This is a genomic window from Nocardiopsis sp. CNZ308, from assembly GCF_004217075.1.
Window position 1 is genome coordinate 4,770,346 of sequence record NZ_SHKJ01000001.1, and the last position, 56,509, is coordinate 4,826,854.

General features: G+C 74.1%; 53 protein-coding genes (1 of these 53 cut by a window edge). 36 read left to right on the forward strand and 17 right to left on the reverse strand.

Annotated features, from left to right (window positions below):
* Positions 1–51: 51 nt before the first annotated feature.
* From EV372_RS20395 to EV372_RS20450, 13 genes are all read left to right on the forward strand, one after another.
* On the forward strand, positions 52–600 hold the full coding sequence (locus tag EV372_RS20395) for a hypothetical protein (protein ID WP_130397299.1): 549 nt from the start codon (positions 52–54) through the stop codon (positions 598–600).
* Positions 594–1,460, forward strand: a complete 867-nt coding sequence (locus EV372_RS20400) for a hypothetical protein (protein WP_130397300.1) — start codon at positions 594–596, stop codon at positions 1,458–1,460. The genes EV372_RS20395 and EV372_RS20400 overlap by 7 nt, the downstream gene beginning before the upstream one ends.
* A 21-nt stretch (positions 1,461–1,481) precedes the next feature.
* A complete protein-coding gene (locus tag EV372_RS20405) occupies positions 1,482–2,156 on the forward strand; it encodes an SAF domain-containing protein (RefSeq protein WP_130397301.1) in 675 nt (224 codons plus the stop codon).
* Positions 2,156–2,929, forward strand: coding sequence for a P-loop NTPase family protein (locus tag EV372_RS20410; protein WP_130397302.1), 774 nt, complete (start codon positions 2,156–2,158; stop codon positions 2,927–2,929). Before EV372_RS20405 ends, EV372_RS20410 begins: the two co-directional genes overlap by 1 nt.
* Positions 2,926–4,284: a TadA family conjugal transfer-associated ATPase gene (locus EV372_RS20415; RefSeq protein WP_013152269.1), complete on the forward strand. Its 1,359-nt coding sequence runs from the start codon at positions 2,926–2,928 to the stop codon at positions 4,282–4,284. Before EV372_RS20410 ends, EV372_RS20415 begins: the two co-directional genes overlap by 4 nt.
* Positions 4,272–5,159 (forward strand): type II secretion protein F, encoded by an 888-nt coding sequence (locus EV372_RS20420; protein ID WP_130397303.1) that lies wholly within the window; start codon positions 4,272–4,274, stop codon positions 5,157–5,159. The genes EV372_RS20415 and EV372_RS20420 overlap by 13 nt, the downstream gene beginning before the upstream one ends.
* Positions 5,156–6,049, forward strand: coding sequence for a type II secretion system F family protein (locus EV372_RS20425; RefSeq protein WP_197044286.1), 894 nt, complete (start codon positions 5,156–5,158; stop codon positions 6,047–6,049). The genes EV372_RS20420 and EV372_RS20425 overlap by 4 nt, the downstream gene beginning before the upstream one ends.
* A gap of 27 nt (positions 6,050–6,076) precedes the next feature.
* A complete protein-coding gene (locus EV372_RS29130) occupies positions 6,077–6,247 on the forward strand; it encodes a hypothetical protein (protein WP_165436010.1) in 171 nt (56 codons plus the stop codon).
* Between the two features lie 38 nt (positions 6,248–6,285).
* Positions 6,286–6,612: a TadE/TadG family type IV pilus assembly protein gene (locus EV372_RS20430; protein ID WP_130397304.1), complete on the forward strand. Its 327-nt coding sequence runs from the start codon at positions 6,286–6,288 to the stop codon at positions 6,610–6,612.
* Between the two features lie 50 nt (positions 6,613–6,662).
* A complete protein-coding gene (locus EV372_RS20435; RefSeq protein ID WP_486484008.1) occupies positions 6,663–7,043 on the forward strand; it encodes a TadE family protein in 381 nt (126 codons plus the stop codon).
* Positions 7,040–7,441, forward strand: coding sequence for a pilus assembly protein TadG-related protein (locus EV372_RS20440; protein WP_130397306.1), 402 nt, complete (start codon positions 7,040–7,042; stop codon positions 7,439–7,441). Before EV372_RS20435 ends, EV372_RS20440 begins: the two co-directional genes overlap by 4 nt.
* A 16-nt stretch (positions 7,442–7,457) precedes the next feature.
* The gene (locus EV372_RS20445; RefSeq protein ID WP_130397307.1) at positions 7,458–10,748 is read left to right on the forward strand and encodes an OmpA family protein; all 3,291 of its coding nucleotides are present in this window, start codon (positions 7,458–7,460) and stop codon (positions 10,746–10,748) included.
* A 115-nt stretch (positions 10,749–10,863) separates the two neighbouring features.
* On the forward strand, positions 10,864–11,883 hold the full coding sequence (locus EV372_RS20450) for a glutathione S-transferase C-terminal domain-containing protein (protein ID WP_130397308.1): 1,020 nt from the start codon (positions 10,864–10,866) through the stop codon (positions 11,881–11,883).
* Between the two features lie 56 nt (positions 11,884–11,939).
* Here the strand turns inward: EV372_RS20450 and EV372_RS20455 are convergent, their stop codons facing one another.
* The 3 genes from EV372_RS20455 to EV372_RS20465 all read right to left on the reverse strand — a co-directional run bounded on the left by EV372_RS20455 (position 11,940) and on the right by EV372_RS20465 (position 15,157).
* On the reverse strand, positions 11,940–13,193 hold the full coding sequence (locus EV372_RS20455; RefSeq protein ID WP_130397309.1) for an FAD-dependent oxidoreductase: 1,254 nt from the start codon (positions 13,191–13,193) through the stop codon (positions 11,940–11,942).
* Positions 13,194–13,208: 15 nt separating this feature from the next.
* Entirely contained in the window at positions 13,209–14,048 is an 840-nt protein-coding gene (locus EV372_RS20460; RefSeq protein ID WP_130397310.1) for a TetR/AcrR family transcriptional regulator, read from the reverse strand.
* A gap of 224 nt (positions 14,049–14,272) precedes the next feature.
* Positions 14,273–15,157 carry a hypothetical protein gene (locus tag EV372_RS20465; RefSeq protein ID WP_130399020.1) on the reverse strand — a complete coding sequence of 295 codons (885 nt, stop codon included), beginning with the start codon at positions 15,155–15,157 and terminating at the stop codon, positions 14,273–14,275.
* Positions 15,158–15,844: 687 nt separating this feature from the next.
* On the opposite strand from EV372_RS20465, the gene folP reads away from it, so the two are divergent.
* From folP to EV372_RS20480, 3 genes are read left to right on the forward strand one after another with little or no spacing between them, the layout of a single operon-like run.
* Positions 15,845–16,705, forward strand: a complete 861-nt coding sequence (folP, locus tag EV372_RS20470) for a dihydropteroate synthase (RefSeq protein ID WP_130397311.1) — start codon at positions 15,845–15,847, stop codon at positions 16,703–16,705.
* Positions 16,706–16,718: 13 nt separating this feature from the next.
* Positions 16,719–17,429 carry a class III extradiol ring-cleavage dioxygenase family protein gene (locus EV372_RS20475; protein WP_130397312.1) on the forward strand — a complete coding sequence of 237 codons (711 nt, stop codon included), beginning with the start codon at positions 16,719–16,721 and terminating at the stop codon, positions 17,427–17,429.
* The gene (locus tag EV372_RS20480) at positions 17,411–18,184 is read left to right on the forward strand and encodes a pyrimidine reductase family protein (RefSeq protein WP_130397313.1); all 774 of its coding nucleotides are present in this window, start codon (positions 17,411–17,413) and stop codon (positions 18,182–18,184) included. Before EV372_RS20475 ends, EV372_RS20480 begins: the two co-directional genes overlap by 19 nt.
* Before the next feature lie 297 nt (positions 18,185–18,481).
* On the opposite strand, the gene EV372_RS20485 is transcribed toward EV372_RS20480, so the two are convergent.
* From EV372_RS20485 to EV372_RS20500, 4 genes are all read right to left on the reverse strand, one after another.
* Positions 18,482–19,171: a TetR/AcrR family transcriptional regulator gene (locus EV372_RS20485; protein WP_253797333.1), complete on the reverse strand. Its 690-nt coding sequence runs from the start codon at positions 19,169–19,171 to the stop codon at positions 18,482–18,484.
* 106 nt (positions 19,172–19,277) lie between these two features.
* Positions 19,278–20,426 carry a PrsW family glutamic-type intramembrane protease gene (locus EV372_RS20490; RefSeq protein WP_130397314.1) on the reverse strand — a complete coding sequence of 383 codons (1,149 nt, stop codon included), beginning with the start codon at positions 20,424–20,426 and terminating at the stop codon, positions 19,278–19,280.
* A complete protein-coding gene (locus tag EV372_RS20495; RefSeq protein WP_130397315.1) occupies positions 20,423–21,034 on the reverse strand; it encodes a hypothetical protein in 612 nt (203 codons plus the stop codon). Before EV372_RS20495 ends, EV372_RS20490 begins: the two co-directional genes overlap by 4 nt.
* A 158-nt stretch (positions 21,035–21,192) precedes the next feature.
* Entirely contained in the window at positions 21,193–22,134 is a 942-nt protein-coding gene (locus EV372_RS20500; RefSeq protein WP_130397316.1) for an MBL fold metallo-hydrolase, read from the reverse strand.
* 454 nt (positions 22,135–22,588) lie between these two features.
* Between EV372_RS20500 and EV372_RS20505 the strand changes: the two genes are divergently transcribed.
* From EV372_RS20505 to EV372_RS20520, 4 genes are all read left to right on the forward strand, one after another.
* The gene (locus EV372_RS20505) at positions 22,589–24,298 is read left to right on the forward strand and encodes an outer membrane protein assembly factor BamB family protein (protein ID WP_130397317.1); all 1,710 of its coding nucleotides are present in this window, start codon (positions 22,589–22,591) and stop codon (positions 24,296–24,298) included.
* Between the two features lie 113 nt (positions 24,299–24,411).
* Complete coding sequence (locus tag EV372_RS20510; RefSeq protein ID WP_130397318.1) at positions 24,412–25,137, forward strand: maleylpyruvate isomerase family mycothiol-dependent enzyme; 726 nt, start codon at positions 24,412–24,414, stop codon at positions 25,135–25,137.
* 157 nt (positions 25,138–25,294) lie between these two features.
* On the forward strand, positions 25,295–26,284 hold the full coding sequence (locus EV372_RS20515; RefSeq protein ID WP_130397319.1) for a phosphotransferase: 990 nt from the start codon (positions 25,295–25,297) through the stop codon (positions 26,282–26,284).
* Between the two features lie 164 nt (positions 26,285–26,448).
* Positions 26,449–26,901 carry a hypothetical protein gene (locus EV372_RS20520; protein ID WP_130397320.1) on the forward strand — a complete coding sequence of 151 codons (453 nt, stop codon included), beginning with the start codon at positions 26,449–26,451 and terminating at the stop codon, positions 26,899–26,901.
* 27 nt (positions 26,902–26,928) lie between these two features.
* On the opposite strand, the gene EV372_RS20525 is transcribed toward EV372_RS20520, so the two are convergent.
* Positions 26,929–28,398: a bifunctional phosphatase PAP2/diacylglycerol kinase family protein gene (locus EV372_RS20525; protein ID WP_130397321.1), complete on the reverse strand. Its 1,470-nt coding sequence runs from the start codon at positions 28,396–28,398 to the stop codon at positions 26,929–26,931.
* Between the two features lie 275 nt (positions 28,399–28,673).
* Between EV372_RS20525 and EV372_RS20530 the strand changes: the two genes are divergently transcribed.
* From EV372_RS20530 to EV372_RS20550, 5 genes are read left to right on the forward strand one after another with little or no spacing between them, the layout of a single operon-like run.
* Positions 28,674–29,960: an FAD-dependent oxidoreductase gene (locus EV372_RS20530; protein WP_130397322.1), complete on the forward strand. Its 1,287-nt coding sequence runs from the start codon at positions 28,674–28,676 to the stop codon at positions 29,958–29,960.
* Positions 29,957–30,820: a DUF1365 domain-containing protein gene (locus tag EV372_RS20535; protein ID WP_130397323.1), complete on the forward strand. Its 864-nt coding sequence runs from the start codon at positions 29,957–29,959 to the stop codon at positions 30,818–30,820. The genes EV372_RS20530 and EV372_RS20535 overlap by 4 nt, the downstream gene beginning before the upstream one ends.
* Positions 30,817–32,067, forward strand: coding sequence for an SAM-dependent methyltransferase (locus EV372_RS20540; RefSeq protein WP_130397324.1), 1,251 nt, complete (start codon positions 30,817–30,819; stop codon positions 32,065–32,067). The genes EV372_RS20535 and EV372_RS20540 overlap by 4 nt, the downstream gene beginning before the upstream one ends.
* Positions 32,064–33,326: an SAM-dependent methyltransferase gene (locus tag EV372_RS20545; RefSeq protein ID WP_130397325.1), complete on the forward strand. Its 1,263-nt coding sequence runs from the start codon at positions 32,064–32,066 to the stop codon at positions 33,324–33,326. Before EV372_RS20540 ends, EV372_RS20545 begins: the two co-directional genes overlap by 4 nt.
* On the forward strand, positions 33,326–34,129 hold the full coding sequence (locus tag EV372_RS20550; RefSeq protein ID WP_130397326.1) for a DUF1295 domain-containing protein: 804 nt from the start codon (positions 33,326–33,328) through the stop codon (positions 34,127–34,129). The genes EV372_RS20545 and EV372_RS20550 overlap by 1 nt, the downstream gene beginning before the upstream one ends.
* A gap of 112 nt (positions 34,130–34,241) precedes the next feature.
* Here EV372_RS20550 and EV372_RS20555 read toward each other — a convergent pair whose 3' ends face one another.
* Positions 34,242–35,291, reverse strand: a complete 1,050-nt coding sequence (locus EV372_RS20555) for an NAD(P)-dependent alcohol dehydrogenase (protein WP_130397327.1) — start codon at positions 35,289–35,291, stop codon at positions 34,242–34,244.
* A gap of 329 nt (positions 35,292–35,620) precedes the next feature.
* Between EV372_RS20555 and EV372_RS20560 the strand changes: the two genes are divergently transcribed.
* From EV372_RS20560 to EV372_RS20600, 9 genes are all read left to right on the forward strand, one after another.
* Positions 35,621–36,463, forward strand: a complete 843-nt coding sequence (locus EV372_RS20560) for an alpha/beta hydrolase (RefSeq protein ID WP_130397328.1) — start codon at positions 35,621–35,623, stop codon at positions 36,461–36,463.
* Between the two features lie 290 nt (positions 36,464–36,753).
* Positions 36,754–37,710, forward strand: a complete 957-nt coding sequence (locus EV372_RS20565) for an ATP-binding cassette domain-containing protein (RefSeq protein WP_130399022.1) — start codon at positions 36,754–36,756, stop codon at positions 37,708–37,710.
* Positions 37,711–37,757: 47 nt separating this feature from the next.
* Entirely contained in the window at positions 37,758–38,609 is an 852-nt protein-coding gene (locus tag EV372_RS20570) for an ABC transporter permease (protein WP_130399023.1), read from the forward strand.
* Positions 38,610–39,181: 572 nt separating this feature from the next.
* Complete coding sequence (locus EV372_RS20575) at positions 39,182–39,571, forward strand: VOC family protein (RefSeq protein ID WP_130397329.1); 390 nt, start codon at positions 39,182–39,184, stop codon at positions 39,569–39,571.
* Between the two features lie 9 nt (positions 39,572–39,580).
* Positions 39,581–39,964, forward strand: a complete 384-nt coding sequence (locus EV372_RS20580; protein ID WP_130397330.1) for a VOC family protein — start codon at positions 39,581–39,583, stop codon at positions 39,962–39,964.
* A gap of 1 nt (position 39,965) precedes the next feature.
* Positions 39,966–40,958, forward strand: a complete 993-nt coding sequence (locus EV372_RS20585; protein ID WP_130397331.1) for a sigma-70 family RNA polymerase sigma factor — start codon at positions 39,966–39,968, stop codon at positions 40,956–40,958.
* Positions 40,959–41,211: 253 nt separating this feature from the next.
* Positions 41,212–41,415, forward strand: coding sequence for a cold-shock protein (locus tag EV372_RS20590; protein WP_013152309.1), 204 nt, complete (start codon positions 41,212–41,214; stop codon positions 41,413–41,415).
* A 248-nt stretch (positions 41,416–41,663) separates the two neighbouring features.
* Positions 41,664–43,175: a DEAD/DEAH box helicase gene (locus tag EV372_RS20595; RefSeq protein WP_130397332.1), complete on the forward strand. Its 1,512-nt coding sequence runs from the start codon at positions 41,664–41,666 to the stop codon at positions 43,173–43,175.
* Positions 43,176–43,360: 185 nt separating this feature from the next.
* Positions 43,361–44,131, forward strand: coding sequence for a MerR family transcriptional regulator (locus tag EV372_RS20600; protein WP_130397333.1), 771 nt, complete (start codon positions 43,361–43,363; stop codon positions 44,129–44,131).
* 108 nt (positions 44,132–44,239) lie between these two features.
* Here EV372_RS20600 and EV372_RS20605 read toward each other — a convergent pair whose 3' ends face one another.
* From EV372_RS20605 to EV372_RS20635, 7 genes are all read right to left on the reverse strand, one after another.
* A complete protein-coding gene (locus EV372_RS20605; RefSeq protein WP_130397334.1) occupies positions 44,240–46,132 on the reverse strand; it encodes an alpha/beta hydrolase family protein in 1,893 nt (630 codons plus the stop codon).
* Positions 46,133–46,301: 169 nt separating this feature from the next.
* On the reverse strand, positions 46,302–48,137 hold the full coding sequence (locus EV372_RS20610) for an acyl-CoA dehydrogenase family protein (protein ID WP_130397335.1): 1,836 nt from the start codon (positions 48,135–48,137) through the stop codon (positions 46,302–46,304).
* 9 nt (positions 48,138–48,146) lie between these two features.
* Positions 48,147–48,890 carry an AfsA-related hotdog domain-containing protein gene (locus tag EV372_RS20615; protein ID WP_130397336.1) on the reverse strand — a complete coding sequence of 248 codons (744 nt, stop codon included), beginning with the start codon at positions 48,888–48,890 and terminating at the stop codon, positions 48,147–48,149.
* A complete protein-coding gene (locus EV372_RS20620; protein ID WP_130397337.1) occupies positions 48,883–49,719 on the reverse strand; it encodes an SDR family oxidoreductase in 837 nt (278 codons plus the stop codon). The genes EV372_RS20615 and EV372_RS20620 overlap by 8 nt, the downstream gene beginning before the upstream one ends.
* Entirely contained in the window at positions 49,716–50,747 is a 1,032-nt protein-coding gene (locus EV372_RS20625; RefSeq protein ID WP_130397338.1) for a ketoacyl-ACP synthase III, read from the reverse strand. The genes EV372_RS20620 and EV372_RS20625 overlap by 4 nt, the downstream gene beginning before the upstream one ends.
* 675 nt (positions 50,748–51,422) lie before the next feature.
* Positions 51,423–51,938, reverse strand: coding sequence for an ATP-binding protein (locus EV372_RS20630; protein WP_130397339.1), 516 nt, complete (start codon positions 51,936–51,938; stop codon positions 51,423–51,425).
* Between the two features lie 169 nt (positions 51,939–52,107).
* Positions 52,108–53,253: a methyltransferase domain-containing protein gene (locus tag EV372_RS20635; RefSeq protein WP_130397340.1), complete on the reverse strand. Its 1,146-nt coding sequence runs from the start codon at positions 53,251–53,253 to the stop codon at positions 52,108–52,110.
* 573 nt (positions 53,254–53,826) lie between these two features.
* Between EV372_RS20635 and EV372_RS20640 the strand changes: the two genes are divergently transcribed.
* Entirely contained in the window at positions 53,827–55,257 is a 1,431-nt protein-coding gene (locus EV372_RS20640) for a helix-turn-helix domain-containing protein (protein WP_253797352.1), read from the forward strand.
* The gene (locus EV372_RS20645) at positions 55,254–55,736 is read left to right on the forward strand and encodes a hypothetical protein (RefSeq protein ID WP_130397342.1); all 483 of its coding nucleotides are present in this window, start codon (positions 55,254–55,256) and stop codon (positions 55,734–55,736) included. Before EV372_RS20640 ends, EV372_RS20645 begins: the two co-directional genes overlap by 4 nt.
* A gap of 229 nt (positions 55,737–55,965) precedes the next feature.
* Here the strand turns inward: EV372_RS20645 and EV372_RS20650 are convergent, their stop codons facing one another.
* On the reverse strand, positions 55,966–56,509 hold the 3' portion of the coding sequence (locus EV372_RS20650; protein ID WP_130397343.1) for an alpha/beta fold hydrolase. It continues 350 nt past the right edge of the window; the window shows 544 of its 894 coding nt (coding positions 351–894); the start codon falls outside the window, past its right edge; the stop codon is at positions 55,966–55,968.

Genomic DNA, 56,509 nt, shown 5'->3' on the forward strand with positions numbered 1-56,509 from the left:
TCCGCCATGCTGCACCACCCCTCCCCTTCCATGGCAGTGGAGAACGCACCGATGACGACAGCCGCGAGAAGAACCGGCGCCCTCCCGCGCGCGGCCGCGATCGCGGGATGCTGTGCGGTCCTCGCCCTGACGGCGGGCTGCTCCTCCTCCGAGAGCGGGGTCTCCGAGGGCGCGGTCTCCGGGGCGGAGGCCGCACCGAGCTCCCCGGCCGCCCCGCCCGGAGACGAGGAGGCCGCGGCGCTCGCCGCCTACACCGGCATGTGGGACACGGTCGTGGCCGCCTCCCACGAGGGCGGCGAGGTTCCCCCCGAACTCCGGGACTACGCCGTGGGCGGCGCCTACGCCCTCATGAGCGCGGCCCTGGAGGGGGCCCGCGTCTCCGGTGCGCAGGTCACCGGCGAACCCGTCCTCGACCCCGTCGCCGAGGTCGAGGGACCCGACAGCGCGACGGTCGACGACTGCCTCGACGACTCCGGCTGGAGCCTCGGCATGGGCGCCTCCTCCGGGCAGGGCCCGCGCCTCGTCGAGGCCACACTCATTCACGACGGACTCGCCTGGCGCGTGTCCGACCTCAGGATCTGGGAAGCGGGATCATGCTGAGACTCGTACGACCCACGGCCACGGCCGCGGTACTGACCCTGCTGGCGGCCGGAGCCGCCACCGCCCCCGCGCACGCCGACGACGGCTCCTTCCTCGGCCAGATCGAGTGCGGCAGCTCGGGCGGCAAAGGCTGCTCCATCCTGCTGCGCTGGTGGCAGAGCCAGGCGGGCCAGCAGGGCTCCGGCGGTTCGGGCGGCTCGGGGGGCTCCGGCGGCTCCGGAGCCCAGGACGACCCCTACGCCCACGTCGACTGGGACGCGATCGACTGGTCCCAGGTGAACTGGGGCGCCATCGACTGGGAGTCCATCGACTACGAGCAGGACGGGCAGGAGGGGGAGGAGGGCACCGACATGGTCACCGCCCTCCAGGAGGCCATGGCCTCCTTCGAACTGCCCCCGCCCCGGATCGAGACCTCCCCGGGCAGCGACTCCCTGGTCCTGGTCAACACCCCCGTGTGGCTGTGGGTGGAGTCCCAGGACTGGGAGGCCACCGAGGCCTCCGCCCAACTCCGGGACTCGTCCTTCACGGTCAGCGCCAGCCCCGTCTCCACGGTCTGGACCCTGGGCGACGGCACGCAGATCAGCTGCGAGGGCCCCGGAACCCCCTTCGACCCGGCCGTGCACGACCCCGAATCGGCCTCCCCCGACTGCGGGCACGTCTACACCCTGCCCTCCGACGGCCAGCCCGGCGGCGCCTACCCCGTCACCGTCCAGGTCGGATGGAACGTGGGCTGGGAGATCACCGAGGGCGAGTTCGCCGAGGGCGCGACGGGCGAGTTCGACCCGCTCACCACGACCTCGCAGGTCGAACTCCAGGTGGCCGAATCCCAGGGCCTGGTCACCGGCACCGGCAACCGCTAACACCGAAAGAAGACGACAGACGTGGTGGACACGAAGACGGCACCGGCCCCCGCGGCCTCCCCGCGGCAGGGGGAGACCCCTCCGGTGCGGCTCCTGGGCAGCGGACCCCGCCGCTGGCGTTGGCTGGTCCTGGCCCTGGGCATGATGACCGCGGGCGGTCTGAGCGGCGTTGTGGCCCTTGAGCAGATGGACGACCGGCAGGGGGTGCTCGTCGCCGACACCGACCTGCCCGCGGGCCACGTGGTGACCGCGGAGGACCTGCGTGTCGCGCGGATCTCCGTCGCCGACGGGGTCTCCTTCGTCGGCGCCGACCGCCTGGAGGCGACCGTCGGCCAGACCCTCACCGTGCCCGTCACCGAGGGCGGCCTCCTCCCCGAGGCGGCCCTGGGCGCCGAGGCCGCCTTCCCCGAGCGCGACCGCGCCGTGCTCGGCGTGGCCCTGCGCCTGGGCCGCTTCCCCGCCTCGATCGGCCCCGGCGCCGCGGTCTCCGTGGTGGTCCACCCCGAGGACGGCGCCACCGGCGGCGGCGTGGAGGCCTACCGCGCGCTCGTGCGCGACGTCCAGCCCTCCGCCGCCGAGGACGGCTCGGTGCAGCTCGAACTCGTCGCCTCCTCCGCCGACGCCGCCGCCATCGCCTCGGCCGCCGCCGTCGAGCGGGTCAGCGTCGTCCAGGTCAACCCGCGGGGAGGCGCGTGATGCCCCGGACCGTGGCGCTCTTCTCCCTGGGCGGAGCACCCGGCGTCACCTGCGCGGCCATGGCGCTGGCCGCGGTCTGGCCCGGCGCGGACGGGGCCGTCCTGGTGGAGACCGACGCCTCCGGCGGCGACGTCGCCACCTGGCGGCGCCTGCAGCCCGACCCCGGCCTGACCGGCCTGGCCGCCGCCGCCCGGCACGGCGGAGCCTCCGCCGACCTGGCCGCGCACACCCAGATCCTCCCCGGAGGGCTGTCGGTGTGCCACGCGCCCGTCACCGCCGACCGCGCCGAGGGCGCGGTGCGCCTGCTCGCCCAGAACCCCGGCGTGCTCGTCTCCGCCGACGGGCCCGCGGTCGTCCTGGACCTGGGCCGCCTGACCCCCGGCGCGTCCGCCGCCGCACTGGCCACGTGGGCCGACGAGGCCCTGCTGCTCGTCGCCGACGACCTCGCGCAGCTGCGCCGGGCCAAGGAGGCCTCCGAGGCCCTGACCCGCAGCCTGCCGCGCCTGCGCACCGTCGTCGTCGGCGGCTCCGGGAACGTCCGCGAGATCGAGGGCGCGCTGGGCCCGGGCGTGTGGGGGCGGCTCCCCGACGACGCGCGCTCCGCCGCCTTCCTGCGCGGGGAGGCCAACCCGCGCAAGCCTCAGCGCAGGCCCCTGCTGAAGGCGGCGGCGCGTCTGGCGAAGGACCTCGCCGAGGGAGTGCGCCCCGCTGAGCGGGCCGACGGCACCGGCGTCCCGGCGCCCGCGCCCGAGGCGACGGGGGTCCACGCATGAGCAGCGGACACGACGCCGGATACGACATCACCGACGGCTACTTCCTGGACACCGACCGGGCCCGCACCGTGGCCGACCGCGTGGAGCGGACCGTCACCGAGGCCACCCGGCGGCTCAGCGAGGAGACCCGCGGCCAACCCGAGGACACGCCCGAGGAGTACCGCGCCCGCGCCGAACGCGTCATCGCCCAGATCCTCGACGAGGACGCCAGCCGCGCCCTGTCCGAGGGCAGGCAGGTGCTCGACGCCACCACCGAGGCCTCCGTCGCCGCTGGCGCCCTGGCCCGGGTGTGCGGGCTCGGCCCCCTCCAGCCGCTCCTGGACGACCCCGGGATCGAGAACATCAACATCAACGGCGTGCACGTGTGGGTGCGCCGCGCCGACGGCAGCCGCGAGCGGCACGACTCCCTCTTCGACGACCCCGACGAGGTCGTCGCCCTGGTCCGGCGCCTGGCGTCGGAGTCCGCCACGGGGGAGCGCCGCTTCGACCCGGGGGCGCCCATCCTCGACATGCAGCTGCCCGGCGGCGAGCGCCTCAACGCGGTGATGGAGGTCGCCCGGCAGCCCTCGGTGTCCATCCGCCGCCACCGCTACGGCCGCACCACCCTCGAACAGCTCCACGGACTGGGCACGATCGACGACACCCTGGTCGCCCTGCTGCGCGCGGGGGTGCGCTCCCGCCGCAACATGGTCATCACCGGCGGCACCGGCGCGGGCAAGACCACCCTGCTGCGGGCGCTGGCCGCGGAGATCCCCGTGGACGAACGCCTCGTCACCATCGAGGACGTCTTCGAGCTGGGACTGGACCGCGACCGCGACGCCCACCCCGACTGCGTCGCCCTCCAGGCCCGACCGGCCAACGTCGAGGGCGTCGGCGAGATCACCATCGCCGACCTGGTGCGCACGGCCCTGCGCATGTCGCCGGACCGGGTCATCGTCGGTGAGACGCGCGGCCACGAGACCGTCCCGCTGCTCAACGCCATGAGCCAGGGCAACGACGGCAGCCTCACCACCCTGCACGCCGCCAACTCCGCGGGCGCCTTCACCAAGCTGGGCGCCTACGCCGCCCAGTCCGCCGAGCGCCTGCCCCTGGACGCCACCGCGTCCCTGGTGGCCGCCGCCGTGCACCTGGTCGTGCACGTGTCGGCGCTGCCCACGGGCGGACGCATGGTCACGAGCGTGCGCGAGGTGGTGGGGGCCGAGGGGCAGAACGTGGTCTCCAACGAGATCTACCGGCGCGACCGCAACGGGCCCCTGCCCGCGGCGCCGCCCAGCCCCAACACGCTCGACGCCCTGGCCGAGGCCGGGTTCGACCCGGCGATGCTGAGCCCGGACACGGTGGGGTGGGCGCGATGACGACCCCTGTTCTGCTTGTCGCCGCCGCCGGTGCTTTGCTCGGCGCGGGGCTGTGGCTGGCCCTGGTGTCGCTGGCGGCGTCCGGTGGTGACTCGCGTACCTCGCGGGTTCCGCAGTGGCGGGCGCTTCTGTTCGGTCGGCAGCGGCCGCTGCGGTTGGTCGCGGCGATCGTCGGCGGCCTGCTGGTCTGGTTCGTCACCGGGTGGCCGGTGGCCGGTGTGCTCGCCGCCGCGGGCTGCTGGTGGGGTCCGGCGGTGCTGGGACCTGACCGCCGTCACGAACAGCAGGTGGCCGGGGTCGAGGCCGTCGCGGCCTGGACCGAGATGCTGCGCGACCTGATGGCCGGTGCGGCCGGTCTGCACCAGGCCGTGGCCGCAACGGTGCCCATCGCGCCCGAGCCGGTGCGGGAGCCGGTCGCCAGGCTGGCGGAGCGGCTGCGGGCCGGTCAGCCCACGCAGGGTGCGTTGCGCGCCTTCGCGGACGAGGTGGACAACCCGACCGCCGATCTGGTGGCCGCCGCGCTGACCACCGCGGCAACCCGGCACGCCACCGACCTGGGCACGCTGCTGGGGACCTTGTCCGAGGCCGCTCGGGAACAGGCGGCGATGCTTGTGCGTGTGGCGGCGAGCCGTGCGCGGCTGCGTACGTCCACACGGATCATCGTCGGTACGACCGTGGGCGTAGCGGCGTTCATGTTGGTGACCAATCCCGACTACCTGGAACCGTTCGACGGCTTCATCGGCCAGGTGGTACTCGCGGGCATTGGTGGTCTGTGGGCTGCTGCGATGGTCTGGTTGTCCCGAATGTCCCGCTTCGACCTGGGGCCCCGTGTGCTTGCGCCTGCTTCTTCTCGCACCCCGGAGACCGTTCGATGAACCCTGTTCTGGCCGCAGCGCTCGCGGGTGCTGCCCTCGGGCTGGCCCTATGGGCGTTCTTCGCCGCTCGCTGGGCTCGGCCCACGCTCGCTGAACGTCTGGCCGCGCCGCCACCTCCCCGGCCTGTCATGGTCGCTGGTCCGGACACCGGGGTGCTGACACGCCTGGGAAAGATCGGTGCTCCGATCCTTGAGGGTTTCGGAATGCCAGGACCCCGCACACGGCGCAATCTGCGAGTTTGCGAGCGTTCACCGGAGTCCTATCTCGCTGAGAAGTTCACCAGCTTGCTGTTGGGCCTGGCTCTGCCACCCTTGCTGGGAACGATTCTCTCGTTGGCTGGAGTGCAGCCGTCCGCTACGGTCGCGGCGGTCATGTGGGTGTTGTTCGTTCTCGGAACCTGGTCTGCACCTGACATGTCCCTACGGGATGAGGCGAACAAACGCCGGGAGCAAATGCGTCGTGCTCTGGCGAGCTTCGCTGACCTGGTGGTGGTGTCGCTGGCCGGGGGAGCGGGTGTCAACGGCGCTCTGTCCGACGCTAGCGCTGCAGGAAACGGATGGGCCATGGCCCGTATCCGGGAGAGCCTGCGCGAGGCAACGCTCATGCGTCAGTCGCCCTGGACTGCGCTACGCGACCTCGGTGAGCGCTACGACACCTCCGAATTCGCCGAGCTCGCGGCCAGCCTCCAGCTCGCCGGAGCCGACGGCGCGCGCATTCGCAGTTCTCTGGCCTCCAAGGCCAAGACACTGCGCACCCAGTTCCTTGCTGAGATGGACGCCGAGGCCCAATCCGCTACCGAGCGGATGAGCTTGCCGGTGGTCCTCCTCTTCGCCGGGTTTCTCGCCCTCCTGGGGTATCCGGCTATAAGCCACATTCTGTTTAGCTCATGAAAACTCGACACACCTTGGAGAACCCCGATGCAGCGCATCACCGCCTATCTCAGCTCCCGGCTGTTCAGCCGAAGGGACGACGGCTACTCGACCGAGACAGTGATCATTACCGCGGTCCTCGTGCTCGCCGCTGGTGCGGCGGCTGTCGCTATCGATGGGGTCATCAGGGAGAACATCACCGCTATTGGCGGCGGCTGATCTTGTCATTTGCCCGGGACGACCGCGGTAACGCCGAAATGGCCATAGCCGCGCCTGTGCTGCTGGTCCTAGTCATGTTGGTCATCCAGACGGCCCTGTGGATGCATGGTGACCACGTTGTTGCCGACATCGCGCGCAGGACCGCTGAGCAGTCGCGTACTGCGGGTGGCGGCACGTCGGTGGCTGAGCAGGCTGGAGGTTCCTTCCTCTCCGGTCTCGACGTGTCCGTCAGCCGCAGCGCGCAGGAGGTACGCGTGGTGGTTGACGCCGAGGTGCCCAGCATCGTTCCTGGCTTCAGTTGGCCGGTGGGCCATGAGGTCACCGCGCCCGTGGAGCGTTTCGTCCCCTCGGAGGCAGCTCCGTGAACCCTGTTCACCCGGCGGAGTCCGGACGTGCCGACCGTGGCTCAGCGTCGGTGGAATTGGTACTCCTCACCCCCGCCCTCCTGGCGTTCGCACTCCTCATGGTGCTCGCCGGGAGGGTGGCGGACGCCAACTCCACCGCCGACCAGGTGGCGCACTCCGCCGCCCGGGCGGCCTCCCTCGAACGCAGCGTCGCCGCCGCAGAGGGGGCCGCGTCGAGCACCGCCGCGAGTTCCCTCGCGGAGAACGGCCTTGTCTGCGGCGACCACTCCGTCACCCTCGACCACGGCGGACTGACCCCCGGAGGGGCGGTCACCGCCGTGGTCGAGTGCCGCGTCGGGTTGAGTGGCCTGACCGGGCTGGGCGTCCCCGGAACCATGACGATCACCGGGGACGCCACCGTCGTCGTCGACACCTTCAGGGGGCAGCCGTGAGCCGCACGGACGACAGGGGCCAGACCACGGCGTTCGTCGCCATCCTGGCCTCGGCCTTCATCCTCTGCCTGGGCCTGGTCACCGACGGCGGCGGCCTGCTGCGCGCCCGCAACGAGGCCGCCACCCTGGCCCAGGAAGCCGCGCGTGCGGGCGTCCAACAGCTCGACTGGTCCTCCTACCGCGAGGGCACGACCGAGGTAGCCCTCGACCCCTCGGCGGCCTCGGCCGCCGCGCAGTCCTTCCTCAGCGCCGCCGGTGCCACCGGGACGGTCGCGGTCAGCGGCGACACCGTGACCGTGACCTGCTCGGTGGACTACTCCTTCACCCTCCTACCGATGGGCTCGACCACCGTCGACGCCACCGCCACCGCACGTCCCCACACCCAGCCGACTCCCTAGCTCCAGTGAGGCGGACATGACCCAGATCCGACGGCTGAGCGCCCTCCTGCTCGCGGCAGCGATCCTGCTCGGCATCCCCTACCTGCTCCTGTGGCATCTGCCCTGGCCGGAGCTGCCGGACTCCTGGGCCGTGGCCGCGGCCCACCTGCGCGGCTGGCGTCTGCCGCCGGGTGTGTTCACCGCCCTGCTCATCACCGTGCTGTGGGCCCTGTGGGCCCTGTACGCGGCCGGACTGGTCGTGGAGACCTTCGCCCGCCTGCGCGGCATGCCCCGCAGGCTGCGCCCCCTCGGGCCGCTCCAGGTGGTGGCGGCCGCCGCCGTGGGAACCGTGGCGGTCGCCCCGGCCACCGCGTTCGCCGACACCGTCACCACGCAGGAGGACCGCGAGGCGGACGGGGAGCAGGACGCCGACGCGCCCCCCGCCCCCGAGGAGGCCCCGTCCGCGCAGCCGGTCGAGCGGGTGCGCACCGTCTCCGGTTTCGGCGTCGGCTCGGCCGAGCTCACCGAGCAGATGCGCGACGACCTCGCGCCCGTCGCGGAGATGATCGACTCCTACGGCGACGCCGAGACGCCCGTGCGTATCACCGGTCACACCGACCCCAGCGGGAACGCCCAGACGAACCAGGAGCTGTCCGAGCGCCGGGCCCAGGCGGTCGCCGACCACCTCGACGAGGTCCTGGGCGAGGAGGCCCCGGAGATGGAGGTGGAGGGCGTCGGCTCCGAGCAGCCCCGCGAGGGCGGCGCCGCCGCCCAGCGCAGGGCCGAGGTCGCCTACACCGTCGTTCCGCAGCCGACCTCCCTCCAGTCGCGTGTGATGGCCGCCGAGACGCCGGACCCCGGCGCCGGTGCCGGGGAAACCGCTGCCGCCGTCGAGGAGGACGAACCCGTGGAGGCGGCGGCCGCTGCTGCCGCCGCCGAGGCCGCCGAGGACGGTGGGAACGTGCTGGTCGTGGAGATCCCCGACGGCGCCGTCACCGGAGCGGTGGCGTTCGCGGGCCTGGCCGGGGGATACCTGCTGGGCAAGCGGGGCGTCCGCGTGCCCGGCGTCAGCCTGAGCCTGCCCCGCCTGCCGAGGGCGCCCCGCCGCCTGGCCCTGACCGCCCCGCCGCCCCGGCCCACCCCCGGGGACGAGATCGACGAGCGGGTGACCGTGGAACTCGACCACGTCCCCGGCCTCGGCATCACCGGGCCGGGCGCGGCGGGGGCCGCCCGGCGCCTCATCGTCAACGCGCTCGACCGCCTCAACGACGACGCCGTGCGCGTGCTGCTCACCGAGGCCGAGGCCGCCCGTCTGGTGGGCGACCGGGGCCGCGACCTGCTGCGCGCGCACCCCTGCGAGCCCGTGCGGATGGTCGGCACGACGGAGGAGGCCCTGACCGTCCTCCAGCGCGAGCTGCACCAGATCGTCGAGGACGGGGGAGAGCGGCCGCACACGCCGCTGGCCCTGGTGACCTCGCCCACCTCCGAGCACGAGACCGCGCTGTCGGGTCTGCTGCTGCACGGGCAGCAGCAGGGCATCACGGCGGTGGTCCTGGGCCGCTGGCCGCTCGGCGGCAGCTGCGTCATCGAGGAGGACGGCCTCATCACCGAGACCAGTCCTCCGCTCAACCCGGTCTTCCACTGCTCCTGGCCGGGCGCGACCGCCGAGGAGGTCATGGACGCCGTCCGCGCCTACCGCCACTCCTCGCCCGCCCTGGAGGAGACCGGCGACCGGGCGCCGGTCCCGGAGGCGTCCCGGGCGGCCGTTGAGGAGGAGGAGTCCGCCCAGGAGTTCGTCGAAGAGGAGGCCGGTTCCTTCGCTGAGCCGTTCCTCGGCGCCCTGGGGGAGCAGACCGCCGTTGAGACGGTGGAGGCGAACGAACCGGTGGAGACGGCTGAGCCGACCGAGTCGGTCGATGCGGCCGTGAGCGAGGAGAAGGACCAGACGAAGGCCGAGACGGTCGCGAAGGCCAGGAGGACCAAGGGGGCCAGGAAGGCCAGGGCGGCGGACACCTCGGAGGAGGGCTTCTGGGACGCCGACGTCTGGAACACCGACTTCTGGGAGACCGACGCGCCCGCGGCCGGGAAGGCCGACGCCGTCCAGCCCGAGGACGAGCTGGCCGACGCCGCGCCGTCCGTGCCCGAGCAGGCCGTCGCCGGGTGGTCCGGGGCCGAGCCGACCGACACGGCCCGGGCCGGGGCAGCGTCGGAGGTCTCCGCGCGGCCGGACACCTGGCCGGACCTTTCCGCCGTCGAGCAGCCCGCGAGCGAGGGGGGCGAGACGCGGTCTTCCTCGTCCGCGCCCTCCGTTTCCGGGGAGGCGGTGACCGGGTCGTCCGCCGTCGAGGAGGCCGGGCCCCAGACATCCGCGTTCGAACAGCTCGCCGCCGAGGAACAGGTGTCCCGGGAGCCCGCGACGGGACCGTCCGAGTCCGCGCGGCCCGCCGCCTCCGCACCCGCTCCGGAGAAGGCCGCCGCCACCGGGGAGTCCGCGCCCGAGCAGCGTGCGCCGGAGCGGTCGGCATCGGAGCAGACAGCCCCGGAGCGGTCCGCCCAGGAGGAGGGCGCCCCCGGGGCGTCCGCGTCCGAACGGCCCTCCGCCGAACGGTACGCCTCCGAGCTGTCCGCGCCCGCGCCGTCCGCCACCCGGGAACACGGCGCGTCCGAGAACGCACCCGCCGAGCCCGCCGCCCAGCGCCCTGCGTCCGAGGAGGCCGTCCCCGACGGGCCCGCCGCCGAGCGCCCCGCACCCGAGCGGAGCGAGCCCGAGCCCGCCCCGGCGAGGCCCGCCCCCGGGCGTCCGAGCACCGGCACGGTTCCGTCGGTGGTCGCCTCTCCCGCCCGTGTGCAGCGCCCGTCCCAGCGGACGCGCCCGGCGCCCGCCGAACAGGAGCCGACCTCCGAGGAGGAGGTCGCCCCCGTCCGCAAGGCCGCCAAACGCGCCGTGCGCTCCCGCCTTCCGAAGCCGAGCGGGACCGCGTCCGCTCCTGCGGCCCAGGCCACACCCTCCGCCCCGTCCGCTCCGGCGGCGCGGTCCGAGCAGCCCGCGCTCCCGGACCAGCCCGCCCGCCCCGAACGGGCACGCGCCCGCGCCCAGAGCGCGGCCACGTCCGGCGCCGACCCCCTCACCAGCCGCGCGGAGCGCCTGGAGAGGCGCAGCAGGGCGGAACGCAGGAACGCCGCCGCCCCCGCCGGAGCCGTCGCCGAGCACCCCGTGCCGGACACCGAGGGCGGGGAGCCGGACGGGTCCCAGCCGTCCCGGCCCCTGCTCCGCAAGCCCAAGAAGGCGGGACGCGGAAGGAGCTGGCGCCCCAGGGACAACTCCTGACCCGGAGCCCGTACCCAGGTGTCGCGACGCGGAGGGCCGGAGCCGGATCCGTACACTGCACGGACAGTGTGCGCGGCTCCGGCCGCGCCCCGCCAGCGTGACGAGGGGGCCGCAGATGAGGGCCAACCAGATGCCCACCGAGGAGATCACCCGCGACCCGGCGGCCTTCGCCGACCGGGTCACCGCCGACGGCCGCTTCGGCCGCCGCGCCGAACCGGGCCGCTACCGCCTGGTCGTCAGCCGCGCCTGTCCCTGGGCGCACCGGGTGGTCATCACCCGCAGGCTCATGGGTCTGGAACAGGCCGTCTCCCTGGCCGTCACCGACCCCCGCCAGGAGGTCATCGAGGGCGACCCGCACTGGGTGTTCACCGAGGCGACCGGCAGCCCCGGCGACAGGGACCCCGTCCTGGGCATCCACGCCCTGCGCGAGGCCTACCTGGCGCGCGACCCCTCCTACGACGGCGGGGTCAGCGTCCCCGGCCTGGTCGACGTGGATAGCGGCCACCTGGTGACCAACGACTTCGACCAGCTGGTCCGGGACATGGACACCGAGTGGGGCGGCCTGGTCAGGGACGGCGCCCCGGACCTGTACCCGTCCGCGCTGCGCGACGAGATCGACGCCCTGTCCCGGGAGGTCTACACCGACCTCAACAACGGCGTGTACCGGGCCGGGTTCGCCCCCGACCAGAGGCGCTACGACGCCGCGGTCGCCGCCGTGTTCGCCAGGCTGGACGCGCTGGAGGAGCGCCTCTCCGGGCGGCGCTACCTGGTCGGGGACTCGATCACCGAGGCCGACATCAAGCTCTTCCCGACCCTGGTGCGCTTCGACGCGGCCTACCACGGCCACTTCAAGTGCAACATCCGCAAGCTGTCGGAGTACCCGGCGCTGTGGGCCTACGCCCGCGACCTGTTCCAGACACCGGGGTTCGGCGACACCACCGACCTCGACCACGTCCGGATCCACTACTACTGGGTCCACACGGGGATCAACCCGACGCGGATCGTCGCCGCCGGACCCGATCCGCGCGGCTGGCTCACCCCGCACCACCGCGAGGAGCTGGGCGGCAGCCCCTTCGGCGCCGGGACCTCCCCGGGGCCGGTCCCGGTCGGCGAGCGCGTCCCCGACATCTCCTGACACTCGCGTCCCGGCCGCACCCCGCTGCCTTGCCCGCCGCTCCCGCCGTGCCGCTCCTACCGGGCCGCGCGTGCGGGGCCGCGGCGGGCGAACCCCGGTATGTGTTCGGGGCGAAGGCCCTTGCCGATGAGGTAGGCGGGCACGAACGACAGCCAGGGCATGCGGTCCAGGGCCGCCAGCACGGGCTTGGGCGGGCCCTGCCGCTCGCCCCTGACGATCGGTTCGGCCAGACCACGGTGCATGAGGCGCTGGAGCGTCTGGACGGCGACCGTCGGCACGATCCGCCGCCTGCGCACCGCGGCCAGGTCGCGGGAGGTGAGCGAGCGCCCCTTCAGCGGCCGGGCCAGCAGCGTCGCGGCGGCCACGGCGTCCTGCACGGCGAGGTTGATCCCCACACCCCCGAGGGGGGACATCGCGTGGGCCGCGTCGCCGATGCACAGCAGGCCCTCCACGTGCCAGCGGCGCAGCCGGTTGAGCCGCACGTCCAGGTGCTTGACCTCGTCCATGGACCGCAGGGCCCCCACCCGGTCGGCCAGCTCCGGCATGAGTTCGGCGAGGTCGCGCCGGAAGGCCCCGATCCCGCGTGCGCGCAGTTCGCGGTCGGTGCCCTTGGGGCCGATGTAGGCGATCTGGAGGTAGCCCTCGCGCGGGATGACCACGGCGAACCTGCCCGGGGCCGCGCGCGGGGTCAGGGTCGCGTGGTCCCCCGCCCCGCGGGGCAGGCGGAACCACCACGCGTCGATCCCCACCGGGAACTCCCGGGACACCAGGCCGGTCTCGCGGCGGGCCAGCGACCACCGCCCGTCGCAGGCCACCGTCAGGTCGGCGCGGATCTCCCCGTCGCCGTCGAGGTCCCGGTAGCGCACGCCCGCCACCCGGCCGGACTCGTGCAGCAGCTCCGTCACCTCGGTGTCCATCCGCAGGGTGAAGGCCGCCTCCTCGCCTCCCGCCTCGGCGAGGAGGTTGAGGAAGTCCCACTGCGGGACCATCGCGATGTAGGGGTGGGCGAGCCCCCGCAGCCTGCGGAAGTCGGCGACGGTCACGGTGCGGCCCCCGCCCAGCGGGAAGGCCACCTCGTCCAGCCTGCTGTGCGGCAGCAGGGCGAACCGCTCGTACAGGCCCAGCTCCTCCAGCAGCTCCAGGGTGGAGGGGTGCACGGTGTCCCCGCGGAAGTCCCGCAGGAAGTCGGCGTGCTTCTCCAGCACGGTGACCCCGACACCTGCCCTGGCCAGCAGCAGTCCCAGCACCATTCCGGCGGGGCCGCCGCCGACGACCACGCAGGTCGTACGCTCGTTCGTGCGTTCACTCATGGCGACTCCACTCGTTCACGGCGATTCCGGTGACGTGTCGGCGGTGTTCGGGTCGGTCGCGACGGCGCGCAGGTAGGACTCGGCCAGCACCGCGCAGACGTCCTCCATCGGGGGGAAGGCGATCTCCTCCACCTTGTCCAGGGCCGGGCGCAGCATGCAGTGCACGGCGATCGGGGCGAGCATCTGCTGGGCCAGCAGGGGGACCGGCAGGTCGCGGACGCGGCCCGCGGCCACCTCCCCGGCCAGCCACCCGCCCAGTCCGGCGAGCATGCGGGGCAGGAAGAGCCGGATGAGCAGGTCGGACGTGGGGCCCTCGGGGCGGGCGAACACGTCGGCGAGTATGGCGGGCAGCACCCGGGGTTCGCGGCTGAAGGCGTCGCCCATCAGGCGGTAGATCGCCCGGACCCGGTCGGCCAGGTCCTCCTCCGGTCCGCTGAGCACCGCCTCCAGGTCCAGGATCGGGCCGTAGCGCTCGAAGACCGCGCGCAGCAGCTCGTCCCGTCCGCCGAAGGTCGCGTAGAGGCTGTGCACCGAGCACCCGGCGGAGGCGGCGACCGCCTCCAGGGTCGCCGCGGCCAGGCCCTGTTCGCTGATGAGGCCGCCCGCCGCCTCGACCGCGCGTTCCCGGACGGGGCGCTGCCCGCCCGGGTCCACGCCCGAGGCGCGCACCGCCTCGTCCAGGGCCCGGCGCGAACCCCCCACGCGGCGCAGGAGGGTGCTGCGGGAGATCCCCGCCTCCTCCGCGATGGCGACCAGGGGCACGTCGGCCACGTCCTTTCCGAGGTTCTCCGAGGCGCGGACCGCCGCGCTCACGAGGTCGGCCGGAATCCGGGGACTGTTGAACTCTGACATCATGCCAAAGGTAACACGTAGTCGAGCCTCAGAGAAGGGGAGGACCCCGCTGTCCTCGCGAGGCCGGAGCCGCCCGGAGCCGTTCCGCCCCGCGCCCCCGGTAGACCGGGGCCTCGGCCGATGGGCCGCCCGGCGGTGTCGCTCGCCGGTGTGACGCGTGCGCCCTGGACCGCGGTGCGACCCCGCGCCGTGCGGCGGGCACGGGGCCGGGCGGCGAAGGGGGCGGGCTAGTCCGCGCTTCCCAGGCGGTTCGCGCAGACGGCCTCGCCGCGCATCTCGTGGCACGGCATGAACGAGCTTCCGTCCGGGCGGGAGAACACGGCACTCGCCATCCAGTGCTGCTGGGGCTGCACGGGCAGCGCCTCGGCGAAGAAGGGCCGGTCGCCGTCGCGCAGGACGATCGCGTCGGTGTTCTCCCGGGCGTCGGTGTAGCGCGCCCGGATCTCCCACTCACAGGACCGGTCGCCCACCAGCGCCTCCACCCGCAGACCGCCCGGGTCCGTTCCGCCGCCGAGGTCGATCCGCCTGTGGCTGAAGTACCGCTGCCCCTGGTCGGGCCCATCGTCGGAGATGTACAGCTCGGGGTCGTCCTCGGTCAGGTCCACGATCACGCCCGGGTACGCCGCCTCGCCCTGCGGCGGGAACTCCACGACGGTCACGGCCGTCGGCTCCGTGCAGGAGACGTTGACGGGGGTCATGTCCACGATGCTGAGCTGCGAGGTGCGCGTGGACAGCAGGTTCATGGTGAACGCGGTCGCGTCGGGCGGTACGCCGTCCTCCCGGTGCCAGTTCCACGCGTCCGGCGACCCCGTGTTCAGGCTGCTGCCGTACCGGACCAGCCGTCCGCCCAGGGGCCGGAGGAGGTCCCACGCGTCCTCGGCCGGGGTGGACCGGAGCGTCTCCGCCTCCCGCGCGGTCAGGGGCCGGTCCAGAACGATCTTGAAGTTGTGGGGGACGGACGTGTCGTAGGCGATGGAACCGGTGAACGGCGCCCTCTCCTGGTCCACCTCGGCCTCGGCCGCCCGCTGCTCGCGGAGCAGCGACTCGGTGGACCACAGGTCGTAGGCGTAGCCCGCCGCGTAGCCGCCCAGACTGACCGAGGCCAACAGCACGAGGGCGACCGCCCACGCGCCCAGGCGCGTCCGCCGCGACGCGCCCCGGCCCTCGGGGAAGTACCGCTGCTCCAGGACACCGAAGAAGGAGGGCCTGTCCGGTCCTGGGCGCTCCCGCCGCCGTCCGCGCGGGGCCCGGGGAGGCGGGGCCTGCGACCCCCGCCGGGGCCTGCGGGGCGGCGGGGGCGGCGGACCCCCCCTCGGCGGAAGTGGGCGCGGGGGCGGAAGGGGGCGTCGTGTGGGCCGGGCGCGGGGAGGAAGGGCGTGCGGAGGCGGAAGCGGGTGCTGGGGAGGGAGCGGAGGCGCGGACGGGGGCGGCGGAAGGGGTTCCGGCTGTGGTTCGCCGGTTCTCTTCTCCTCGTTCTCGCCCATCGCGAGCGCCCATCTCCTCGGGGGAACACACCTGGGGTGACGGTAACCCGGATGGCGTCCGCCTTCCCGCCCGTGGCCGTAAACGGCCGCCGCCCGGACACGCCGCCGGAGGACCGCGGGCGCAGGGGAACCCGTGCGCGCGGGCAAGGACGCGTCGCCGGACCCCTCTCGGCGGACGTGCCCTAGTGTTGGCCGCTGGGGGGAGGTCCCGTGCGCGGGGACCGGTGCGGACACCGGCGAACGCCGCCGCCCTCGCCCCGCCGGTCGAGCGGCCGGTCCGACGCCGACAGGGAGACAGAGAGAAGTGAGCGGCCGGTGCTGAGACTGCGCGGTCGGGAGTACGACGCGGACACGACGCTGGTCATGGCGATCGTCAACCGCACCCCCGACTCCTTCTACGACAGCGGTGCCACCTGGGACGACGGTCCCGCCTTCGAACGCGTGCGCAGGGTCGTGGCCGAGGGCGCCGACATCGTGGACATCGGCGGCGTCACCGCGGGCCACGGCCAGCCGGTCGACGCCGACGAGGAGAAGCGCCGCGTGGTCGACTTCGTGGCCGCCGTCCGCGCCGAGTTCCCCCAGCTGGTGATCAGCGTGGACACCTGGCGCGCGTCCGTGGGCCGGGCGGTGTGCGAGGCGGGCGCGGACCTGCTCAACGACGCCTGGGGCGGGTACGACCCGGAGCTGGCCGAGGTCGCCGCCGAGTTCGACGCCGCCCTGGTGTGCACCCACACCGGCGGCATGGCCCCGCGCACCCCGCCGCACCGCACGCGCTACGAGGACGTGGTGCGCTCGGCCGTCGAGGACACGGTCGCCCTGGCCGAGCGCGCGGTCTCCCTCGGCGTGCACCCGGCGTCGGCGATCATCGACCCCGCGCACGACTTCGGCAAGAACACCTGGCACTCCCTGGAGCTGACCCGTCGCCTGGACGAGATGACCGCCACCGGCCGACCGGTCCTGGTGTCGCTGTCGAACAAGAACTTCGTCGGCGAGACCCTGGACCTCCCCGTCGGCGAGCGCCTGACCGGCACGCTCGCCGCGACCGCCGTGTGCGCCTGGCACGGGGCGCAGGTCTACCGCGTGCACGAGGTGGCGCAGACGCGGCAGACGCTGGACATGGTCGCCAGCATCCGCGGGGTCCGTCCCCCCGCACGGGCCGTGCGGGGACTGGTGTGAGGGAGGGGAAAGCGTGATCGTCGCGACCGCCGTCTGTCCGCATCCGCCGCTGCTCCTGCGCGAGCTCGGCGGCGGCCTGGACCCGCTCGCCGAACTGCGTGAGGAGTGCGCGTCCGCGGTGGAGGCCCTGGCCGCGGCCGAACCGGACGTCCTCGTCGTCGTCGGCGGGCACGACGTCTCAGCGGAGCACGCCGAGGGGCTCGTGCCGGTCCGCGAGTTCGGCGGAACGGGGAGGCGGGTGCCCCGGGAGCGGACGCTGCCGCCGAGCCTGGGCGTGGCGCGGCGCCTGCTCGACACCGTCGGCTACCGCGGGCGCGTGGAGATGCTCACCGTGGCCTGGGACGCCTCCGCCGCCGAGGTGGAGGAGCTGGGGCGGCGGATCGCCGCCCGCACCGGACGGATCGGCCTGCTCGTCCTGGGCGACGGCAGCGCCCGGCGCGGCGACAGGGCCCTCGTGCGGCCGGACGAGCGCGCCTTCGCCTTCGACGAGGAGGTCCGCCGCTGCCTGTCCGAGGGCGACTGGGAGGGGCTGGCCCGGCTGGACCCGGCCCCGGCCGCCGAGCTGATGGCGCAGGGCCGGGCCGCGCTCCAGGTCATGGCGCACGCGCTCGCCGCCGACACCGACGACGGCCGGGGCGGCGCACCGGCGCGGCCGCGGGTGCTCTACGCCGACGACCCGTTCGGGGTCATGTACTTCGTGGCGGTGTGGCCGTGCGACTGCTGATGAACGACGCCGCCCCCGGCGCGGCCTCCCCGGGCGACGCCCTGGACGCCTCCGCCCTGGAACGGCTCTACGCCTACCCCGACCGGCCCTGGGTGCGCGCCAACATGGTCGCCAGCCTGGACGGGGCGGCGGCCGGGAACGACGGCCGCACCGAAGCCCTCAACACCCCCGCCGACCTGGTGGTGTTCACGCTCCTGCGCGACCTGGCCGACGTGGTCCTGGTCGGCGCCGGAACCGCGCGCGAGGCGGGCTACCGCAGGACGGGCCCGCGCACCGGCGACCGGGCGGCCCGCGCCGTCGCCGAGGGACGCGCCGACCGGCCCGAGATCGCCGTGGTCAGCGGCAGCGGACGGGTTCCGCCGCTGCTGGCCGAGCCGACCGGGGACGGCGGCGGGGTGCTGCTGGTGACCTGCGGGGCGGCCGGGAACGAGGCCCTGGACCGGGCGCGCCGCACCCTGGGCGAGGACCGCGTGCTGGTGTGCGGGCGCGAGCGCGTGGACCTGCGCGCGGCGGTCGAGGCCCTGGTACGGCGCGGTCTGCCCCGGATCCTGTGCGAGGGAGGGCCCCGGCTGCTGGCCGACGTGGCCGCGGCCGGTCTGCTGGACGAGATGTGCCTGACGGTCGTCCCGCTGATGGCCGGGGGAGTCCAGCAGCGCGTCGCGGTCGGTGCGGCGGCCGACGCGCCGCTCGCGCCCGGTGTGCTCATCGAGTCCGAGGGCACCCTGCTCCAGCGCTGGCTGCGCCCGCCGAGCTGACCGCCGGGCCCGCGCGCGGAGCGCCTTCCCCGGGTCCCGGCGGGAGCGGCCGACCCGCCGGGCCCGGTACCCGCGGTGGTCCGTCGGGGGCCCTCCGCTGGGTCGGTTCTTCCCCGGGGCGGGACCGGTCGAGCCCGGACCCCTCCGCGGTCGGCGGACCCGGTTCCGGGGCGGTGCCGAGACCTGGGCGGTGACCGGTGCCCTTCGCGGTCGGCGGACCCGGTTCCGGGGCGGGCCGAGACCTCGTGCGGTCACCGGCGCTCCTCGCGGTCGGCGGGCCCGAGCGCGGCCGCTCGGCTACTTGCGCTTTTCGCGGTCGGCCGCCCCAGCCCCGCCCCCGGAGGGGTCCCCGGCCCCGTCCACCAGCGGGGCCAGCACGAAGTCGGCCAGCGGGAACGCGTGCTCGTCCACGTGCTCGCGGGCGCGTTCGCGCTGGCCGGGGCCCATGGTCAGCGCGTGCACCAGGACCGTCCCGTACAGCGCCTCGGTGAAGGGCGCGGTGTCGGTGCCCGGCGGCAGCTCGCCGCGTTCGACGGCCCTGCGCACCATGTCCGCCATCCCGTCGCGGTGCACGCGCACCAGACGTTCCTGGAGTCCCACGAAGGTCTCCATCCCCGTGGTGGCGTCCACGGCCACGCGCAGGGTGACCCAGCCCGACGGGGCCAGGAAGTGGCCCAGCAGGGCCGAGGCCAGCGCGCGGGTGTCGCCGCGCAGGCTGCCGGTGTCGGCCACGGCGGGCGGCCGGGTGTGCTGTTCGATGGCGTCGGCGAGCAGGCGTTCCTTCGTCGGCCAGCGCCGGTACAGGGCGGCCTTGCCCACCCCCGCCCGGCGGGCCACCCCGTCCAGGGTGAACGCGGCCCAACCCGCCCTGCCGTACTCGGCCAGCGCCGCCGCCATCGCCCGCGGCGTGAGGCTGGGGTCGCGCGTGCGCCCCCGCCCGGTCCTCGGCGGTGTCGTTCCCGTGCCCCTCCGTGCTCGCTCACCCATGGGGCACGTTATGCCCAGGTAACGGCCGATGAAAATCCACGGTTCCGGCCACGCGGGTGTTCACGGGCCGCTATCGGTGCCGTCCGCGCGCCCCACGGCCCGCCGGTCACGGCGTCCGGCGCACCGCCCGGTCCTCGGCGATCGCCAGCATCTGCTCCTGGCGCCGTTCCACGGCGGGCCGCTCCGGTTCCGCCACGTGGCGCAGCTCCCCGACGCGGCCGCGCCGGTTGGCCAGGGCCACCGCCGCCGACCGCCGCATGCCCAGCGCCCCGCCCTCGGAGGCCAGCGTCGCGCGCACCCGGCGCCGGTAGGCGTGCCGGACGGTGAAGTACACGGCCATCGCGGTCAGGAAGACCGCCGCGACCTTGAACACGACGCCGCCGAACCCGGCGAACAGCGGCGAGTCCAGCAGCCAGTGCAGCGCTATCGCCAGGAGCACCAGCAGGGCGGCGGCCATGGCCCTGCGCCTGCCGGGCCGCCACGCCACCGCCGCCAGCAGGCCCACGGCGGCGCCCGCGACCGCCGACATCGCCCAGTGCGAGCCCAGCCCGGTCAGGACCAACCGCACCACGGTCGTCTGCACCACCGGCACCAGCCCGCCGGTGCCGCCCGACTGGACGATCGCGTTCATCGAGTAGACGAAGTTCTCCGTCACCTCGAAGCCCAGACCCACCAGGGACCCGATCACGAACCCGTCCACCGGACCGCGCACCGCTGCGGGGAAGGCCACCGCCACCAGCACGATCCCGGCGAGCTTGAGCACCTCCTCGTTGAGGGGGGCGGTCATGGCCGCTCCCCAGACCTCGGAGAAGGGCAGCCCCAGGCTCTTGGCCCAGATCGAGCCCAGGCCCGCGTTGGCGACGACCCCGCCCGCCGGCGCGGCGGTCAGACCCCAGAGCACCGCGGCCACGGAGGCGTCCAGAGCGGGGTCGCGCACCGGACGGATGCGGCGCAGCACCCAGAACCCGAAGGTCAGTGTCACCAGCCCCAGGAACACCGCCAGAGCCGCCTCGGAGAAGAAGACGCGCACCAGCCCGGTGAACCGCACCGCCAGGTAGCCCAGGCCCACCGCGCACAGGGCCCCGATCAGGGCGAGCGCGGCCAGCGCGGGCAGCCGCTGTCCGCGGGCGCGCCCGCCCCCGGTGGGCCGCTTCCAGGCGTGCCGGGGCCCGGAGTCCTCCTGGCGGGCACTGCGCGGCGAGGGCACGGAGCCCCGGTCGGTCGCGGCCGGACGGTTCTCGGGTTCGGGGTTCACGAGCCCTCCCGGGTGAAGGAGACCGAGCGCACGACGTCGGCGACCGCGCTGAGGTCGGCCGGGGTGGCCTCGCGTCCGGCCAGGGTCATCTCCACGGCAAGCTGTCCGTCGGGGGAGGGGTAGACCACCGCGGAGCCGTCCCCCTCGCGGCTCTCCAGGGCCCCGGCCAGCCCCTCGACGCCGCCCCGGGTGGAGATGGCCTCGGGGTCGCCCAGCCTCGCCGTCGCCTCACCGGCGCGCACGACCCGTCGCAGGCCCGCCCACAGCTCCTCCAGGCTGGGCGGCGGCGAGGTCACGGGGGTGACCGAGCTGAGCGTCAGCTCCACGGGCCCCCGGGTGAAACGGTAGATCTGTCCGGCCTGGCTGGAACCGGTGTTGAGGTGCCAGCCCTCCTGGGGGAAGGTGAGGGAGGCCCGGTAGTCGCCCGCGGACCCCACGGGCACCGGCTCGCCGGAGGGGACGGACTCCGAGCCGGGCAGGAGCGCGTTGACCAGTGGCCAGGCCACCACCAGCAGCGCGATCGCCGCCGCGGCCGCGCCCAGCGGCACCCAGTTGCTGCGGGGGCCGCGCCGCCGTGCGCGCGCGTCCTCCCCGGTCGCCTCCGCCATGGCGTTCCCCCTCGTCACCCACGGTGATGCCCTGTCACGGCAAGCGAAACATCCGGGGGTGCGTGCTTTGGTGGCACGGCGCCGACTTGGCACACGTTTACGGTGATTTCACCAATGCGGGGGATCGGTGCGGGGGCGCGGTGACCGGCCGGGAGCGCTCAGAGGCTGGTGGGCATCAGACCCCCGTTCCACTCGACGGCGTCGGACAGCGCCGCCGCGAGGTCCATGTCGGTGCCGGTGAGGTCGGCGTGGGCGCGGTGCAGGTTGAGCACGAGGCGTTCGGCGTCGGCCCAGTCGCGGAACCCGCCCAGGTCGCAGCCCCCGGCGTTCTCCAGCGGGGTGAGACCCCGGGCGACCCCGTCCCGGGCGGTCTCCAGCACGAACCGGTAGTAGCGCTCGTGCTCGCCCAGCACCGCGTCCAGCTCGGCGGCGCCCAGCAGCGGGCCGTGTCCGGGGACCACGTGTTCGGGGCCGAAGGCGTGCAGCCACTCCAGGGAGCGCAGCGCGCCCTCCAGCGAGCCCATGAACACCAGCGGGGTCAGCCCGTGGAAGAGCAGGTCGCCGGTGAACAGCACGCGTTCCTCGGGCAGCCAGGCCACCACGTCGCCGGGGGTGTGCGCCGTGTGCCCGGGGTGGCGCAGCTCCACCCGCCGTCCGCCGGTGTGGACGGTCAGCTCCCGGTCGAGCACGATCGTCGGCAGGCGCCGGGTGACGCCGCCCCAGTCCGGAAGGGGCGACCAGAACGGCGGGCAGGCGTCCAGGATCGGGTCGTGCGCGAGCGCCTCGCGCATGGCGGCATGCCCGATGAGCGCGGCGGACTCGGGCAGAAGGCTGTTGCCGTAGGTGTGGTCGCCGTGGTGGTGGGTGTTGACCGCCCACCGGACGGGCGCGCCGCCGGTGGCGCGCGCCAGGGCGCCGAGGAACGCGCGGGTGCGGGCCTCGGTCGCGCAGGTGTCCACCACCAGGAGCCCGTCGTCCCCGGCCACGGCGCCCGCGTTGTTGACCCACCAGGTGCCGTCCGGCTGCACCCAGGCGTACACGCCGTCCACGACCTCGGTCAGGCTCGCCGCCTCCGGCCCGGTCCGTGCGGTCCGGTCCATGGGGTCCTCCCTCGCGCTTACTGACTCCAGGGAAAGAAGGAAGAGGCTACAACAGCGCCCCCGCGGAGCCCACCGTGGCCGGTACCGGCCGAAGAGGGAAACGGCCCCCATACGCGCTGTTATCGTGACGACCGCATATCCGGTTGGTGCGTCCGTGGGCGCACGCGCACGCCCTCGGACGGGCCAGGGAGCAGGGACACACGTGAACAGCGAGGCGGGTATTCCCGCAGGCTCCTCCCGGGAGGGGAACGCCCACGCGGCCGGGGCCGGGAACCGGGACGCGAGTGGTTCCGAGGAGGGGCCGGAGCACCGGGAGGGCCCACAGCGCCGCGATGACGAGGGGCTCCCTCGGAGCGAAGACCGCACAGGAGCGCTCCGCGCGGCCCGGCCCCTCCTCTCCGCCCTCCTCGCCTGGGCCGGAACGGGTCTTGTCGCCAGCGCCCTGCTGCTGTCGGTGGTTTCGCTGTTCCTGGGGGACCCGCCGCAGGACCTGGGGCTCGGCCCCTCCCTGCTCGTGGCGTTCTCCGCCGGACTGGCGCTGCTGGTCCTGGTCCTGCGCCACGCGGCGTCGCGGGAGACCGGCCCGGACCACGGCCGCAGGGAGCTGATCCGCCTCACGGTGCTGGCTGCGGGGGCCGCGCTGCTGTCGTACCTGGCCTACCGCTCCTTCCCGCTCGACGCCTTCGCCCGGCTCACGGAGAGCGGGGACACCTGGGCGCCGTCGGTCCCGGGCAGCCTCCAGTGGGTGGCGCTGTGCGCGTTCGCCCTGGGCTTCCTGGCGCTGCTCACGGCCGTACGCCGCCCACAGTTCCAGCCGGGCGGGCGTGCCTGGACGGGGTTCGCCGCCGGTGCCCTGGCCGTGGCCACGGCAGGGTGGGCTGCCGTCTCCGAGACCACTCACCAACCCGTGGAACACGTGGTCGCCGCCCCCGGGACCGCCCCGGGCACGCCGACCACGGTCACCCGGGTGGGCTGGACCTGGGAGAGGCCCGAGGACGCCGGGATCGAGCTGGTCGTGGCCGGAGCGCGCGGGCCGGTCGTGCTGCTCGGGGACGGACTGGTCGGTCTGGACGGGGCGACCGGTGAGGAGCTGTGGACCTACCGTCTTCCCTTCGGCTGGTACACGAGCACGGGCGCGTCCATGGGAGGCGACCTGGCGTACGTGAGGTACCGGCGGGACCCCGACGACAGCGGGAGCGAGCGGATGACCGTGTTCGACACGGCCACCGGCGAGATCACCAGGGAGGTGTCGGCACCGCCGGAGGAGCGGTTCGGCACCGGGGACCACCACCTCCTCGGCGTCCTTCCCACGGGCAGCCTCTACACGGGCTCCGACGAGGAACCGGGAACGCTGACCGCCTACGGCGACGCCGGAGAGGGCGAGCTGTGGACCTTCACACCCCGGGATCCGGAGACCTCCTGCGACACGGAACGCCAGGTCCTCCTCCACGAGGCCGTGGTCCTGGCGGCGTACCTGTGTCGGGAAGAGGCGGATGACCCGCCCCTCGTCGTTCTCGGCCTGGACGCACGTACCGGGGAGGAGAGGTGGCGCACGGAGATCGGGGACCCGTACCCGAGCGGCTCCATGCGGATCTTCTGGGAGGGGCACGTCGTGTCGGAGGGGGAGCACCCCGTGGTGGGAGTCGGTTCCGACTCCGGCCCCGTCACTCTGCTGGATCCGCGCACGGGCGCGGTGGCGGGCGAGTTCCCGGAGTTCCTGATGGAGGATGACGACGAGGCCAGCCAGGAATACCGGGCAATCCGTTCGGGGTACCGGGGACGCGTCCACGCCGACACCGGCGGCGGGGTCCACGTCGAGGGCGGCGGACACGGCGAACACCTCGCCCACCACGTCGACCCCTCCGGTGCGCTGGTCCGTACCACGGTGGTCCCCGAACCGCCTTCGGGGGATGACGAGATCAGCGACGCCCTCGCCGTGGGGGAGACCCTCCTGGTACCGCACGAGGAACAGGAGGTGTGGGGCGGCGAGGTATCGGCGTCCGTGCGCGTGGTCCCGCTCGGGGAGGAGCGGGGCGAGTCGGAGGACGGCGGGACGGTGATCGGGATCGGCTCCGCCGTGAACCTTCGGCTCCTGCCCGTCCCCGGTGCCGTCACCGCCTACGGCCAGGAGGAGGCCGCCGTCGTGTACGGCCTGGTGCCCTGACCCGGCACCTCCGCCACCCCTCCGGATCTTCGTCGGAGCCGGGCCCACCCGCCTCCTCGGGGAACCCCCGAAAGCATGTACGGACCTCAGGGGCTCGTGTAGCGTCGCGGGCCATGGACACCTCCCACTACATCTCCGCCCTCCGCGAGAACGGCGCCGCCCTCGCCGACGCGGCCGAGGGCAACCTGGACCGCCCCGTCCCCAGCTGTCCGGGGTGGGACGTCGCCGACCTGGTGCGGCACACCGGCGAGGTCCACCGCTTCTGGCTCGCGATCACCGTGGGCGACATCAGCGGCCCGCAGGACTACACCGAGCCCGACCGGCCCGCCGACGACGACCTCCTGGGCTGGTACCGCGACGGCCTGGAGGAGACGGCCCGCGCCCTGTCCGGTGTGGACCCCTCCGCCGAGCGGTGGACGTGGGCCCCGCGCAAGAACGCCGGATTCATCCAGCGGCGCATGGCCCAGGAGACCCTCGTGCACGCCTGGGACGCCCGCAACGCCGTGGGACAGGCGCCCGAGCTGCCCGGAGAGCTGGCCGCCGACGGAGTGGACGAGTTCCTGGCATTCATGCTGGCCCTGGGCGACGGACCGCCCGAGGGCTTCGAGGCGGTGGTGTGCCTGCGGGCCGCCGACTCCGGGCGGGCCTGGACCGTGGACCCCTCGGCAGGAGCCTGGCGAACGCTGCCCGTCGCCGAGGACGGTGCGACGACCACGGTCGAGGGCGCCTCGTCCGACCTGCTGCTCCTTCTGTGGGGGCGCACCGACGCCTCCCGGGTGCGGGTCGACGGGGACGGGGACGCCCTCGCGACCCTCCTCGCCGCCGCCGGAACCGAGTAGGCCGAGCGGTCCGAGGGCGCCGCGCCCAGGCGGAAACGCGGCGCCGCCCGCTCATCCCTCCCCGGTCCCCGCCCCCGGGGACGCCTCCGAAGCCACACGGGCGTCCCCGGGGAGGAAATTCCCGGCCGCGGCGCGGACCGGCTGGTAGTTTCGCCGCATGCGCGAACGGCTGACGAACCTGGAACCACGCCTGCACGACGCGCTGGCGACGTGGGGCATCCACGCGACCGCGCTCGACCACGTCCCCCTGGGCTTCGGCGACCACCACTGGAGCGTCACCGACACCTCGGGCCGCCGCTGGTTCACCACCGTGGCCGACCTCGCCCACAAGTCCTTCCTCGGCCCGGACCCGGCCGCCGTGCGGCGGCGCCTGACCCGGGCCATGGACACCGCCGCCCGGCTGCACGACGACGAGGGGCTCGGCTTCGTCGTCGCGCCCCTGCGCACCCCGGGCGGGGACACCGTCGTCCCGGTCGGCGACGGGTACGCGCTCAGCGTCTTCCCCCACGTGGAGGGCGAGTCCGGCGACTTCGGCCAGGAGCTGGACGCCGACCGGCGGGCCCGGCTCCTGGACACCCTCGCCCAGCTGCACCGCAGCGCACCGGGCGACGCGCCCGCCGTCGAGATCCGCCTCCCCGGCCAGGACCGGCTCGCCGCGCTCCTGGACCGCCCCGCCGCCGTCGGCGACGCGGGGCCCCACGCCGCGCCCACCGCCGACCTGCTCGCCGAGCACGCCCCGGTGCTGCGCGAGCGCCTGGCCGAGTCCGACCGCGGCGCGGCCGCCCTGGAGGGCGCGGCGGCGGTCCTCACCCACGGCGAACCCCACCCCGGCAACCTGTTGTGGCGCGGCGACCGCCCGCTGCTGGTCGACTGGGACACCGTCGGCCTGGCCGTCCCCGAGCGCGACCTGTGGCTGGTCACCGACGACCCCGACGAACTGGAACGCTACGCCGAGGTCAGCGGGCACGAGCCCGACCGCGCCCTGCTGGACCTGTACCGGTTGCGCTGGGACCTGCGCGACGTCGTCGAGTTCGTCGACTGGTTCCGCGCGCCCCACGAGGGCGGCCCCGACACCTCCCAGGCCTGGCGGGACCTGGTCCGCATCGTCGAACGCCTCGCCGCCGGGGAGCGGTCCGGCGCCCGCTGACACCGCCCGGTTCCGGCGGCCCGGCGGGTCGCGGCCCGCCCGCGCGGTTCGCGGTCGGTAGCATTTCCGTGACTCTTGGCGACCGAAAAGGGTTGTCACCAGTGCGGCCGGTCCGGAACCGGCCGACCGGGCACGCCACGGACCCGACCAGCTGTTGGAGCGACATGAACCTGCCCCTGAGCAACCGCGACCTGCCGCTGCGCGTCATCACGGGGGCGTTCGTCCTCAACTCCGGGCTGGAGAAGCGCGGCGCCGACGAGGAGACCGCGCAGGGCCTCCACGGGATGGCGGCGGGGACCTACCCCTTCCTCAAGGACGTGGACCCCGTCACCTTCGCCCGGCTGCTGTCGGCCGGTGAGATCGCCCTGGGCGCCGCCCTGCTGATCCCCGTCGTCCCGAGCCGCGTCGCGGGCGCGGGCCTGACCGCGTTCGCCGCCGGACTGCTCGGCCTGTACCTGCGCACCCCGGGCATGCGGCGCCCCCAGAGCCTGCGCCCGACCGAGCAGGGGCTGCCCCTGTCCAAGGACGCGTGGCTGCTGGGGGCGGGGCTCAGCCTCCTGCTGAGCGGCGGCACCGGTCGGGACCACTCCCGCGGCCCGAGGCGGTGCCGCCGCTGACGGTCGGGCCGATGCCGCCTCCGGTGTTCACCGGTTGGTCTCGACGGCGGGCACGAACACCCGCAGGGCCGCGTGCCGCTTGGTGAAGACCACCGTGCGCGAGCCCTCCACGACCTCGCCGTCCACGGCCAGCAGCCTGGGCTCGCCCGGGATGGTCAGCGTCAGCCCCGTGGTCAGCCGTTCGGAGTAGCCCTCGCCGTGCGCGAACTGGCCCAGCAGCACGTCCGCGACGGCGCGCAGCCTCGGGAAGGGCGCCCGCGCGGTGAGCACCCGCACGTCCAGCCGCCCGTCGTCCAGCTGCTCGCGCAGCGCGGGCACCCGGCCGTGCGTGCGGTACCGGCAGTTGCCCACGAACGCCCACCACACCTTGGCGGGCTGGCCGTCCACGACCGCGGAGATCGGGCTCACCTCCCGCAGGTCCTGCCACAGGGCCAGCGCGAACGCGGGCCACTTGCCGATCCGCTCGGCCCACTTGTCGCGCCGTTCCACCATGCGCGGGTAGGAGCCGAACGAGGACGTGTTGAGGAAGATCCGGCCGTCCACCTCGCCCACGTCCACCCGGGCCACCCGCCCGTCGTCGAAGGCCCGCAGCGCGATGTCCACCGAGGACAGCCCCAGCGTGCGGGCGAAGTTGTTGAGGGTGCCGTCCGGCAGCACCAGCAGCGGACGGTCGTGGTCGAGGGCCGCCTGCGCCCCGGCGTTGACGGTGCCGTCGCCGCCCGCCACCGCCAGCACCTCGCTGGTGCGCGCGGCCTGGTCCATGACCCCGACCACGTCGTCGTCGGCCGACAGCGGGATGATCCGGGCCTTGGGCAGCGCCCGCGCCACCCTGCTGGTGACGTCGGCCGCGGTCAGCCCGGGCACCGTGCCCGCGGCCGAGCGCGGGTTGACCACCACCGTCACCCCGGAGCCCTCGCGGTCCACGTCGGTCTCCCCCTCGGCGACGGTGCGCGCGCCGAAGACCAGTTCGGGACGGGGCGGCACCACCGTCCGGGCGAGCAGCGCGGCGCCGCACCCGATGACCATCCCGGCGAGCACGTCGCCGGGGTAGTGGACGCCGCTGTGCACGCGGGAGAACGCCACCCCGCCCGCCAGGAGCGCGACCAGTCCGGCCAGCGGCTTGGGCGCGTCGGTCATGACCCCGGCCGCGTAGGCCGCGGCCGCGGCGGTGTGCCCGGAGGGGAAGGAGGTGCTCGGGTAGGAGCGGTAGGGACTGCGCGCGGCCGGGACGGCCGAGTTGTCCGGGCGGGTGCGCCCCGAGAGCTGCTTGATCCCCGCCGAGAGCAGGTTGGCGGTGCCCGCGGCCAGGATCGCGCGCAGGGCGGTGCGCCGCAGCCTGGGGCCGCCCGTGGCGGCGAGGGTGGCCGACATGAGGAACCACGGCGCCATGTTGTCCGTCGCCTGCACGAACTTGGGGGTGTAGGCGTCCAGGGACGCGGGTCCCAACCCCGTCACGTGGTCGTAGACCTTCTTGTCAGCCCGGTGGAGTCGACTCATAAGGCTCATTTCCCCAGATTGGGCAAAGCGCCGTCAGATGTCCATAAGGGCGCGCCCGCAGGAGGGCCTTCAGTGTGTTGATGACATCACACACGATGTTGGTTTCGGTGGTACGCGGTCGCCGGAAGCGCGATCCGCGCGGTGTCGGACGGCGCGGCCGTCCCCGCCCCGGCCCCTCCCCTTCGAGACCTTTTCGTGATGATGTGGACCAATCCGCCTGGTTCCCGGTACCGAATCACTTCCGCCACACAACCCCCGGAAGTGAAGAGGACGCATTGGGTACAGGGCAGCACACCCTCCTCCGGCGCAGGATCGCGGTCATCGGCTCCGGCGTCTCCGGACTGACGGCGGCGCACGTCCTGCACAGGAACGACGACGTCACCCTGTTCGAGGCCGACGACCGCCTGGGCGGGCACGCCCACACCCACCGGATCGACGGCGGACCGGGCGGCGGGCTGCGGGTCGACAGCGGCTTCATCGTGCACAACAGGCGCACCTACCCCCACCTGCTGCGCCTGTTCGACGAACTCGGCGTGTCCACCCAGCCCACCGAGATGAGCATGTCGGTCAGCTGCCGGGGCTGCGGCCTGGAGTACGCGGGCGCGCGCGGCATGCGCGCCATGCTCCCCAACCGGTCCCGGCGCGGCCACGCCTACCTGCGCATGCTCACCGAGATCCCCCGCTTCCACCGGGCCGCCCGGCGCCTGCTCGCCGCGACCCCGCCCCCCGGCGCGGCCGAACCCACCCTCGGCGCCTTCGTCCGCCACCACCGGTTCACGCCCTACACGGTCGCGCACTTCCTGCTCCCGCTGGTGTCGGCGGTGTGGTCCTGCCCGCCCGGCACCGCCACCGACTACCCCGCCCGCTACCTGTTCTCCTTCCTGGCCAACCACGGCATGCTCAGCGTGTGGGGCTCGCCCCGCTGGCGCACCGTCACCGGCGGCTCGCACTCCTACGTCGAGCGCGTCGCCAAGAACCTGCACGCGGTGCGCACCGGAACCCCGGTCACCTCGCTGGCCCGCACGGCACAGGGCGTGCGCCTGCGCGCCGGGGGAGAGGCCCTGCACTTCGACGCCGCGGTCGTGGCCACCCACGCCGACCAGGCCCTCGCCCTGCTCGCCGACCCCACCGGCGCCGAGCGCGAGGTCCTCGGCGCCTTCGGCTACTCGCGCAACCGCACCCTGCTGCACACCGACGCCTCCGTGCTGCCCGCCGACCGCGACGTCTGGGCCAGCTGGAACCACCGCCTGGCCTCCTGCGAGCCCGACACCGAGCCCGTGCGCGTGAGCTACCACATGAACCGCCTCCAACGCCTGGACGCCGACGAGCAGTACGTGGTCACCCTCAACGGCGCCGACGAGGTCGATCCCGACCGGGTCGTGGCCGCCATGGACTACGCGCACCCCGTCTACACCCCCGCCTCCCTGGCCGCGCAGCGGCGGCTGCCCGAACTCAGCGACCGGGTCGTCGCCTTCGCCGGGGCCCACCACGGGTGGGGCTTCCACGAGGACGGGTGCCGCTCGGGCGTCCGGGCCGCCGCGAGCCTGGGGGTGCACTGGTGACGCCCTCCCAGGCGCCCGCGCTGTACGAGGCCACCGTCCGCCACGTCCGCTCCGAACCCGTCCGCAACGCCTTCGCCTACGGCACCTACTACTGGCTGGTGGACCTGGACGACCCGCCGCGTCCGCGCTGGCCGCTGAACGTCCTGGCCGGGTTCCGCGCGAAGGACCACGCCGTGGACGGCGACCGCGCACCGGCCGTCACTCACGCCTCCGCTGAATCCGGTGCCCCGACCGCCACCCGTGCCCCGAACGACACGGGTGCCGCGCGCCGCGACCGCGCCGACGGCTGGGCCCGGGAGCTGCGCGCCGACATCGACGCGCTCCTCGCCGCGCACGGTGTGGACCTCGACGGCGGCCGGGTGCTCATGCTCGCCCACGCCCGCGTCCTGGGCCACGTGTTCAACCCCCTGACCGTCTACTGGTGCCACCACCGCGACGGCCGCCTCAGCCGCGTCGTCGCCGAGGTCCACAACACCTACGGCCAGCGCCACCGCTACGTCCTGGACGTGGACGCCCGCGGCCGGGCCGAGGCGGACAAGGCCATGTACGTCTCCCCGTTCAACGCGGTGGACGGCCGCTACCGTCTCAGCCTCCCCGAACCCGGTGAACGCCTCGCGCTCACCGTCGCCCTGCACCGCGACGGGCGCCCGCCCCTCACCGCCTCGGTGCACGGCCGCCGACGCCCCGCCACCACCGCGTCCCTGCTGCTCAGGGCGCTGCGCCACCCCCTCGCGCCGCTGGTCGGCGCGCTGCGCATCCGGCGCCAGGGCATCGGCCTCTACCTGCGCGGGCTGCCCGTCCAGCCGCGCGGGCACACGCACACACCAGCGACCGAACGGAAGACCAGGACACGGCCATGACCACGACCAGCCCCCACACCCACCCGCCCCTGGACGCACGGCGCTGGCCCGACGTGGCCCGGGTGCCCGGCGGACGCCTGCGCGCGGCCGTCGCCCGCGCCATCGTCCGCCACGCCACCGCGCGCTCGGGCGTGCGCGTGCGCACCGGCTCCGCCGCGCCCGCCGCCGACGACGGCGCGCCCGTCCTGGAGCTGCGCGACCCCGACGCCTTCCACCGCCGTCTGGCCGCGGGCGGCCTCATCGGCTTCGGCGAGTCCTACATGGCCGGGGAGTGGGACTCGCCCGACCTGGTCGCCCTGCTCACCCGCCTGGCCGCGGACTACGACAACCTCGTCCCGCGCCCCCTCCAGCCCCTGCGCCACGTCACCCTGCCGCGCAGACCCGCCTCGGACCGCAACACCCGCGCCGGGTCCAGACGCCACATCAGCCACCACTACGACCTGTCCAACGACCTGTTCGGCCTCTTCCTCGACCGGACGATGACCTACTCCTCCGCCCTGTTCGAGGACGGCGAGGCCCGAGACCGCGACACCCTGCCCCGCGCCCAGGAGCGCAAGATCGACCGCCTCCTGGACGCCGCGGGCGTGGCCGAGGACGTCGAGCTGCTGGAGATCGGCACCGGCTGGGGCGAGCTGGCCGTGCGCGCCGCCCGCCGCGGCGCCCGCGTCACCACCGTCACCCTCTCCGCCGAGCAGCGCGCCCTGGCCGTCGAACGCGTCGCCGCCGCCGGGCTCTGCGACCGGGTCGACGTCCGCCTGTGCGACTACCGCGACGTCACCGGAACCTACGACGCCGTGGTCAGCGTGGAGATGATCGAGGCCGTCGGCGAACGCTACTGGCCCGTCTACTTCGCCGCCCTGGACCGGCTCCTGCGCCCCGGCGGACGCGTGGGCCTCCAGAGCATCACCATGGAGCACGCCATGATGCGCGCCTCGCGCGGCTCCTACACCTGGATGCACAAGTACGTCTTCCCCGGCGGCCTCATCCCCTCGGTCACCGCCGTCGAGGAACAACTGGGGGCGGGCACCTCCCTGCGCGTCACCGACCGGCTCTCCTTCGGCCGCGACTACGCCGACACCCTGCGCGTGTGGCGCGAGAACTTCACCGACGCCGCCGAGCGGGTGGAGGCCCTCGGCTTCGACGCCACCTTCCGCCGCATGTGGTCCTTCTACCTCGCCTACTGCGAGGCCGGTTTCCTGTCCGGAATCATCGACGTCGAGCAGATCACCATGGAGAAGGCCCGATGAGCACCACCGCGACCCCCGCCCCGCCCCGCGGAGCCGCCCACTTCCTCGCGCCCCTGGCCGCCGGTCTGTTCAACGGCGTGCTCCCCGTCCGGCTGCGCGCCTGGGACGGCAGCGAGGCCGGCCCCGCCGACGCCCCGCTGGCGGTGCTGCGCGACCGCGACGCCCTGCGCCACATCCTGGCCCGCCCCGGCGAGCTGGGCCTGGCCCGCGCCTACGTCACCGGATCGCTGGACGTGGAGGGCGACCTCACCGACGCCCTGAGCCGGGTGTGGGCGAGCGTGCGCGAGAACGGCACCTCGCTGCCCGGCCCCGCCGAGTGGGCCCGCGCGGCCCGCACCCTCCTGGCCCTGGGCGTGGTGGGCTCCCCGCCGCCCGCCCCGCCGGCCGAGGCGCGCCTGCGCGGACGCCTCCACTCCAGCGAGCGCGACGCCGCGGCCGTCTCCCACCACTACGACGCCGGGAACGACCTCTACGAGCTGCTCCTGGACGAGTCCATGGCCTACTCGTGCGCCTACTGGACCAGCGACGACCCCGGCTACACCCTCGCCGACGCCCAGCGCGACAAGCTCGACCTCGTCTGCCGCGGACTGCGCCTGGGCGAGGGGGACCGCCTGCTCGACGTGGGGTGCGGCTGGGGATCGCTCACCCTGCACGCAGCCCGCCACCACGGAGCGCGCGTCACCGCCGTCACCCTCTCCGCGCGCCAGCGCGACCACGTCGCGGCCCGCGTCCGCGAGGAGGGCCTGTCCGACCTGGTCGAGGTGCGCCTCCAGCACTACCGCGACGTCACCGACGACGGCTTCGACGCCGTGGCCGCCATCGAGATGGGCGAACACGTGGGCCGCGACGAGTACGCGCCCTTCGCCCGCCGCCTGCACGACCGGCTGCGCCCCGGCGGGCGCCTGCTGGTCCAGCAGATGTCGCGGCGCGGCGCCCAGCCCGGCGGCGGCCCGTTCATCGAGCGCTACATCGCCCCCGACATGCACATGCGCCCCCTGGGTGAGACGGTCGGGCTGCTGGAGGAGGCCGGACTGGAGGTGCGCGGCGTGCGGGCCATGCGCGAGCACTACGTGCGCACCGCCCGCGCCTGGCTGGAGGTGCTGGAGCGCCGCTTCGACGAACTGGTGGCCCTGGCCGGACCGCAGACCGCCCGCGTGTGGCGGCTCTACCTGGCCGGGGGCGCGCTCGCCTTCGAGGAGGGGCGCATGGGAGTGGACCAGATCCTGGCCGTGCGCCCGGACCGCGCAGGGAGCCGCTGATGGACGCCTCCGCACTCGCCGCCACCCTCGGGCTGTCCGCCCTGGCCGTGCTGGCGCTCATGCTCGCGACCTTCGCCCTCGCGCTGCGCCTGGGCAGGCACAGCGTGGTGGACGCGGCCTGGGGGCTCGGGTTCACCGCCGTGGCGGCGGTCGGCGCACTGACCGCCTCGGGCGACCCCGCCCGCGCCTGGCTGCTGGCCGGGCTCACCGCCGTGTGGGGGGTGCGCCTGGCCGCGCACATCGGGCTGCGCTCCCGGGGCAGGGGTGAGGACCCCCGTTACGAGCGCCTGCTGGCCGGGGCACCCGGGAACCGGAACGCCTACGCCCTGCGCGTGGTCTACCTGCTCCAGGGGTTCCTGGTGTGGCTCGTCGCCATGCCGGTCCAGGTGGCGGTGCACACCGGCGCGCCCCTCCTCGGCTCCCCGCAGGCGTGGCTGGCCCTGGCCGGTGCGGCCGTGTGGCTGCTGGGGTTCGTGTTCGAGACGGTGGGCGACGCCCAGCTGGCCCGGTTCAAGCGCGACCCCGCCAACAGCGGGCGGATCATGGACCGCGGCCTGTGGGCGTGGACCCGCCACCCCAACTACTTCGGCGACGCCTGCGTGTGGTGGGGGCTCTTCCTGGTCGCGCTGTCGGGGTCGTGGTGGGTGCTGCTCACCCTGCCCGCGCCCGTGGTGATGACCTACCTGCTGACCCGGGGGTCGGGGCAGCGGCTGCTGGACGAGCACATGTCCGGTCGGCCCGGCTGGGCGGAGTACGCCCGGCGCACCAGTGCGTTCGTGCCGATGCCGCCCGGCAGGGGCTGAGACCGGGGGCACGGACCCCCGTCCCGGGCCCTCACGGAAGGGGGAGGGCCCGGGACGGGCAGCCGGGGCGGGGCCCAGGTAGCCCGCCGGTCGCGCGGAGGCCTCCGCGCGGTCAGCTCTGGTGCGGCACCACCACGGCGCGGCCGAAGACCTCCCCGGCCTCCAGCCTCCGGTAGGCCTCCAGGGCGTCCCCCAGGTCGAACCTCTCGACCTCCGGACGGATCTGCCCCGCCTTGTACATGTCCACCACCTCCCACAGCTCTCCCACCGTCCCCCAGTAGGTGTTGGTGATGTAGGACTCGTAGGGGTTGGTGAAGAACGAGAACTCGTGCGTGCCGCCCGCGATCCCCACCACGGTCAGCCGCCCGCCCTGGGCCATCGACGCCGCCGCGGTCGCGATCGTGGGGGTGACGCCCACGAAGTCGAAGGCCGCGTCCACGCCCCTGCCGCCGGTGATCTCGCGGATCTCCTCGACCTGGTGCGCACCCGCCCCCACGGTGACCGCGCCGTTGCGCTCGGCCCAGGCCCGGGGCTCGGCCTTGACGTCGGTGGCGATCACCGTCGCGCCGGTCAGCGCCCTGAGGATCTGCACGCCGATCTGCCCCAGCCCGCCCAGGCCGATCACCAGGGCGTGCCGACCGCCGCCCTCCAGGTGCGGCAGCGCCTGCTTGATCGCGTGGTACGGGGTCAGGCCCGCGTCCGACAGCGGCGCGGCGTCCACGGGGTCGGCGTCGCCCAGGGGGACCAGGTGGTGGGCGGGCACGGTCACGTACTCGGCCATGCCGCCGTCGCGCCCCAGGCCCACCGCCAGGTAGGGCATGGTCGCCGCGTTCTCGCAGTAGGTGTCCTGGCCCCGGACGCACATGCGGCAGTGCCCGCAGCCGATCGGGCCGTAGGCCATGTAGGCGTCGCCGACCCGCACGCGCTCGCTCACGCCGTCGCCGAGCGCCTCCACCCAGCCGGAGTTCTCGTGTCCCAGGACGAACGGCGGTTTCTGGGCTCCGGCCTGCCCCTCCTTGAAGTGGCGGTACACGCTGACGTCGGAGTGACAGGTGCCCGCTCCCGCCACCCGCAGCAGGACCTCGCCCGGCCCCGGCTCGGGCACGGGAACGTCGGTGAGTGACGGGAACCGCTCGTAGTTCTCGAAGACCACGGCTCGCATGGAGTACCCCCAGGCTCTCGCGGAGATCGGGCACCGGCGCGCACGGAGACCGCGTTCGCGGCGCCCGTATGGCCGCTCGACACTGTCCGTCCAGTTCACGGCTGTCCGCCCACCACCTACCCGAAAGCCTTCCGTCTTATTTGTCGGTTTCGTCTGATTTTTACCGTGCGCCGTACGGCCGGGAGTGGTGCCACCACTACTGAACCGGGTGGTCAACGCCAGACCCGGTTCGGGGGGACAGCGCCATGGAGGCCGACCCCGTCGCGGACCTAGCGTGAAAAGGGTTCGTTCCCCCCACCTGTCGGCACTCGAACTTCCCCAGGAGAGTCATGATCGCGGCGGGCCCACGTCACGCTTCGCCCCCCACCCCCCTGCGCTACGAGGAGCGCGAGTGGCACGGCCTGCGGCTCCTGGCCCACGACGAGACCGGAGACGGCCGCATCGTCGAGGCGCTGGGCGACGTGGCCGCGGCCGACCACATCGTGGTCCTGGTCCCGGGCAACGACAACTACCTGGGCAACTACTTCGACGCCAACCGCCCCACCCGGCCCCGGGTCAACGGGGAGACGGTCCTGCGCACCATGCGGGCCCTGGCCCCCGAGGAGCGCTCCGCCGTCGTGGTCTGGGTCGGCTACGACACCCCGCGCGGCTTCGCCGAGGCCGCCTTCCGGGGACCGGCCGAACGCGGCGCCGAGGACCTGGCCCGCCTGACGGCCTTCCTGCCCCGCACCGCCCGCATCACGCTGGTGGGGCACAGCTACGGCACCGTCGTGTGCGGGCTGGCCCTGCGGCACGGGCGCGTGGACGAGTGCGTGGCCCTGGGCAGCCCCGGCATGGGCGGGAACTCCGCCGCCGACCTGGGCTTCACCGGGAACCTGTGGGCGGCGCTGGGCCCCGCGGACTGGATCCGCTTCTTCCCCCGGGGCCGCTGGCGGGACCTGGGCCACGGCCCCTCGCCGCTGCGCCCCGGGTTCGGCGCCACCGCCTTCGCCACCGGCCCCATCCCCGGCCACTGCTCCTACTACACCGAGGGCAGCGAGTCGGTGCGCAACATCGCCCGCATCGGCCTGGGCCGCCACGCCGAGGTCACCCGGCCGGACGTGCCCGCCCAGCGCACGCGCCCGGGCTGGCGCCCGGCCGCCGGGGCCCCGGTCGGGGAGGCGGCGTCGTGAGGCCCGCCCGCGACCCCGCCGTCGACCACCGAGGCGCCGTCGAAGGCGCCGCCGGTCACCGGTCCGTCGCCACCCGCGCCGTGGACGAACACGCCGTCCCCGACCGCGTCGTGGAGGACCCAGGCGTGGACGGACGCTGCGCCGGTCACCGCGCCGCTGACGACCGTGCCGCCGGTACCGCCCGCCGTGCCCCCGAGCGCGCCGCGGACGGGGGCCCCGACGGGGACCGGCGCGCCCACCGCGCTCCCTCCCCCGGCCACCGCGCGGTCGTCGGCCGAGCCGCCGACCCGGTGATCCTGGCCCGGGACGTGCGCAAGGCCTACCCCGGAGCCCGCGGCCGCGCCGCCCTGGACGGCTTCGACCTGGAGGTGCCCCCCGGCGCGGTGCACGCGCTGCTGGGGCCCAACGGCGCGGGCAAGACCACCGCCGTGCGGATCATGTCCACCCTGCTGCGCTTCGACTCCGGGCAGGTGCGCGTCGCCGGGTTCGACGTGGCGCGCCAGAGCGCGCGGGTGCGCTCGCGCATCGGCTTCGCCGGTCAGTACGCGGCCCTGGACGAGGTCCTCGACGGGCGGCGCAACCTGGAGATGTTCGCCCGCCTGCACCACCTGCGCGCGCGGGCGGCTCGGGCCCGGGCCGCCGAACTCCTGGAGCGGTTCGGCCTCACCGAGGCCGCCCGCCGCCCGGTGCGCGAGTACTCCGGCGGCATGCGCCGCCGCCTGGACCTGGCCGCGAGCCTGATCCCCGACCCCGCCGTGCTGTTCCTGGACGAGCCCACCACGGGCCTGGACCCGCGCAGCCGCGCCGAGGTCTGGCGGGCCGTGCGCGACCTGGCCGAGGGCGGCACGACCGTGCTGCTGACCACCCAGTACCTGGAGGAGGCCGACCGCCTGGCCGACCGGATCTCGGTGGTCGACGCCGGGAGGATCATCGCCGAGGGCACCCCCGAGGAGCTCAAGTCCCGGGTCGGGGGCGGCCGGGTGGAGGCCGTGGTCGCCGACGCCGACGCGCTCTCGCCGGTCGGGGAGGTCCTGGGCCGCGTGGCCGGGGCCCTGCCCGAGGTGGACGCCGACGCCCTGCGGGTGTCGGTGCCCTTCGACGGCCGGGGCGCGGGACTGGCCAAGGTGGTGCGCGCCCTGGACGAGGCGGGGCTGCACGTGGAGGACATCGCCCTGCGCCGCCCGACCCTGGACGACGTCTTCCTGGGGCTGACGGGCCGTCAGAGCACACAGGGGGAGGGTTCATGACGTCCGTGACCGAGTCGGGGCCGCCGGTCCCGGAGAAGAGAGGCGTCATGGCGTCCGTGACCGAGGCGGAGCGTCCGGTTCCGGAGGAGCCCGGACCCCTGGCGCGGGCGCGCTGGGCGGTGGCCGACACCTGGGTGGTGGCGCGCCGCTACCTGCTGCACCTGGTGTACAAGCCCGACGAACTCGTCGGCACGCTGATGGTCCCCGTCCTGGCCGTGCTGCTGTTCGGCTTCGTCTTCGGCGAGGCCATGGGCGCGGTCATGGACGCGCCCGGCGAGGAGTACCGCGAGTTCCTGATGCCGGGGCTGTTCGCGCTGACCATGGCCTTCGGGATCGGCAACACCACGATCGCGGTGGTCACCGACGCCGGGCGCGGTGTGGTGGACCGGTTCCGCACGCTGCCGATGGCCCCCGCCTCGCTGTTGGCCGGGCGCAGCCTGGCCGACGTGCTCTCCGCGGTGGTGGACCTGGCGGTGCTGGCCGGAATGGGGCTGCTGGTCGGCTGGCGGTGGCACGAGGGTCCGCTCTCCGCGCTGGCGGCCCTGGGACTGCTGTTGCTGCTGCGCCTGGCCTTCACCTGGATCGGCATCTACCTGGGGTTGGTGGTGCGCAGTCCGGAGGCGGCGATGAAGTTCTTCTCGCTGGTCTTCCCGCTGGCCATGGTCGCGGACACCTTCGTGCCCACCGACACCATGCCGGACTGGCTGGTGCCGGTGGCCGAGTGGAACCCGCTGTCGGCGACGGTGATCGCGGCCCGCGACCTGTTCGGCAACCCCGTGGCGGCCAACGACTCCTGGATCGCGCAGAACGCGCTGCTCATGGCGGTGGTGTGGCCGCTGGTGCTGATGATGGTCTTCGTGCCGCTCGCACTGCGGCGCTTCCGGCGGCTGAGCCGCTGAGGCACCGGACAGGGCCGGTCCCCGGTGGGTGTCCGGGGCACGGCCCCGTCCGGTGCGTCCCGTGCCATCCGTTCCGGCCGCTCCGGTGACCGGGACCACCCCTTCCGTGGTTCCGGCGCTCCGGAGACCGGGACGGGGCCCGGGTAGGCCGAGGACGAGCCCTGGCGTGGACCCGGCGGCCCGTACTGGCTGTTCCGGTGGCCGGGACGGGGACCACCCCTTGCGTGGTTCCGGCGCGGCCCGCGGCGACCGTGCCAGCGGCTCCCGTGACCGCGACGGGGCCCGGGCAGGCCGAGGGAAGGCCCCTTCCGCCACTCCGCGCCACGGCGCCGCCCCGAACGCCTCAGCTCCTCCGGCCACGGCCGACGAGCCCCCGCCGCCCTCGGTAACGCCGCGGGAACCGGTCCGGCGCGCCTCGAAGACGTCGGCGGAGGAAACGGTGGCATGAGAACCGCCGAAGGCCGATGAGTCCGGGCACCCCGGCGTGTCAGTACGGGTGAGCGGCACCGAGCGCCGGATCCGAGACGAACCGGGCCGGGTGCCGCGCACCCGAACACCACCCGGAGGACACCATGGAACGCCCCAACCTCGACGGCATGCTGCTCGCCACCACCGACCCCGACCGCCTGCACGACTGGTACGCCGACGTCCTCTCACCCCAGGACGACATCGACATGGACGGCTACCGCGTCCTGCGCCTGGGCACCTTCCACCTGCTCATCGACCGCCGGGACGACGTCGCGCCCAAGGCGGGCGACCCGACCCGCATGATCCTCAACGTCGACGTGGACGACGCCCGCGCCGTCGCCGCCCGCGTGGACGCGCGGGGCACCGGATGGCTGGCGCCCCTGGAGGACCGCGACGGCAGCCTGTTCGGCACCGCCGTCGACCCCGACGGCAACCACGTCCAGATCATCCAGCTCAGCGACGAGCACCGCGCCGCCATGGCGCGCGAGAGTTAGGAGAGGACCGTGTTCGACACCACCAGGGCCTTCGGCTCCTTCGCCGTCCCCGACCCCGACCGGGCCCGGGAGTTCTACGGCACCACCCTCGGGCTCGCGGTCGGGCCCGTCGAGGGCATGGAGGAGCACGACCTGCTCAGCATCGACCTGGGGGAGGGGCGGGCGGTCCTCGTATACCCCAAGCCCGACCACGAGCCCGCGGGCTTCACCGTGCTCAACCTCCCCGTGGACGACATCGACGCCGTCGTGGACGAGCTGGCCCGCCGCGGCGTCGGAACGCTCCGCTACGAGGGCTTCGACCAGGACGGCAAGGGCATCTCGCGGGGCGTTCCGACGGTGGCGTGGTTCGCCGACCCGTTCGGGAACGTGTGTTCCGTCATACAGGAGGCGTAACGTGGCGGTCGTGGTGGAACACGCGTCCGACCAGGACTTCATGAGTGCCGCCGATCCCTACCGGCGGGAGCTGTTCGCGCACTGCTACCGCATGCTGGGGTCGGTACACGACGCCGAGGACCTGGTGCAGGAGACCTACCTGCGCGCCTGGAAGGCCTACGACCGGTTCGAGGGCCGATCCAGCCTGCGCACCTGGCTCCACCGGATCGCCACCACGGCCTGTCTGACCGCCCTGGACAGGCGCCGACGGCGGCCCCTGCCCACCGGGCTCGGCGGACCCACCGCCGAGCCCGAGGGCGAACTGGCCGACCGCCCGGAGCTGCCCTGGCTGGAGCCGGTGCCCGACGCCCTGGTCGGCGCGGACGACCCCGGCACGGTCGTGGTCGCGCGCGAGAGCGTGCGCCTGGCCCTGGTCGCCGCGCTCCAGCACCTGCAACCCAGACAGCGGGCGGTGCTGATCCTGCGCGACGTATTGCGCTACAGCGCGGCCGAGGTCGCCGACACCCTCGGCGTCTCCGTCCCCGCGGTCAACAGCCTGCTCCAGCGGGCCCGCGCCCAGCTGACCCGGGTCGCCCCCGCCGAGGAGGAGGTGGCCGAGCCCCGGCCGGAGCAGCGCGAGGTCCTGAACCGGTACGTCGACGCGTTCGAGTCCTACGACATCTCGGCGATCACCGAGGTGTTCACCGCCGACGCGGTGTTCGAGATGCCGCCCTTCGCCACGTGGGTGCGCGGCGCCGGGCACATCGGCCGCCTCATCGCCGCCCACTGCCCGGCCAGCGGCCCGGGAGACCTGGCGCTGGTGCCGACCGGTGCCAACGGGCAGCCCGCCTTCGCGCTGTACATGCGGGGCGGCGACGGCGCCCACCGGGCCTTCGGGATCCAGGTGCTGGAGCTGGCGCCCGGGGCCGGTGCGGTCGCCCACGCGGTGATGTTCTTCGACACCTCGCTCTTCCGGCACTTCGGGCTGCCCGCCGTGCTGACTCCGCGCGGTTGAGGAGGAGGTCCGTGGAGCCGAGCCGCCGGGCGGGAGACGGGACCAACGCGTGCTCCGGGCGGATCGTTACCACGTTTCTCCGTGCCATGTGACACACGGTATTTCTGTGGCACGGGAGGGAAGGTGTGCTAGATTCAGTGAAGTTGCAGTCGTGATTCCCGTTGGATGTACATCTTTTTCGGGTTATTGCCGCAGTGACGGGAAAATCGTCAGACCGCGGTTTTCTTCATACTCCCGAACGAGAGGAACACCCATGGCGACCGGCAAGGTCAAGTGGTTCAACGGCGAAAAGGGCTTCGGCTTCATCGAGCAGGACGGCGGCGGCCCCGACGTCTTCGCCCACTACTCCGCCATCCAGGCCAACGGCTACCGTGAGCTCGCGGAGGGCCAGAACGTCGAGTTCGACGTCACCCAGGGTGCCAAGGGCCTCCAGGCCGACAACATCACCCTGATCTGACTGAGCTGAGACTCCTTCCGGGGCAGGGGCCCGCCCTCGCGGCGGCGGCCCCTCCCCGGTTTTGTTTTTCCCGGACCGCTCATCTGGCCGTCGTTCTCCGACAGGCGCTGGTCCGGTCCTGTGCCACGACCCCGGGTTCTCCGTGCGGGCCGTGGATCCCAAGACTCTTTCCGGCGCACACCCGGTGTCACACGCCGAAGCCCCCGAGGGCTTCCCGCCAGGCACGCGTCGGCGGCGAAAGGCCCCATATGAACCAACCCCGCACCAACACGCGTCGTGGCCGTCCCTCCGGTGGCTACGGCCGTCAGCGCCCCCACCAGTCCGGCGGCCGCCCCCAGCGCGGCGGCTTCGGCGGACGTTCGGCAGGACGCTCCTCCGGGGAGTTCGCGCTCCCCGTCTCCACCACCCCCGCGCTCGACCCGGTCCACGCCTTCGAGGACCTGGAGATGCCCGCGCAGCTGAAGTCGACGCTGGCCCGCCAGGGCCTGACCACCCCGTCGGCCATCCAGGCGGCGACGCTGCCCAACTCGCTGGCCGGACGCGACGTCCTGGGCCGCAGCCAGACCGGTTCGGGCAAGACCCTGGCCTTCGGGCTGGCGCTGCTGGCCCGCCTGGAGGGCCGCGTGGCCGAGCCCCGCCGCCCCCTGGCAGTGGTGCTCGCGCCGACCCGTGAACTCGCCCAGCAGGTGAACGACTCGCTCGCCCCCTACGCCCGTTCGCTGCGCGTGCGCACGACGACCGTGGTGGGCGGCATGCCCATCAGCCGCCAGTCCCGCGCCCTGCGTCAGGGCGTGGAGCTGGTCGTGGCCACCCCGGGCCGCCTGCGCGACCTGATGGAGCGCGACGACTGCGTCCTGGACCAGGTGGACGTCACCGTCCTGGACGAGGCCGACCAGATGACCGACATGGGCTTCATGCCGCAGGTCACCGCGATCCTGACGGAGGTGCCGACCGGGGGCCAGCGCATGCTGTTCTCGGCCACCCTGGACCGCAACGTCGACACCCTGGTCCGCCGGTTCCTGAACGACCCGGTGGTCCACTCGGTGGACCCGTCCGAGGGCGCCGTCTCCACCATGGAGCACCACGTCCTGCACGTGTCGCACATGGACAAGCAGGAGGCCGCCACCCGCATCGCGGCCCGCGACGGGCAGGTCATCCTGTTCCTGGACACCAAGCACGCCGTGGACCGGATGGCCAAGCACCTGCTCAACAGCGGCGTCCGGGCGGCACCGCTGCACGGCGGCCGGTCCCAGCCCCAGCGCACCCGCACCCTCAAGCAGTTCAAGGAGGGCACGGTGACCGCGCTGGTCGCCACCAACGTCGCCGCGCGCGGCATCCACGTGGACGGCCTGGACCTGGTGGTCAACATCGACCCGCCCACGGACCACAAGGACTACCTGCACCGGGGCGGGCGCACCGCGCGCGCGGGCCAGACGGGCAGCGTGGTCACGCTCGTGCTGCCCAGCGAGCGGCGGGACATGGACAGGCTGATGCGCATGGCCCGGATCGACGCGCGCGTCGCACAGGTGAGCGCCGGCGACCCCGAGCTGGCCCGGGTGACCGGGGCCCGTGAGCCCTCCGGCGTTCCGGTGACCCTGCCCAGCGCTCCCCGGGAGGAGCAGCGCCGCCAGGGCGGTCGCGGTCCGGGCTCGCGCGGCGGGTCGCGCGGGTCGGCCCCGCGGGGCGGATCGTCCGCGCGTGGGGCGGCCTCGGGCGGCGGGTCGGCCTCGCGCCGCCGCGGCCCCCGCCGTCCGGCCTAGGAGTACTCCGTGCACCGGTCGCCGGTGCGCGGGCGCCGTGTGCCCGGCCGTGCAACTCCCGGGCGGGCACGCGGTCCTCGTCCCACGACGACCGCACACGCGGTACGGGTCGTGGAGCGCGGGGTCTGCACTAGCGTTCCCGGTGGAGCGAAGACCGCCGGACCGTGAGCGCGGAGGGGACCGTCATGGCGTGGAGCACCCGTCAACTGGCCGAACTGGCCGGAACGACCTTACGGACGGTGCGGCACTACCACGAGGTCGGTCTGCTGGACGAGCCCGAGCGCGGCGCCAACGGCTACAAGCGCTACAAGGTCGAGCACCTGGTGCGGGTCCTGCGCGTCAAACGCCTGTCGGACCTGGGGTTCTCCCTGGTGCAGATCGCGGAGATGGGGGAGGCCGACGCCTACCCCGAGCAGGAGCTGCGGGCCCTGGACGACGAACTCGCCCAGGCCATCGAACGCCTGCGGCGGATGCGCGAGGAGCTGGCCCTGGCGCTGCGCGGGTCCGGGCCGACCGAACTACCACCCGACATGGCCCTGGCCACCGCCGGGATCGCCATGACCGAGGCCGACCGTTCGCTGGCCGCGGTCATAGCGCGCCTGTTCACGCCGCAGACGCAGCGGGCCCTCACGGAGTTGGCGCGGGCCTACGGCTCCGGTGCCTCCGACGAGGAGTTCAACAACCTGCCCACCGACGCCGACGAGCGGACCCGGCACGAGCTCGCCGAACGGCTGTGGCGCGCCTCCCGCGACGTCCTGTCCGACCGTCCGGAGCTGCGCATCTCCCAGGCCACGACGGCCATCGACCGGCACAAGGCCGCGCAGGCGTTCACCACGGCGCTGAACGACCTGTACAACCCCGCCCAGCTCGACGTCCTCGACCGTCTCTCCCGCGCGGCGACGGCGGAGCTTGAGGCCGAACAGCAGGCCGACCGGCAGACCGGCCAGCGGTCCTGACCGGTCGGGCGGCCCGCGGTGCCCGCGGGCCGCCGGTCCTGCCCGGCCGGGGGCGCGGTGGAGGGGGTGGGCCCCGGCCGCCCCCGTGCGGCCAGGGCCCGGCCGGGCTCAGTTCCGGCGTCCGCCGAGATGGCGGGCGAGGAAGCGCTCGGCCGCGCGGTGGAGGTCGAGCTGGTTCTCCGGGTTGACGAACCCGTGTCCCTCGTCCTCCTTGAGCAGGTACTCCACGTCCACGCCGCGCTCGCGCAGCGCGGCGACGATGTTGTCGGACTCGGCCTTGACCACGCGGGCGTCGTTGGCCCCCTGCGCCACCAGCAGCGGCGCGGTGATCCGGTCCACCCTGGTGATCGGTGAGCGGGCCAGCATGTCGGCCTCCTGCTCGGGGACGGCCGGGTCGCCCACGTAGCGGTACCAGTTGTTGGCCAGCGCGGGCCGCACGAACGCCGGCTGGTTGCGCATGAAGTTGGCCAGGTCGGAGATGCCGACGTAGTCGATGGCGGCGGCGAAGCGGTCGGGGGTGAAGGTGACCCCGACCAGGGCGGCGTAGCCGCCGTAGGAGCCGCCGAAGATCGCGACCCGGTCCGGGTCGGCGTAACCCCGCGCGACGGCCCAGTCCACGGCGTCGATGAGGTCGTCGTGCATCTTCCCGGCGAACTCGCCGATCGCGGCCTTCATGTGGGCCTTGCCGAACCCGACGGAGCCGCGGAAGTTGACCTGGAGCACCGCGTAGCCCCGGTTGGCCAACAGCTGCACGGTCGGGTCGAAACCCCAGGCGTCCCGCGCCCACGGGCCTCCGTGCACCATCAGCACCATCGGCAGGTTCTCGGGTTCCACGCCCACCGGCAGGGTCAGGTACGAGGGCAGTTCCAGCCCGTCCCGGGCGGGGATCGTGACGGCCGTCATCGGCGCCAACGCGTCGGGGTCCAGGTGCGGGTGGGGGCGGAACAGCAGACGGGACTCGCCCGTGGAGTGGTCGTAGAACCAGGTCGCGCCCGGGTCGCGGTCGTGGGTGAAGCTCACGACCCACCTCCGCCCGCCGGTGTCGGACGACAGGCCCGCGACATCCCCCTCGGACAGCTTCTCCAGGTTGGCCAGCACCTCGGCGAAGTGCGGGTCCAGGGCGTGGACGACCTGGCGCTCGCCCAGGTAGCGCACGCCCAGCAGCTCCCCCCGGTGGTCGAGGATCAGCGGCGGGGGAAGGGTGGAGACCTGTGCGCGCGTGTCGATGTCGAAGTCCGGGTGGCTGTCCACCTCGATCTCCTCACCCGTGGACAGGTCGGCCCGTACCAGGCGGGTGCGGTCGGTGCCCCGGCTGGAGCCGATCCACATGCCGGTCCCGTCCGGTGTGACCTGAGCGGGGAAGACCCCCAGCGGGTAGTCGGCGCCCTCGTACACCAGGACGCCGCTCGTGGTGCCCGTCGCGGAGTCGTGACGGGAGACCTCGAAGTCGCTGTTCTCGTTGAGAGTGGTGGAGAGCAGTTCGCCCTCCCGCCCCCGCGTCCAGATCCTCGCGGCGCCGGGGCTCTGGGCGAGCATGGTGAGCTCGCCGGTGGACACGTCCAACTCGTGCAGGTCGAACTCGGCGGCGTCGCGGGCGTTGAGCGACACGGTCATCCTTCCGGGCCGTCCCCGGGAGGGCTCGAAGCTCACCACGCGGGCGCCGGGGAAGGGGGTCAGGTCCACCGCCGCCGAACCCGGCGCGTCCAGATCGACCCGGAACAGGTGCCAGTTCTCGTCGCCTCCGCTGTCCTGGAGGTAGAGCAGCCAGCGGGGGTCGTCGGTCCACTGGTAGCTCTGCACGCTGCGGGTCTCGTCGGCGGTCACGCAGCGCGGTTCGCCGTCCAAGCCCCCGGACGGGTCCAGGTCCTGGACCCAGACGTTGAGCCGGTCCTTCCACGGCGCCAGGTAGGCGATCCGCGCGCCGTCCGGCGAGATGGTCGCGTCAGCGCGCTCCGGCGGGCTGAAGAAGTCCTCGACCGGGATCAGGTCGGGCAGTGCCATGTCGTTCCTCTCGTTCGTGCTCGGTGAGGCAGGGGAGCCGAAGATCAGGAGAAACCATGCCGACGCGGCACACTCAACAACCCGCGCGTGTGACGGGAGACACCTTTCCGGATCGGGGGAGGACGTCCGGCGTTCACCGGAGGGCGCGCGGCTCCGGGAGAGGCGGCCGTCACGGGCGGCCGTCCGCGCCCAGCCGACGGGAGTAGTCGGGAAACGCGATCGGCGCCCCGATCTGTTCGAACGGCAGGTCGAGTACGTCCACGAGCGCCTCCGCGTCGACCTCGCCGAGCAGGGACCGGCGCAGGTCGAGCATGACCAGGTACTCCTCGCGGGTGAGGCTGCCGTGGGCCAGGTGCTCAGCCGCCCGGTCGCCGATGGCGTCGAGCGACCACAGCCCGAACAGGGGCGAGAGGAGTTCCCCGGCGGGTGACCCGGCGAGCGGGGCCGCGGCCTCCTCGAAGGACTCGAAGGCCACCCGCCGCGAGTGCGCGGAGGCGAGCGCGAGCAGCAGCCACAGGTGCCTGTCCCACTCTCGCGGGGGCGCGACCGCCCCGGCGGAGCCGCCGAGGACGGAGCGGGCGTGCGCGAGCAGGCGCCGCTCGTCCTCGGCGAACAGGTACGACCACATCCGCGGGTCCCCCGGAGAGCGGCCCGGGGGAGGCTCCGGGCGGGGCCGCTCCCCGTCCTCCTCCAGCACCAGTGCGCGCCCCACGTCCAGGAGGATGAGCCGGTTCTCCCCGCCCGCGCTGTTGTAGACGTGGGTGAGGGCCTCGTAGGAGGAGATCCTGTTGGCGTCCAGGGCGCCTTGGGCGCCGCAGCGCCGCCGGGACTCGGCGCAGGCCCTCTCCGCCGCCTCGGTGGCCGCGGTCTTGGCCAGGGACAGCTCCCGGCTCACCGAGGCCCAGGGGGTCCAGGCCGCCGCGCCGCCGTCTCGTCCGCCGCCCTCCGGTCCGACCCGGGGCGGACCGCCGCGGGCGCGTGCGCCGCGGACCAGGAAGGTGGTGGCGTAGGCGGCGGCGAGCGCCCCGTACACGGACTCCTGCTGGATCCCGTAGCCGATGACGGGCACCTCCCCGGCGTGCGCGCTCACCGTGACCCGGTGCCGCGAGTACCGGTAGGAGATGCCGGCGGTCGCCCGGGTCACGGCCGCCAGGGCCGTGGCGCCGGCCGCCGAGGCCGCGGAGGAGACCGCCAGCGAACGCGTGAGCCGTCCGCCCCGGTGGGAGGGCGGTTCCTCGAAGAGCCCCCGCGGGGAGATCCCGGCGCTGTCCCGCAGCCAGCGGCCGAACGGTACCGGCGCGTCCCGGAAGGAGACCAGGCAGTGGTCCAGCGGGGAGACACCGCTGTGGGGCAGGCGCGTCACCCGTACGCCGGGGCGGGGTCCGTGCTCGTCGCTGATGTCGACCAGGAAGGGGAAGACCCCGTGCTGGCCGCCGCCGGTGCACAGCTGTGCGTACACCAGGCCCGTCTGCGCGATCCCGGGGGTCCCGACCGTGCCCATGAACTTGGCGTCCTCCGGTTCGGGGGTCGTGATCCTGAAGCCGGGCAGGCTCGGGTCGTACTCGGCCCGGGTGCGCACGGAGACGTGGCTGCCGCCGCGCCCTACCTCGGTGATCAGGACGCTGCCGACCGAGGAGAGGTCGTCGAGCCGGTCCACGGCCTCGCGCAGACCGGGGTTGTCGTCGCCGAGGGTGAGGGCGGCGTTGAGGCACACCTCGTAGTGCACCATCGCGCGGAGGAAGAGGGAGGGGTCGACCACCGCGGCGTGCCCGAGCACGTCGAGGAGTCGTTCGGGCGAGCGCAGGGCCTGCCTGCCCCCTCCGACGCGCCCGTTGAGGACGCGCAGGCGTTCGTAGGTGAGGTGGTGGAACTCCTCGGCGGAGGAGAAGTCGGTCGGCGCGAAGACCGGGTGGTCGAACAGGGCGGCGATCTCCGCCCCACCGCGGGGCGCGCCGTGCAGGAGCGCGCGGAGCCGGTCGCGCTCCCCGGTGGTCGTCGGTGGCATCTGTCCTCCTCAGCCGGACGCGGTCCGGCTCTCGTCGCGGGCGCTTTCGATCACCCTCCGTGACTGACTCTGTTCTATGCGGTGGATGTCGGGAGGGTCGAAGGCGTGGAAGGAGAAACGTCCCGTGGCGGCGACACGCCCCTGTTGCAGGTAGGAGACCTCCGCGCGCAGCGGCCGTCTGTCGCCGGAGGCCGGCCCCTGGGGAACGAGGGTGACGCGGACCTCGACCGGCAGCCAGAACAGGAACCGCTCGAACTCGAACGCGCACTCGTGCATGACCGGGTACGGGGGGAGCCGCCCCTCCCCGGACGGGTACAGTGCCCGGGTGGCCCAGGTCGTGGCCTGGATACCCGCCTCGATGAGCAGCATGCCCGGCAGGTGCTGCCGCTCGGCGGTGTGGTCGTGCATGATCTCGTTGCCGTCGGCGACCACCAGGTCGCACCCGACCGTGTGGCCGCTCACCCGCGGCCGTGCGATGACCACGTTCTCCTGGATGGTCTTGAGCACCTCGGCGCGCGGGAGCGGCGCGGGAGGAGGGGCGTCGAGGAACACGGTCCGCGACCGCCCCGCCTCCGCGACGGCCTGGTCCAGGTACTCCCAGTCCCGGGGGCCGACGCCGAGGGCGGGCAGCAGGTACCCCTCGCGCAGCTCGCCGGTGCGGAGCGCGTGGAGGACCTCCCGGTAGGTTCTGATCTCGGGGTGGAGCCGGGGCGTGGGGAACCCGTCGCCGACGACCCAGAACCGTTCATCCATGCGGGGCCTCCTGAGGGGGCGCGGGCTGGGGCATGGCGGGGAAGGCCGACAGGCCCCCGTCCACCGCCAGGTACTGGCCGGTGACGAAGGCCGCGGCCGGGGAGCAGAGGAACACGGCGGGGCCGGTGACGTCCTCGACCCCTCCCCACCGGCGCATCGGCACGTTGGCGAGGGCGGCCCCGGCCATGGCCTCGGTCCCGTGGACGGGCCTGGTGAGCTGGGTGCGCACCCAGCCGGGGCACAGCGCGTTGACGCGTACCCCGTCCCCGGACCACGCCACGGCCAGGGAACGCGTGTAGGAGAGCAGGGCGCTCTTGACCGCCCCGTAGGACTCCATGCCCGGAACGGCGACGAGCGCCGCCGCGGAGGACATGAGCAGGACGCAGGCGCGTTCGGAGCGCCGCAGGTGGGGGTGGGCCGCGCGGCACAGCCGCACCGCGGCCAGCAGGTTGAGGTCCACGACCCCCCGCCACTCCTCGTCCGAGGTCTCGGTGACGGGGCGCAGGACCATGCTCCCGTCGGCGTCGGTGTGGGGGCCGCCCGCGTTGTGCACGAGCAGGTCCAGCCCGCCCAGGGCCGCGGCGGTCGCCTCCACGGCGTCGGCGGCCGTCGACGGCTCCCTCAGGTCCCCGGGCACGACCACGGCCTCGCGCCCGAGGCCGGAGATCTCCCGCGCCACCTCCTCCAGGGCCGGTCCGTTGCGCGCGCACAGCCCTACGTGCGCCCCCGCCTCGGCCAGCGCGAGGGCGGTGGCCCGGCCGATGCCCTGGGAGGCACCGGTGACCAGTGCCCTGGCACCGTCGAGGCGGAACTCCTGCGTGACGCTCATGTGAGATCTCCTCCGTCTTCGCCGCGGGTGCGGCCGCGTTCGGTCCCGGTCCAGGTCAGCAGGCCGCAGCCCCAGGTCATGCCGGCGCCGAAGGCCATGAGCAGGACGCGGTCCCCCTCGCGCAGGCGTCCGGTGGCCTCGGCCCGGGCAAGGCCGAACGGCACCGATCCGGCGCCGATGTTGCCCACGAGGTCACCGGTGATGAGGACCCGTTCGGGGGGCACTCCCGCCTGCGCGCAGGCCCTGGCCAGCAGCAGCGGGTTCGGCTGGTGCGATACCACCAGGTCGATGTCATCCAGAGCGAGGGCGTGCTCCTCCAGGCACTCCTGGACCATGCGCGGCAGCACACGGAGGGTGAAGTCGCTGATGGCCCTGCCGTTCATGCGGATGGTGTGGCCGCCGGAGGCGACGGTTTCCGGGGAGGCCGGGCGCCGGGTGCCCCCGGAGAAGACCCCGACCAGGTCGGCCCCCCACCCGTCCGCTCCCAGCCGGAGGGGGAACAGCCCCTCCCCGCCGTCCCCCGAGGTCAGCACCACGGCTCCGGCCCCGTCCGCGAAGAGGGAGGCCGTGGCCCGGTCGGCGGGGTCGACGAAACGCGAGTACACCTCGGCTCCGACCACCAGGGCGGGCGGGGAGCCCGGCCTGGCGTGCAGCCAGCACCGCGCGACCTCGAGCGCGTACAGGAATCCGCTGCACGCGGCTCCCACGTCCATGGCGGCCGCGTCGCGGGCGCCGATGCGGCTCTGGATCCGACAGGCCACCGAGGGGCCGAGCTCGTCGGGCAGGGACGTGGCGCTGACGATCAGCCCGACCTGGTCCGGCCGCAGTCCGGCGGAGGCCAGCGCACGCTCGCAGGCCCGCGCGGCCAGGTCCGAGGTCGCCTCGTCCGGGGCCGCGCGCCTGCGCGCCAGCACCCCCGTGCGCTGGCTTATCCATTCCGCGGAGACTCCCGCGTGCTCTGATATCCGCTCGTTGGAAACCTCTTCTGCGGGCAGGTATTCGCCTACTCCTGATATTCGAACGGGCAAGGGGGCTCCAGGGCGCTGGGCGGGGAAAAGGGGAGAGCAAAAAGGATCATTCCCGTCGGATGCCGCGGAAAAACTCCTTTACTCCTGGTAGGCGAAGAGGGAGGGCGTTTCCTCCGGGGGTGCTGTGGATCCAGGAGTCGGGAGGTCAGGTGGGCTGTGGTGACCATGCGGATTCCGGGCGTGCGGAAGGGTTTTCGAGGGTGGTTCTCCGTTGTTTCGGTGGGCGCGGGCGGGTTCGGGGGCCCGGTTCGTTCTGGGAATTCGGGGGGTTCGGGCCCCGGCCTGTTCCTGTACGGGAAAGGGCTGTATCCGGTTCCGGGCCGCGGGGAGAACATTTTCTCCGGGGGAGTTCCGTCCTAGGACGAAACGCCCGGACACGGCGGGTGCCTAGCTGGTGGATATGTGGGCGAGATGACATGGGAACGGTCTGCCGCCGGCGCTTCGCGGGTGCCGGGCGCACCTGGACAGGACTCCGCCGCCCGGCTCCCGCTCACGTGCCGGGCCCCATGGCGGAGGAGCACGTCGCGACTGGACGGGGAACCTGCGCCGCAGGGGAGGAGGACCGGCGCGGCGGCCGCCTGCGGCGGCGCGGGGAACGGACCGGGAGGAGGAGTCACCGCTGAACGGCTCTGGGCCCGCGGCCCCGGGCCCAGCTCCAACCCGGGGCCCGCACCCCTACGCCGCCACCGGGCGCGGGCTCCACCGCGGCGCGAGGTCGAACTCGGCCCAGATCACGCGGCCCCCGTCCTCTCCCGGCGCACCGGCCCGACGGGTTCCCCAGCGGGCGGAGAAGTGGCCGATGAGCAGCAGCCCCTGCCCCAGCGCGAGCTCCCGCCAGTCCTGGTCCGCCTCCGGACCCGGCACGCTCGCCAGGGCGCCCGGAATCCACCGGTCCGCCACCGACAGCCGCAGGACGCGGCGACCACCGGGGTCATGGCGCAGCACGAGCGTGCGCACCACCTCCGCCCCGCTTCCGCCGGGCAGGACCCGCCCCATGGCGCTGGTCAGCATCTCGCTGGCGCACAGCACCACGGCCGCGACCAGTTCCCCGTCGGCGCCCGAGATCCGCGACAGGTCGGCGCGCAGGTCGGCCCGGGCTCTGCGGATGGCCGCCAGGTTGGCGGAGTAGCTGCGGCGCTTCCAGCGTCTGTCCAGGTCGAGCGGTCGTCGTGGGCGTGGCAGGACGGTCATCTGTCTTCTCCTCGGTTCGTGCGACGGCCGCACGGGCGGTTCCCACGGGAACGGCCTCCACGGTCCGTCGGGTCCTGGTGTTCTCTCGTGTCCGTGTGCCTTCGTGCCGTGGCGTCCCCGGAAGGCCCCGGGAGCACGCGGTCCCGGTTCCGGCGCTCCACCCGCCCCGTCACCTCATGGCGGCGAAGATCGTGGCCTCGTCGTCCAGCCACACCAGCTGGTGTTCGGCCGACACCGTCAGCCCGAACCGGGTGTGGGCGGGACGCCCCGCCTCCACCCACAGCAGGTGGGCCGCCTCCAACTCGTCGAACAGCCTGCGGGGGCCGTGCTGGCGCACCTCGTAGCCCCGGTCCCGGTGCCCGGGGTCGATGTGCCAGGAGGCCCACGACCAGGTCGAGGAGTCCAGCAGGTACACCGTGAACCGCGGGTCCTCGGGGCCGCCCCCGAGCCGGACGATCCGGTGCACGTCCGGCATCTGCAACCCCACCGCGAAGGCCCCGTCGGAGTCGCCGACCACCTCTCCCGGATGCAGCCGGGAACACGTCGTGGTGTACTCGTCGTCCTCCGGCCGGACGTAGGTCTCCAGCAGGTGGCGCGGGGTGCGGTCCGCGCGCGCCCACATGCGGTCGGTGTGCCCGGTGAACCTGCCGTGCGCCGTCCCGTGCGAGCCGACCACGAGATCGGCCGTCACCCCGTGGTGGAAGGCGGTGCCCCACGGCGTCAGGACGCGTCCGCCGGGCTGGCACTGCGCCACCCAGGCGTAGGGGACGCGCTGCACGGTCACCGCGCTGACCACCCGGTCGTAGGGCGCGCGCCCGGCCCAGCCGCGCATGCCGTCCCCGCTGACCACCAAAGGTGTGAGGCCCGCGCTCATCAGCCGCACCCGCGCCTGTTCGGCCAGTTCGAAGTCGATCTCCACCGAGGTGACGGCGTCGTCGCCCAGGAACCGCGCGAGCAGGGCGGCGGTGTACCCGCTGCCGGTGCCCACCTCCAGCACCCGCATCCCCGGCGCCAGACGCAGCCGCTGCACCGTCTCGGCCACCGAGGACGGCGCCGGGCACGAGGACGTGGGCTCTCCGGGGCCGTAACGGGCGCCGTCGTCGACCTGGGTGACGACGGGAACGTCGGCGTAGGCCGCCTCCAGCCACCGCAGTTCGCCGCGGTAGCGGTCGACGGGCACGCCCGTGTCGGGGTCGGCGATCTCGTCGGGCAGGAACAGGTGCCGCGGCACCGCCGCGAAGGCCCCGCGCCACTCCGCGGCCAGAGCGCCCTCCTCGACGAGGCGTTCGACCATCCTCTCGTGCGGGGGGATCATCTGCCGCACCTCCCGCACCGTCTGACGCACTGTGCGCTGACGCCCCGGGCACGCCGGGCGTGCCCGGCGTGCCCGACGCGTCCGCCGTACCTGGTGCGCTCGCCGTATCCGACAGGTCCGGAGTGTCCGGCGGACGGAGCGCGCTCGGCGTGCCCGGGGCGCTCGACGCTTCCATCGCGTCCGGGGAGTCCGGCGGACGGAGCGTGTCCGGCGTATCCGGGGTGTCCGCAGCGCCCGCTCCGGTCGTGCCTTCCGCGCCGCCGGAAGCGCGCGTCACTCGTGTGAACAGCACCGACACCGGCTCCGGACCCGTGGCCCGTGCCGCCGCCGTGCCCTGCCTGTGGGGTGGAGGTCACGCTCTTCTCCTCGGGGGGTGCCCCCGGCATGGACGAACCAGGGTCTTGCGTCCATTACGGGGACGGGAGTTTCCGGGTAAGGATTACTACGGAAGATGTAACGCCGTTCGTCCACGAGGACGGAATTCCGTGCCGATATACACCGGCGGTATGCATGACGAAATCCCAGGTCGGTCCACGTCTTTCCCCGTCACGGGCTTTCTGGGCCCGTGCCGACGTGCTGCGTTCGCTGGCCGAGCACGACGCCGGGGCCCTGTTCGGGCTCGTCCGACAGCACACCGGTGCCAGCCAGCAGACGATCGGCTCCGCCGTCGACATGGCCCAGCCACACGTGAGTGCGATCATGGCGGGAAGGCGCCTGGTCACCGCGCTCAGCACGTGGCAGCGCATCGCCGACGGCCTGGCCATGCCGTCCGAGGCCCGCCGGGCCCTGGGCCTCGCTGATTCGGGTGACGAGTATTCGAAGGGCGTTTCCTGGACAGAATCCTCTCTGCAAGAAGGCGATTTATGGTCCGCGTCCAGAACGGCGCAGGACATCGTCGACATCACGCTGAAGGACCTGATGAAACGCAGAGACGCATTCGCGGTCGGCGGCGCGCTCCTGATGGGCGCCGCGCTGACGGAGACGCTGGAACACTGGCTGCTGCCCGGCCCGGCCGCCCCCGGCCTGGTCCGCGGCACCATCGGAGAGGCCGAACTGGGGCGCATCGAGGCCGCCACCGTGGCGCTGCGGCACTGGAACGACAGGTGGCGCCTGGGCGTGCGCCGCAAGGCCGTCGTCGGACAGCTCTCGGAGGTGTCCGAACTCGTGGAGACCCCCCAGCCCGCCTCCGTGCAGAGCCGCCTGTTCGCGGTGATGGCCGAGCTGTCCAAGACCGTCGCCTCGATGTCCTTCGACGCCGGAGACCACCCCACCGCGCAGCGGTACTACACCCTCTCCCTGCGCGCGCTCCACCAGGCCGGGCCCGAACACCGCCCCTACGGCGTCGGGGTCCTGGCCGACATGGCCCGGCAGATGCTCGACCTGCACCGGCCCGAGGACGCCCTGGACATCTCCCGCCTCGCGCTCGACAGCGCGGACTCCACCGGCGCCCCCGCGCTCGTCCGGGCGATGCTGCGCACGCGCGAGGGCTGGTCCTACGCGCGGATGGGCAGGTCGGAGGCCTACCGCCGCACCGTCATCCAGGCCGAGGACCTCCTGGCGGGCGCCAACGGCGAGGAGGTGCCCGACTGGGTGGGCGGCTTCGACCACGCCGAACTGGCCGGGGTGGTCGGCGCCCGCTACCGCGACCTCGCCGTGCTCCAGGAGGACCCGGGCGCCCGGCGCAGGCACGCCGAGTCCTCCGCCGCCTACATCACCAAGGCGCTCCAGCTGCGCGCCCCCTCCGGCAAGCGCGGCCGCGCCTTCGACCTCATCGGGCTGGGCCGCACCTACCTGCTGCTCGACGAGCCCGCCGAGGCCGCCCGGGTGGTGCGCCAGGCCGCGGCCCTCGAACCCTCCCTGGGCTCGGGCAGGGTCCGCAGGCGCCTGCGCGACTGGTACACCGAGTCCGCCACGCACCACCGCGACCCGCACGTGGCCGCGGTCCGGGACGAGTTATCACATACGCTGCTGCACCATCAGCGAAATGTGAAAGGGATGACGTGACTCGTATCGGAATCACCGGTCATTCGAATCTTTCCGGCGACAGCGTCACTCTGGTGCGCAAAGCGCTGGTGGCGGCACTCGACCCCTACGCCGACGACAGGCTCGTCGGCGTCTCCTGCCTGGCGCGCGGCGCGGACCAGCTCTTCGCCGAGGCTGTGCTGGAGGTCGGGGGCAGACTGGAGGTGGTGCTGCCCTCGGCCGACTACCGCGAGGCCAAGGTCAAGCCCGCCAACCTCGACCGCTTCGACGACCTGCTCGTGCGCTCCTCCCTGGTGCGCTACATGCCGCACCGGCGGGCGGACCGCGCCGCCTACGAGGACGCCAACGAGGCCGTCCTGGACTGGGTGGAGCTGATGTTCGCGGTCTGGGACGGCCAGCCCGGCGACGGCAGAGGCGGGACCGCCGACGCGGTCGAGGCGGCGCGGGTGAGGGGCGTGCCGGTGGAGGTCATCTGGCCGGAGGGGGTCCGGCGGGACTGAACCGGACACCCGGCGCCCCACCCCGTCCCGCGCGGCGCGTGACGGGGCGGGGCGGTATGGGCCGGTTCCGGGGCGCGTGCCGGAGCGGACAGGCCGGACTGCCCGGTCGTGTGCGTCCGAAACCCCGGCCGGTGCCGGGAGAGGGCGTGGTCGTGACCGGGCGGTCCTGACCACATCCGGCCAACACCGCTCCGGCCGGTCGGGGCTACCGGTCGGTGCTTCCGGTCGGTCAGCGCCGCTCCGGTGCGCCGTCCAGCGCGCCGTGCAGGGCTTCGGCGAAGGCGCGGGGGTGGGTTCCGAAGCCCGTGTGGTCACCCGGGAAGGCGACCGGCTCCGTGCCCAGGAGCCGCACCAGCGCGAGCCCGATGTCGTGGATGGGCTTCCCGGCGGAGGCGTCGCCCAGACCCACCGTCACCGGGACCCCGCCCTCCCGCAACGCCTCCACGTCGGGCCGGTACAGCGACAGCGGCATCAGCCCGTGGGCCAGGAAGTACCCGAAGTTGCCGCTGACCCGCTCGAAGGTCTCGGGGTCCTCGTGCATCGGCCCCTCCGTCGCGGCGCCCTCCGGCTCCGGCCCGTCCTCCTCCTGCGCCTCCCCGTCCTCCTCGTCCAGGCCGTTGAGCGCCATGAACTTGCCGATCGCCGCCTCCACGCCCTCGCGCCGGTAGGTGTCGTAGACCTCCCGGTCGCGGGCGAGCACCTCGGAGGGGTCGTCGAGCAGCATGACGCAGGGCGGCTCGTGCGCGAGCAGCGCGCGCACCGACCCGGGGTGG

Excerpts from the sequence above, each read along its gene's own strand:
- EV372_RS20635 (WP_130397340.1), bottom strand. The coding sequence starts at position 53,253 with ATGATCCCCCCGCACGAGAGGATGGTCGAACGCCTCGTCGAGGAGGGC.
- EV372_RS29130 (WP_165436010.1), top strand. The coding sequence starts at position 6,077 with ATGCAGCGCATCACCGCCTATCTCAGCTCCCGGCTGTTCAGCCGAAGG.
- EV372_RS20515 (WP_130397319.1), top strand. The coding sequence starts at position 25,295 with ATGCGCGAACGGCTGACGAACCTGGAACCACGCCTGCACGACGCGCTG.
- EV372_RS20555 (WP_130397327.1), bottom strand. The coding sequence starts at position 35,291 with ATGCGAGCCGTGGTCTTCGAGAACTACGAGCGGTTCCCGTCACTCACC.
- EV372_RS20415 (WP_013152269.1), top strand. The coding sequence starts at position 2,926 with ATGAGCAGCGGACACGACGCCGGATACGACATCACCGACGGCTACTTC.
- EV372_RS20550 (WP_130397326.1), top strand. The coding sequence starts at position 33,326 with ATGGACGCCTCCGCACTCGCCGCCACCCTCGGGCTGTCCGCCCTGGCC.
- EV372_RS20570 (WP_130399023.1), top strand. The coding sequence starts at position 37,758 with ATGGCGTCCGTGACCGAGGCGGAGCGTCCGGTTCCGGAGGAGCCCGGA.
- EV372_RS20430 (WP_130397304.1), top strand. The coding sequence starts at position 6,286 with ATGGCCATAGCCGCGCCTGTGCTGCTGGTCCTAGTCATGTTGGTCATC.
- EV372_RS20545 (WP_130397325.1), top strand. The coding sequence starts at position 32,064 with ATGAGCACCACCGCGACCCCCGCCCCGCCCCGCGGAGCCGCCCACTTC.
- EV372_RS20425 (WP_197044286.1), top strand. The coding sequence starts at position 5,156 with ATGAACCCTGTTCTGGCCGCAGCGCTCGCGGGTGCTGCCCTCGGGCTG.
- EV372_RS20495 (WP_130397315.1), bottom strand. The coding sequence starts at position 21,034 with ATGGCGGAGGCGACCGGGGAGGACGCGCGCGCACGGCGGCGCGGCCCC.
- EV372_RS20510 (WP_130397318.1), top strand. The coding sequence starts at position 24,412 with ATGGACACCTCCCACTACATCTCCGCCCTCCGCGAGAACGGCGCCGCC.
- EV372_RS20455 (WP_130397309.1), bottom strand. The coding sequence starts at position 13,193 with ATGAGTGAACGCACGAACGAGCGTACGACCTGCGTGGTCGTCGGCGGC.
- EV372_RS20595 (WP_130397332.1), top strand. The coding sequence starts at position 41,664 with ATGAACCAACCCCGCACCAACACGCGTCGTGGCCGTCCCTCCGGTGGC.
- EV372_RS20395 (WP_130397299.1), top strand. The coding sequence starts at position 52 with ATGACGACAGCCGCGAGAAGAACCGGCGCCCTCCCGCGCGCGGCCGCG.
- EV372_RS20485 (WP_253797333.1), bottom strand. The coding sequence starts at position 19,171 with ATGGGTGAGCGAGCACGGAGGGGCACGGGAACGACACCGCCGAGGACC.
- EV372_RS20600 (WP_130397333.1), top strand. The coding sequence starts at position 43,361 with ATGGCGTGGAGCACCCGTCAACTGGCCGAACTGGCCGGAACGACCTTA.
- EV372_RS20410 (WP_130397302.1), top strand. The coding sequence starts at position 2,156 with ATGCCCCGGACCGTGGCGCTCTTCTCCCTGGGCGGAGCACCCGGCGTC.
- EV372_RS20620 (WP_130397337.1), bottom strand. The coding sequence starts at position 49,719 with ATGAGCGTCACGCAGGAGTTCCGCCTCGACGGTGCCAGGGCACTGGTC.
- EV372_RS20400 (WP_130397300.1), top strand. The coding sequence starts at position 594 with ATGCTGAGACTCGTACGACCCACGGCCACGGCCGCGGTACTGACCCTG.
- EV372_RS20575 (WP_130397329.1), top strand. The coding sequence starts at position 39,182 with ATGGAACGCCCCAACCTCGACGGCATGCTGCTCGCCACCACCGACCCC.
- EV372_RS20525 (WP_130397321.1), bottom strand. The coding sequence starts at position 28,398 with ATGAGTCGACTCCACCGGGCTGACAAGAAGGTCTACGACCACGTGACG.
- EV372_RS20560 (WP_130397328.1), top strand. The coding sequence starts at position 35,621 with ATGATCGCGGCGGGCCCACGTCACGCTTCGCCCCCCACCCCCCTGCGC.
- EV372_RS20460 (WP_130397310.1), bottom strand. The coding sequence starts at position 14,048 with ATGATGTCAGAGTTCAACAGTCCCCGGATTCCGGCCGACCTCGTGAGC.
- EV372_RS20540 (WP_130397324.1), top strand. The coding sequence starts at position 30,817 with ATGACCACGACCAGCCCCCACACCCACCCGCCCCTGGACGCACGGCGC.
- EV372_RS20450 (WP_130397308.1), top strand. The coding sequence starts at position 10,864 with ATGAGGGCCAACCAGATGCCCACCGAGGAGATCACCCGCGACCCGGCG.
- EV372_RS20610 (WP_130397335.1), bottom strand. The coding sequence starts at position 48,137 with ATGCCACCGACGACCACCGGGGAGCGCGACCGGCTCCGCGCGCTCCTG.
- EV372_RS20520 (WP_130397320.1), top strand. The coding sequence starts at position 26,449 with ATGAACCTGCCCCTGAGCAACCGCGACCTGCCGCTGCGCGTCATCACG.
- EV372_RS20590 (WP_013152309.1), top strand. The coding sequence starts at position 41,212 with ATGGCGACCGGCAAGGTCAAGTGGTTCAACGGCGAAAAGGGCTTCGGC.
- EV372_RS20500 (WP_130397316.1), bottom strand. The coding sequence starts at position 22,134 with ATGGACCGGACCGCACGGACCGGGCCGGAGGCGGCGAGCCTGACCGAG.
- EV372_RS20605 (WP_130397334.1), bottom strand. The coding sequence starts at position 46,132 with ATGGCACTGCCCGACCTGATCCCGGTCGAGGACTTCTTCAGCCCGCCG.
- EV372_RS20630 (WP_130397339.1), bottom strand. The coding sequence starts at position 51,938 with ATGACCGTCCTGCCACGCCCACGACGACCGCTCGACCTGGACAGACGC.
- EV372_RS20445 (WP_130397307.1), top strand. The coding sequence starts at position 7,458 with ATGACCCAGATCCGACGGCTGAGCGCCCTCCTGCTCGCGGCAGCGATC.
- EV372_RS20615 (WP_130397336.1), bottom strand. The coding sequence starts at position 48,890 with ATGGATGAACGGTTCTGGGTCGTCGGCGACGGGTTCCCCACGCCCCGG.